Annotated in this window: 37 protein-coding genes (1 of these 37 cut by a window edge); 26 read left to right on the top strand and 11 right to left on the bottom strand. The window is 70.6% G+C overall.

Going from position 1 to position 47,955, the window contains the following annotated elements:
* Window positions 1-525, top strand: partial view of a helix-turn-helix domain-containing protein gene (locus tag IEY86_RS27735; RefSeq protein ID WP_189134615.1) — the 3' portion only. The gene continues 96 nt to the left of window position 1, outside the view; the window shows 525 of its 621 coding nt (coding positions 97-621); its start codon lies beyond the left edge, outside the window; its stop codon occupies window positions 523-525.
* A 109-nt stretch (window positions 526-634) separates the two neighbouring features.
* On the opposite strand, the gene IEY86_RS27740 is transcribed toward IEY86_RS27735, so the two are convergent.
* The gene (locus tag IEY86_RS27740; protein ID WP_189134616.1) at window positions 635-1,234 is read right to left on the bottom strand and encodes a TetR/AcrR family transcriptional regulator; all 600 of its coding nucleotides are present in this window, start codon (window positions 1,232-1,234) and stop codon (window positions 635-637) included.
* A gap of 223 nt (window positions 1,235-1,457) precedes the next feature.
* Here IEY86_RS27740 and IEY86_RS27745 point away from each other — a divergent pair, with 223 nt between their 5' ends.
* The 3 genes from IEY86_RS27745 (at window position 1,458) to IEY86_RS27755 (ending at window position 5,654) form a co-directional block, all read left to right on the top strand.
* Window positions 1,458-2,627 carry an FAD-dependent oxidoreductase gene (locus tag IEY86_RS27745; protein WP_189134617.1) on the top strand — a complete coding sequence of 390 codons (1,170 nt, stop codon included), beginning with the start codon at window positions 1,458-1,460 and terminating at the stop codon, window positions 2,625-2,627.
* 267 nt (window positions 2,628-2,894) lie between these two features.
* Window positions 2,895-5,114 carry a HelD family protein gene (locus IEY86_RS27750; RefSeq protein WP_189134654.1) on the top strand — a complete coding sequence of 740 codons (2,220 nt, stop codon included), beginning with the start codon at window positions 2,895-2,897 and terminating at the stop codon, window positions 5,112-5,114.
* 153 nt (window positions 5,115-5,267) lie between these two features.
* Window positions 5,268-5,654, top strand: a complete 387-nt coding sequence (locus IEY86_RS27755; protein WP_189134618.1) for a hypothetical protein — start codon at window positions 5,268-5,270, stop codon at window positions 5,652-5,654.
* Between the two features lie 41 nt (window positions 5,655-5,695).
* On the opposite strand, the gene IEY86_RS27760 is transcribed toward IEY86_RS27755, so the two are convergent.
* A complete protein-coding gene (locus IEY86_RS27760; protein ID WP_189134655.1) occupies window positions 5,696-6,085 on the bottom strand; it encodes a VOC family protein in 390 nt (129 codons plus the stop codon).
* 169 nt (window positions 6,086-6,254) lie between these two features.
* Here IEY86_RS27760 and IEY86_RS27765 point away from each other — a divergent pair, with 169 nt between their 5' ends.
* Window positions 6,255-6,890: a TetR/AcrR family transcriptional regulator gene (locus IEY86_RS27765; RefSeq protein WP_189134619.1), complete on the top strand. Its 636-nt coding sequence runs from the start codon at window positions 6,255-6,257 to the stop codon at window positions 6,888-6,890.
* Here IEY86_RS27765 and IEY86_RS27770 read toward each other — a convergent pair.
* The 3 genes from IEY86_RS27770 to IEY86_RS27780 form a co-directional block, all read right to left on the bottom strand.
* Window positions 6,875-7,060 (bottom strand): hypothetical protein, encoded by a 186-nt coding sequence (locus IEY86_RS27770; protein WP_189134620.1) that lies wholly within the window; start codon window positions 7,058-7,060, stop codon window positions 6,875-6,877. The two genes, IEY86_RS27765 and IEY86_RS27770, sit on opposite strands and share 16 nt — an antisense overlap.
* A 44-nt stretch (window positions 7,061-7,104) precedes the next feature.
* Window positions 7,105-9,525, bottom strand: a complete 2,421-nt coding sequence (locus IEY86_RS27775; protein ID WP_189134621.1) for a DEAD/DEAH box helicase — start codon at window positions 9,523-9,525, stop codon at window positions 7,105-7,107.
* Between the two features lie 345 nt (window positions 9,526-9,870).
* Window positions 9,871-10,686 carry a hypothetical protein gene (locus tag IEY86_RS27780; protein ID WP_189134622.1) on the bottom strand — a complete coding sequence of 272 codons (816 nt, stop codon included), beginning with the start codon at window positions 10,684-10,686 and terminating at the stop codon, window positions 9,871-9,873.
* Window positions 10,687-11,435: 749 nt separating this feature from the next.
* Here IEY86_RS27780 and IEY86_RS27785 point away from each other — a divergent pair.
* On the top strand, window positions 11,436-13,517 hold the full coding sequence (locus IEY86_RS27785) for a bifunctional polysaccharide deacetylase/glycosyltransferase family 2 protein (protein ID WP_189134623.1): 2,082 nt from the start codon (window positions 11,436-11,438) through the stop codon (window positions 13,515-13,517).
* The gene (locus tag IEY86_RS27790) at window positions 13,514-14,629 is read left to right on the top strand and encodes an LCP family protein (protein ID WP_189134624.1); all 1,116 of its coding nucleotides are present in this window, start codon (window positions 13,514-13,516) and stop codon (window positions 14,627-14,629) included. Before IEY86_RS27785 ends, IEY86_RS27790 begins: the two co-directional genes overlap by 4 nt.
* 58 nt (window positions 14,630-14,687) lie before the next feature.
* Here IEY86_RS27790 and IEY86_RS27795 read toward each other — a convergent pair whose 3' ends face one another.
* The 3 genes from IEY86_RS27795 to IEY86_RS27805 all read right to left on the bottom strand — a co-directional run bounded on the left by IEY86_RS27795 (window position 14,688) and on the right by IEY86_RS27805 (window position 18,284).
* A complete protein-coding gene (locus IEY86_RS27795) occupies window positions 14,688-15,722 on the bottom strand; it encodes a trypsin-like serine peptidase (protein ID WP_189134625.1) in 1,035 nt (344 codons plus the stop codon).
* Between the two features lie 227 nt (window positions 15,723-15,949).
* A complete protein-coding gene (locus IEY86_RS27800; protein ID WP_189134626.1) occupies window positions 15,950-16,987 on the bottom strand; it encodes a M28 family metallopeptidase in 1,038 nt (345 codons plus the stop codon).
* A gap of 277 nt (window positions 16,988-17,264) precedes the next feature.
* On the bottom strand, window positions 17,265-18,284 hold the full coding sequence (locus IEY86_RS27805) for a substrate-binding domain-containing protein (protein ID WP_189134627.1): 1,020 nt from the start codon (window positions 18,282-18,284) through the stop codon (window positions 17,265-17,267).
* 537 nt (window positions 18,285-18,821) lie between these two features.
* Here IEY86_RS27805 and IEY86_RS27810 point away from each other — a divergent pair.
* The 6 genes from IEY86_RS27810 (at window position 18,822) to IEY86_RS27835 (ending at window position 24,943) form a co-directional block, all read left to right on the top strand.
* Complete coding sequence (locus tag IEY86_RS27810) at window positions 18,822-21,254, top strand: sensor histidine kinase (protein WP_189134628.1); 2,433 nt, start codon at window positions 18,822-18,824, stop codon at window positions 21,252-21,254.
* On the top strand, window positions 21,254-21,691 hold the full coding sequence (locus IEY86_RS27815; RefSeq protein WP_189134656.1) for a roadblock/LC7 domain-containing protein: 438 nt from the start codon (window positions 21,254-21,256) through the stop codon (window positions 21,689-21,691). The genes IEY86_RS27810 and IEY86_RS27815 overlap by 1 nt, the downstream gene beginning before the upstream one ends.
* Before the next feature lie 12 nt (window positions 21,692-21,703).
* On the top strand, window positions 21,704-22,063 hold the full coding sequence (locus tag IEY86_RS27820) for a DUF742 domain-containing protein (protein WP_189134629.1): 360 nt from the start codon (window positions 21,704-21,706) through the stop codon (window positions 22,061-22,063).
* Window positions 22,050-22,655, top strand: coding sequence for a GTP-binding protein (locus tag IEY86_RS27825; RefSeq protein ID WP_189134630.1), 606 nt, complete (start codon window positions 22,050-22,052; stop codon window positions 22,653-22,655). Before IEY86_RS27820 ends, IEY86_RS27825 begins: the two co-directional genes overlap by 14 nt.
* 233 nt (window positions 22,656-22,888) lie before the next feature.
* Entirely contained in the window at window positions 22,889-23,593 is a 705-nt protein-coding gene (locus tag IEY86_RS27830) for a S1 family peptidase (protein ID WP_189134631.1), read from the top strand.
* 198 nt (window positions 23,594-23,791) lie between these two features.
* Window positions 23,792-24,943: an XdhC family protein gene (locus IEY86_RS27835; RefSeq protein ID WP_229698814.1), complete on the top strand. Its 1,152-nt coding sequence runs from the start codon at window positions 23,792-23,794 to the stop codon at window positions 24,941-24,943.
* 94 nt (window positions 24,944-25,037) lie between these two features.
* On the opposite strand, the gene IEY86_RS27840 is transcribed toward IEY86_RS27835, so the two are convergent.
* The 3 genes from IEY86_RS27840 to IEY86_RS27850 are packed head-to-tail and all read right to left on the bottom strand — an operon-like array spanning window position 25,038 to window position 28,830.
* Window positions 25,038-26,459, bottom strand: a complete 1,422-nt coding sequence (locus IEY86_RS27840) for a YlbE family protein (RefSeq protein WP_189134633.1) — start codon at window positions 26,457-26,459, stop codon at window positions 25,038-25,040.
* Window positions 26,456-27,925 carry an AllF/FdrA family protein gene (locus IEY86_RS27845; RefSeq protein ID WP_229698815.1) on the bottom strand — a complete coding sequence of 490 codons (1,470 nt, stop codon included), beginning with the start codon at window positions 27,923-27,925 and terminating at the stop codon, window positions 26,456-26,458. Before IEY86_RS27845 ends, IEY86_RS27840 begins: the two co-directional genes overlap by 4 nt.
* Window positions 27,922-28,830 (bottom strand): oxamate carbamoyltransferase subunit AllH family protein, encoded by a 909-nt coding sequence (locus IEY86_RS27850; protein WP_189134635.1) that lies wholly within the window; start codon window positions 28,828-28,830, stop codon window positions 27,922-27,924. Before IEY86_RS27850 ends, IEY86_RS27845 begins: the two co-directional genes overlap by 4 nt.
* 221 nt (window positions 28,831-29,051) lie before the next feature.
* Here IEY86_RS27850 and IEY86_RS27855 point away from each other — a divergent pair, with 221 nt between their 5' ends.
* The 13 genes from IEY86_RS27855 (at window position 29,052) to bar (ending at window position 47,667) form a co-directional block, all read left to right on the top strand.
* On the top strand, window positions 29,052-30,737 hold the full coding sequence (locus IEY86_RS27855; RefSeq protein ID WP_265805690.1) for a PucR family transcriptional regulator: 1,686 nt from the start codon (window positions 29,052-29,054) through the stop codon (window positions 30,735-30,737).
* Window positions 30,738-31,032: 295 nt separating this feature from the next.
* Window positions 31,033-32,502, top strand: a complete 1,470-nt coding sequence (locus IEY86_RS27860; protein WP_189134637.1) for a uracil-xanthine permease family protein — start codon at window positions 31,033-31,035, stop codon at window positions 32,500-32,502.
* A 96-nt stretch (window positions 32,503-32,598) separates the two neighbouring features.
* The gene (locus IEY86_RS27865; protein ID WP_189134638.1) at window positions 32,599-33,537 is read left to right on the top strand and encodes an FAD binding domain-containing protein; all 939 of its coding nucleotides are present in this window, start codon (window positions 32,599-32,601) and stop codon (window positions 33,535-33,537) included.
* Window positions 33,530-34,048, top strand: a complete 519-nt coding sequence (locus tag IEY86_RS27870) for a (2Fe-2S)-binding protein (RefSeq protein WP_308425181.1) — start codon at window positions 33,530-33,532, stop codon at window positions 34,046-34,048. The genes IEY86_RS27865 and IEY86_RS27870 overlap by 8 nt, the downstream gene beginning before the upstream one ends.
* Complete coding sequence (cutA, locus tag IEY86_RS27875) at window positions 34,045-36,543, top strand: aerobic carbon-monoxide dehydrogenase large subunit (protein WP_189134639.1); 2,499 nt, start codon at window positions 34,045-34,047, stop codon at window positions 36,541-36,543. The genes IEY86_RS27870 and cutA overlap by 4 nt, the downstream gene beginning before the upstream one ends.
* Entirely contained in the window at window positions 36,540-37,196 is a 657-nt protein-coding gene (locus tag IEY86_RS27880; protein WP_189134640.1) for an SRPBCC family protein, read from the top strand. The genes cutA and IEY86_RS27880 overlap by 4 nt, the downstream gene beginning before the upstream one ends.
* A 34-nt stretch (window positions 37,197-37,230) precedes the next feature.
* Entirely contained in the window at window positions 37,231-38,130 is a 900-nt protein-coding gene (locus IEY86_RS27885) for a carbon-nitrogen hydrolase family protein (protein WP_189134641.1), read from the top strand.
* A gap of 156 nt (window positions 38,131-38,286) precedes the next feature.
* Window positions 38,287-40,413 carry a hydantoinase/oxoprolinase family protein gene (locus tag IEY86_RS27890; protein ID WP_189134642.1) on the top strand — a complete coding sequence of 709 codons (2,127 nt, stop codon included), beginning with the start codon at window positions 38,287-38,289 and terminating at the stop codon, window positions 40,411-40,413.
* A gap of 4 nt (window positions 40,414-40,417) precedes the next feature.
* Window positions 40,418-42,277 carry a hydantoinase B/oxoprolinase family protein gene (locus IEY86_RS27895; protein WP_189134643.1) on the top strand — a complete coding sequence of 620 codons (1,860 nt, stop codon included), beginning with the start codon at window positions 40,418-40,420 and terminating at the stop codon, window positions 42,275-42,277.
* 192 nt (window positions 42,278-42,469) lie between these two features.
* A complete protein-coding gene (locus tag IEY86_RS27900) occupies window positions 42,470-43,822 on the top strand; it encodes a CaiB/BaiF CoA transferase family protein (RefSeq protein WP_189134644.1) in 1,353 nt (450 codons plus the stop codon).
* Complete coding sequence (locus tag IEY86_RS27905) at window positions 43,819-45,384, top strand: carboxyl transferase domain-containing protein (protein ID WP_189134645.1); 1,566 nt, start codon at window positions 43,819-43,821, stop codon at window positions 45,382-45,384. Before IEY86_RS27900 ends, IEY86_RS27905 begins: the two co-directional genes overlap by 4 nt.
* A gap of 117 nt (window positions 45,385-45,501) precedes the next feature.
* On the top strand, window positions 45,502-46,470 hold the full coding sequence (locus IEY86_RS27910) for a carbamate kinase (RefSeq protein WP_189134646.1): 969 nt from the start codon (window positions 45,502-45,504) through the stop codon (window positions 46,468-46,470).
* A 90-nt stretch (window positions 46,471-46,560) separates the two neighbouring features.
* Window positions 46,561-47,667, top strand: a complete 1,107-nt coding sequence (bar, locus tag IEY86_RS27915) for a barbiturase (protein WP_189134647.1) — start codon at window positions 46,561-46,563, stop codon at window positions 47,665-47,667.
* Window positions 47,668-47,955 lie beyond the last annotated feature (288 nt).

The following is a 47,955-nucleotide window of genomic DNA, read 5'->3' on the forward strand; positions in this document are numbered from 1 at the left end:
ACCCTCGAGGCGCTGTCGGCCGAGACCGGCATTTCGGTGAGCGCGCTGTCGCGCCTCGAATCCGGCAAGCGGCGCCCGACCCTCGAACTCCTCGTCCCACTGGCCCGGGCGCACCGTGTCGCTCTCGACCAGATCATCGCCGCACCGGCCAGTGGTGACCCGCGTGTCCATCTCGCGCCGCAACGGCACCGCAACGGCAGCGTTGTCGTGCCCTTGACCCAGTACCCGGGGCGCCTGCAGGTCTTCAAACAGGTCATCGCGCCACGCAAGCCGAAGCTCGTCACCCACGCCGGCTACGAGTGGCTCTACGTCCTCGCCGGCGACCTGCGGCTGGTCCTCGGTGAGAACGATGTCACGCTTCGCCCGGGCGAGGCAGCCGAGTTCGACACCCACGAGCCGCACTGGTTCGGCCCTGTCGGCGATCGGCCGGTCGAGATCCTCCACATGTTCGGCCCCCAGGGAGAGAGGATGCGCGTGCGCGCCCGGCCCACCGAGGTGGCGGTCGCCCGCCAGTCGCACACGTAGCACGTCGGCACGGGGGCGCGATCCAATGGTGGATCAGGTCGGCAGCCTCGTGCAGGTGCGCCTTCGCGCTGCCCGGCGCGGTGGTGGGGGTGTGCGATGCCGTCAGGTGTCATGGCTGATGGGGTTTCCAGCCGTGTTCGAGGAGGTCGAAGGCGCGGGTGAGGGCTTCGCGGGCGTCGCCTTGCCCGCGGGCGGCGCGGGGGGCTTCGAGGGCAAAGTGGGCAAGCGCGGCGCAGGCCGCATCGTCGGCGGGGGCGCCGATCTCCTCGGCGATCGCGTGTGCGAGAGCGGTCTCGTGGCGCAGCCACATGCGCTGGCCGTAGTCACGTAGAGCCGGGGTGCTCTCCACGAGTGCGATGAACGCGGCAAAGCGGGCATCGCTGTCGTCGGCGCCGACCCGGTGACGCAGAGCGTGCTCGCGCAGGGCCGCCGGGATGGACTGCCCTTCGGGCCGGTTGTGTACGGCAGCGAGGAGGCGGGTCTCCTGGTCGGCGTCCTCGTCGAAGACGAGGGCCTCCTTGACCGGGAAGTGCTTGAACAGCGTGGTGGTGGAGACGTCCGCCGCTTCGGCGACCTCGCGAATGCCGACGTGCTCGTAGCCGTGCTCGAGGAACAGGCTCAGGGCGGCATCGGCCAGGGCCTGGCGGGTGGCAGCCTTCTTGCGCTCGCGGCGCCCCATCGGCGCTCGCTCCGTGGACGTCTCGGTCATGACTCAACACTACCCTTGAGTTGCTCAGCTCCAAAAGTGTACTCGTTGCACTTATTGAGCGACTGTGCTTTCTTGGAGCGGCAGCCGCGCGCCACTGCCTCCGCGCCGAACCCGAACCCGAGGCCGAGGGTGACGCCCAAGCCGAAGTCGAGGGTGAACCCGAAGTCGAGGGTGACCGCCTGGCCCCGGCAGACCGTCACGTCCCCAAGAACGGAGCATCCCCATGAACACCACTCCCATCACCGACATCGCGATCGTCGGTGCCGGACCCGGCGGCCTTACCTGCGCCCGTGTCCTGCAGCGGCACGGCATCGACGTCACCGTGTACGACATGGACGCCAACCGTGGCGCCCGCGAGCAGGGCGGCACCCTGGACATGCACCCTGATTCCGGTCAACTCGCCCTCAAGGCAGCAGGGTTGATGGACCAGTTCACCGCGCTGGCTCGCCCCGAGGGCGAGCAGATGCGCCTGGTCGACTCCGACGGCACGGTGCTGTTCGACAACGCCTCTCGGCTCATCGACGGCGCCGACGGCGGCCACCGCGACGGAGGCAGCCCGGAGATCGACCGAGGTCGGCTGCGCGGTCTGCTGGTGGACTCCCTCGCCCCCGGCACCATCCGGTGGGACCGCAAGCTCACCCACGCCGAGCCCCTGGGCGGTGGTGCCCACCGGCTGCATTTCGCCGACGGCGCCACCGCCGAGACCGGCCTGGTGATCGGCGCCGACGGCGCCTGGTCGAAGGTGCGTCGGCTGGTCTCGTCCGCCGTGCCCGGCTACACCGGGGTCACATTCGTCGAGGCCGGCCTGGACGACGCCGGCACTCGTCACCCGAGACTCGCTGAACTCACGGGCAACGGCACCCTGATGGCACTGCGCGACAACAGAGGCCTCGTCGCCCAGCGCAACAGCCACGAGCACATTCGCATCTACATCGGCATGCGCACCGACGAGCACTGGTACGACAGGGCCGGCGTCGACCTGGCTGACACCACCGCCGTCCGCGACGCACTGTTGAAGGAGTTCACCGGCTGGAGCCCCGACCTGATCGGGCTCATCACCGAAACCGACCGCGGCTACGTCAACCGCCCGCTGTACGCGATGCCGGTACCGCACACCTGGGAGCACACCCCGGGCGTGACCATCCTCGGGGACGCCGCTCACCTCATGTCCCCCTTCTCCGGCATGGGGGCCAACCTCGCCATGCTCGACGGCGCCGACCTCGCTCAGGCCATCGCCGCCGAACCCGGTGTCGATGAAGCGATTCATGCCTACGAAGCGGTCATGCTGCCCCGTTCCGCCGAAGCCGCCGCAGGAGCGGCTGAAGGGCTCGGCAGCGCCTTCGCCCCCGACTCCACCGAGCAGGCTCTCGCACACATGGCCAAGCACCACTGAACCCGGATCCATCGGTTCCGAGAGCGAGCGTCCGGCCATGAGCACCGCAGAAGGCCGACACCGACTTCCCCGCCGCGAGGAGGACGGGTCCGCTGAGCGTATTGCCCGGCGCACCAAAAAGCCCCCGACCCCAATTGCGGCCGAGGGAATTCTCTGCGACTATTAATCCTTTCGCGACACGCCGAGGTGAATCGCGAGGACATTGTTGAGGGTTAGTGTATCGGGGTGGGAGTGCAATTGTCAAACAGGGAATTTTCCGACGAGGAAATGCGGCGCGAGCAGGAATTCGTCGACGGGCTCCACTCCCGCATCGACGCCCTGCGTGCGGCGGCCCATGTTTCCATGGCGCGTGAGCTGGCGCCGGTGGGGAACGGACTGCAGGCGCGCGTCGAACGCGATGTCCGGGTCGCCGAGCGCTCCCATGTGCTGGCCGCCTTGGACGCCGTGGACGGTGCCCTGTGCTTCGGCCGCATCGATCTGCGCGACGGTACGAACCACCACATCGGCCGCATCGGGATCCGGGAGGACGACGAGGACCGCACTCCCGTCCTGATCGACTGGCGGGCGCCGGTAGCACGGCCTTTCTACCTGGCCACCGGCCATACACCGATGGACCTGCGGCGGCGTCGGCACATCACCACCGAGGGCCGCACGGTCACCGAACTGCACGACGAGATCCTGGACCTCGACGACCCGGAGCGCACCGGTCACGAGGACCACACCGGGGACACCGTGCTGCTCGCGTCCCTCAACGCGGCGCGTACCGGGCGCATGGGGGACATCGTGCGCACCATCCAGGCCGAGCAGGACCGTGTCATCCGAGCGCCCCAGCGCGGCGTCCTCGTCGTCGAGGGCGGGCCGGGGACCGGCAAGACCGCCGTGGCGCTGCACCGCGCCGCGTACCTGCTCTACGAGTACCGGGAACTGCTCGCCAAGCGGGCGGTGCTGATCGTGGGCCCCAACCCGGCGTTCCTGCGGTACATCGGGGAGGTGCTGCCCTCGCTCGGCGAGACGGGTGTCCTGCTGGCGACCATGGGCGAGCTGTACCCCGGGGTGAAGGCGACGGGAACCGACACCCCGCGAGCCGCGGAGGTCAAGGGGCAGGCGGCGATGGCGGAGGTCCTGGCTGCCGCGCTGGGGGACCGGCAGGCCCTGCCGGATCCCGTTCTGGCGATCGAGCACGAGCGGGAACTCCTTTTGCTCGACGCCGGTCTCGTGCGGGTGGCGCGCGACCGCACCCGCGAGGCCAAGCTGCCGCACAACATCGCGCGTGAGCACTTCGAGGGCCGTATCCTCAACACACTCACCGACATGTACGCCGAACGCATCGGCACCGACCCCTATGACGGGTCCAATGTGCTCGACGCGAGCGACATCACCACGATCCGCGAGGAACTCGCCGCCAACCCCGAGGTGTGGGAAGCCATCGATGAGCTGTGGCCGCGGTTGACGCCGCAGCAGTTCGTCGCCGACTTCCTTGCCGAACCCACGCATCTGAGTGAGGACGACGCGGCGGCCATTCGGCGCACGGCGGGTCCGTGGACGCCCGCGGATGTCCCATTGCTGGACGAGGCCGCCGAGCTCCTTGGCGAGGACGACCGCGCGGCCCGCGCCGCGACCGAGCAGGAGCGCCGGGTGCACATCGCCTACGCGCAGGGGGTACTCGACGTCTCCTACGCCTCCCGGACCTACGAGTTCGACGACCGGGCCGACGAGGAGTCCGAGATCCTCGCCGCCCACGACATCATCGACGCGGACCGGATGGCCGAGCGGCACCAGGAGGGCGACCACCGAAGCGCCGCGGAGCGCGCCGCCGCCGACCGCACATGGACGTTCGGGCACATCATCGTCGACGAGGCGCAGGAGCTCTCGCCGATGGCGTGGCGGTTGCTCATGCGGCGCTCACCGACCCGCTCGATGACCCTCGTTGGCGACCCGGCGCAGTCCGCCCGGCAGGAAGGCGCCGACCTGTGGGAGAAGTGCCTGGCTCCCTATGTGGAAGACCGCTGGGAGCGCCACCACCTCGCGGTGAACTACCGGACACCCATGGAGATCATGGACGTCGCAGCCGCGGTGCTCAGATCCGAGTACCCGCAGTTCGAGCCGCCGCGTTCGGTGCGTTCGACGGGTACGCGTCCATGGGCCCGCCATGCCGACCGCGACGACCTGGGGCGGAGCGTGGCGCAGGCATGCCGGCGGGCCGCTCCGGCCGAAGGCCGCCTCGCCGTCATCGCGCCGCGTGACCTGCACCCGGAACTGGCCGCACACCTTCCCGGTGTTCCCGTCGACGGCGAACCGGATCTGACACACCCGGTGGTCCTGCTCGATCCCCGTCAGGCCAAGGGGCTGGAGTTCGACGCGGTGCTGGTGGTCGAGCCCTCCCGGTACAGCACCAGCGACCTGTACGTCGCTCTGACCCGCGCGACCCAGACGCTGGGGATCGTGCACACGCGGGACCTGCCGAAGGCACTCGCCTCAGCACTGTGACAGGTCCGCTCCCGGGACGCGGCGGCCGTGCCCGGGAGCCGGACCGGCCGACCCGACGGCGAACGTCCGGCGCCGCCTCATGCCAGAGTCCTGTGTCCCACGCCGCCGACCGCGCGTCCCAGACCACCGGTTCGACCGTCGAGCCGCCGCACCGTGATGGTCCAGCCCTATCTGCGTCAGGTGGAGGAGGGGGAACGCGCTCTGGTCTTCTTCTCGCGCACATTCAGTCACGCGATCCGAAAAGGGCCTGTGCTGACCGAGTCCGGGATGATCGACAACTTCCGGATGCCGCACCCCGAGGCGACCCCGTACCGGCCGAGCACCGAGGAGATCGACACGGCGTCGGCGGCCCTGGCGGCGGTTCCGTCGCCGGTGCCCCCGCTGTTCGCCAGGGTGGACCTGGCACTGGACGCGACCAGGAAGCCAGTGGTCATGGAGCTGGAACTCATCGAGCCGAATCTCTTCCTCGGGCACCACCCGCGGGGGCTGGAGCGTTTCGTCGACGCCGTGGCCACCGAGGCCCGAGGAGACACGCCGTAGCCTTCGGTGCCGAAGGGCGGTTCTGGAGCGAGGCCACAGGGTCAGGCGCCGGCGGGAGCCGTCCACTCGACGAGCTGGACGACGACGCCGTTGGGGTCGGTGACCTGGAAGAGCCGCTCGCCCCACGGCTCCTCGCGCAGGGGCATCGTGATGGGCGCCCCCGCCTGCCGAAGGCGTTCCTCGTGTTCGGCGATGGCGGTGACGGTGAACGCCACGATCAGGCCCGCGGCGCGCTGGTCGCGCTGCTCCGGGGGCAGGACCGGGATGCCGCGCCGGAGCAGGACCAGGTCGACGGCGGCGTCCTCGCGGGCGAGGGAGACGAAGCCGTCCGCCGCCATGACCTGGCGGTAGCCGAAGTAGGCGGTGAAGAAGTCGCCGGAGGCGGCGACGTCGTCGACGGTCAGGGACAGGGTGGAGGCGGTGATGTCGATGAGCAACTCCTTGGGTGGCGGCGGCGCGAGGGCCGGCCGTACAGACGGAACGGATCGTTCAGGCGGTACGCCCGGTCCCTCCCGGCTCAAAACTTGCGACGGAGGTAAACTTATGCCTGGAATAGAAAGGTGGTCAAGCGAAAACTTACGCCGGTGGTAAATTGCCCTCATGAGTGCTGGACCCACGGGCCTGCGCGAGGCCAAGAAGCAGGAGACCCGGCAACTGATCTCCGACCACGCCACCCGCCTGTTCATGCGGCAGGGCTTCGAGGCCACGACCATCGCCGAGATCGCCACCGCCGCCCGCGTCGCCAAGAAGACCGTCACCAACTACTTCGCCCGCAAGGAAGACCTCGCCCTCGACCACCACGAGGCATTCACCAACAGCCTGGCCATCACTGTCGCGGAGCGAGCCGACGGCGAATCCGCACTGACAGCCCTGCGACGTGCCTTCGACGACGCGCTCGACACCCGCGACCCCGTCGCCGGTTTCGCCGGATGGGACTTCTCCCGCATGATCGCCGACAGTCCCACACTCACCGCACGCCTGCGCGATCTCCACGACCAGCGCGAGGACGCCCTCGCCCACGCTCTCGCCATCGCCACCGACGCCGCCCCCGACGACATCACCCCCCGCGCCGCCGCCGCCCAACTCGCCGCCGCCCACCGCCTGTTGTTCGCGCGTATCCAGGAACTCACCCTCGCCGGCCAGGACAACGACCGCATCGCCGCCACCCTCACCGGCGAAGCCGCCCACGTCTTCGGCCGACTCGAACCGGCCTTCGCCGACTACGCCACCCGCTGACCCCACTTCGGCCGACGGTTCTCGAAGGGCCGCGGCCGCACATCGCCCACCTTGGCGGTGAGCGAGACCGTCCTGGCGATCCGCACCATGACGGTGTCGGGCGCCCAGCCGTACTCGAACAGGTGGGCCTGCAGCGGCCGGTGGGGCTCCTGTTGAGATGCCGTGCTCATCGGACTGGTAGTCAGCAGTTGTCGCTCGAACACCGCACCCCCGGCTATGTCCAGGTGATGCCGAGCTCGTTGAGCGCGTCGGCTCGCTCCGCGGTCAGCTTGCCCTGCCTGCTGCGGATGTTCGACAGCCATACGCCCAGGCGAACGGTGTGCTCCTGGCAGTCCTGACCGACAACGGTCTCCACGTGGCCGCGTGGCACCCGCAGCCCTCCCTCGCGCTCTCGGTACTGCCGCGCCGCCTTCAGGTTGACCTCGAACATGTCCGCCCGCGACCGCCGCGGTTTGGCCGGCGCCCGCTCGCCCGGCGCGGGTTGGACCCCCAGCCGCGCAAGGCGCTCACGCTGCCCCTCGGCGAGCCGCGCCCAGCCTTCGCGCTGCTTCGTCAGCCACCGCCCGATGTCCCGGCCCCCGTAGGTGACCCCCGGCACGATCTCAGCCAAGGTCCCTCCGGCCTCGACCAGCGCAGCCAGGCCCGAGAGATGGCGCTGCCAGTCGGTCGGCCATCCCGGGTTCCAATCCGGGTCGATGGCAGCCAGGGCTTCTTGCCGGTGCGGGTGCTTGTCCAGGGCTCCGGCGCGGCGTTGGTTGGACAGCCATTGCCCGACGGGCCGGTCCAGTGCGGTGGCGCCCTTGGGGGCGGCCAGGGTGCCGTGCAGGCGGTGGTAGGCCCGCGCCGCCGCGAGATTGTCCTGCCAGTCGGCTTCGGCGACGTCCCACACCATGCCCAGCGCCTCCAGGCGCCGTGCCCGGTAGGTGTCCATCGTCCCGGCCCCGAAGGCCCGGCGCTGCTCGGAGACCCATCCGCCCAGAGGATGCCCGTCTGCCGCCACGGTCTCCAGCGGCACCCGTGCATGCCCGTGTTCGGCGTGGAAGCGCTTGAGGGCCGCGTACCCGCGCGCCCAGTCCTGCCGCTCGGTCTGGATCACCCGCAGCGACACGAAGTCGGCGACGGTGACCGGGTCGCGGTGGCTGGAGAACCGCAGCAACAGCCGGTTCTCCGGGTTGCCGTCTTCAGGCGCGGGCCCTATGAACGGCGACGGATTCACCGCAGGCGTGTTCGCCTGGGGCACGGCGAGCATTTCCACGCCCTGTTCGTCGTGTGCGCGCAGGCCCTCGAGCACCCGAACGACAGACGCGTACGCGGCGGAAGTCAGCATGTCCTCCGGCTTCTCCCCGCGCTCCAGGAAGACGGGCACAATCAGTGTGGCCAATTTCCCCTGGCCGGGCTTTTGCCGCAGTGCCCGGCCGATGGCCTGCACGATGTCGACCGCCGACCCCTTCGGGTCGAGCAGGGCCACCGAGTCCACGGCCCGGATGTCGACCCCCTCGCCCAGGACGCGGCAGTTCGACAGCACCGCGCGCTCCACCTGTACCCCGTCCGTGTCTGCCCCGGCCCCGAATTCCCCCAGCACCCGGCGGCGGTGGGAGGCGTCGTGCTCCCCGCGCAGCCATCCCGACCAGATCCGCTCCGGATACAGCCGGGGGTCCTGCGCCCGCAGCTTCGCCGCCACCGCGGGCAGCCCCTCCGCGAAGGCCTGCGCCTCGACCGTGCGGTGATGAAACGTGATCATGGTGTTCAGGTTCTCCAGCGCCGCCGTCCGCAAGATCGCGGCCTGCAACGCCCCCAGCCGGTTCCCCCGCACCTCCTCACCCCGCGCGTCCTCCCCTCGCAGCCGCCACGGCGTCACCAGGTCGTCGCGGATCTCCACCACGATGATCTGGTACCGCGCCAGCAGCCCCCGCGCCACCGCGTCGGCCAGTGACAACCGGTAGGCGACGGGTCCGTAGATGCGCGGGTCGTCCATGCTCGCCGCCAGCTCCGCCTCCAGCGGCCGCCACGCCCCCTCACGGCTACGCCCGGCAGCGGGCGCGCGGACCTCCCAGATCCTGGGGGTGGCGGTCAGGTACAGGCGCCTGGCCGACGGGATGACCTCCTGGTCGTGAACCGCCGCCCACGCCTTTCCCAAAGACCCACTGGTGCGGTGCGCCTCGTCGATTACCGCGAAGTCGAACCCGTCCATCTTCTGCCCGTACGTGCCCGCGAGGGCCTCGGCCAGCACCTCCAGGCTGGCGTAGGTGGCGAACACCGTCACCGGCCCGCAGCCGTGCCACAGGGCCAACTGCGGGGCGCTGGTCGTGCACCGCACCCGCGCCGACCACAGCGCCGGATCTTCCTTCAAGGAGCACACCGCCACTGCCGCCCCCGCATGCCCGTGCGCACGCCAGGCCGCCACCGTCTGCGTCAGCAGATCAAGCGTCGGCACCACCACCAGCACCCGCCCGTGCCGGGCCACCCGCAGCGCCACATGCGACCCGATCGCGGTCTTGCCCGTACCGCAGGCAGCCACCACCGTGGCCCGCAGCCCCCGGGCCGGGATCTGCCCGCCGGGCGGAACGTCCAAAGCCCGCACCGCGGCATCCACCGCCTCGACCTGATGCGGCCGCAACCGGATCCCGTCAGGCATGTACCCATTCCCCTTCACTGCGGTGTCAGGCGCGTATCGAGCTGGTGCGTATCGACCGCCCCCGGTTCAAGCAGGAAGGCTAGAGTCTCGCAGACTCCGTTGCCGCTGCTGTGCCGGCACCCGCGCAGGCGCGGCTACTGCTCCAACGGCTTGCGACACGACGAGCACTCGCCCGCACAGGCCCGCTCGGTGGGGCGCGAGGCGCGGGGAGGGGCACACGGTCGCCGGGTGGACCGGAACTCTCGTCGCGGTAGTGGGGTCTGGCGTCACCGGGCTCGGCACCGCCGCTGCCCCTGGTCCCGTGATCGCGTCCGGCGCCGCGGTCATCACCGTGGCGGGTCACCGTCACCTGGGTACTCCATCCGACTGGTTGGGGGAAGCCGAGCGGACCTCGGCCGGTCGAAATACTGGAGGCCCGGTCGACTTCCGCGGGAGCGCGGTAGGACTCAGGCTGCCGCGGACGCGGGTGATCCGGGCCGTGAGGTTGGCTTGGTAGACCATGCCGTGCTTCCAGCCGTCCCATCCGTAGATCGTGCTGTCCAGCAGCCCCGTGAACGGGTCGGGTGCGCGTATGGTCAGCCGCTTGTCGGACACCTCGACGGCGGCGAAGCACGCGCCGGAGGCGAGGATGCGGAAGACCTTGCCCTTGCGCAACGCGTAGGCGTGCACCGAGGCGTAGTGGTCCTCCTTGAAGTCGGTGGCGATGATCAAGTCGAGTTCTCCGTCGCCGGTGATGTCCTGGTAGGCCGGTGTGCGGAAGCGGCATCCATGCGCGCATCCACTTGTCACCAACGGGAGCAGTGCTTCGTCGAGGTCGGTTGCCTTGTTCATGGTCGTCGCGTCCTTGCGGACCACGTCGATCGTGTTGACGTCGCGGATGTCATTGCTGGCGACTTCCGGCAGTCCGGGCACGCGGAAGGCGTCTTCGTAGGTGTCCGGTGGTGACGGCGAGGGTGGCGAGGGCGCCTCGTCGGTCCACAGTTGAATGGGGGACGAGGCTGCCGGTGTGGGACCGTCGCCGCGCAGCCGCCCGGGGGCGCCGCACCCGGCGAGCAGGGCCAGAGCCCCTGCCAGGCTCAGCGCGCAGACCGCCCGGGCGGCGGCCGGGCGCGCGGCGTGGTCGGGTGGCCGGGGCATCATCGCCCGCAATGGGATGCGCATCGTTTCACCGTGCAGTTCCGAGGCGCGTACCCGAGTCATGCGCCGCACGTTTCCGGCCAGGCCTCGTGAGCGCGCCGTTGGAGACGAGAACCTTTCTCGTACCGCAGACACTGCCCTCCTTCATGGAAACGATGGACAGGGGCCGTGCGTTCAACGGCTTGCGGTAAGGAGCCGCTGGACGCGGTGGGAGCCCGCCGCCCTGGTCGGCTCGCGGGAGACCACCCGAGGCCTGTCACCAGGGCAATCGGAGCAGGCGCCGGGCGCGCGGGCCCTCACTGTGACGGCCACCCAGCACCCTGAGACCGGTCTGAAAGTGTCAGCCGACGGTAGCAGACGGAGCAGGAGGCGGACCTCGGCCTCACTGTGCCGGTGCGTCATCGCACAGGCAGCCGACCGCTGTTACGCAACTGACGGGAAACGTCCGTTGTTCCGTGCGGGGTGGCGGCGGAAACATTCAGCGTCAGACACGCCGGAACGCCCCGGTCCGCATATCCCGGTCGCGGGCGGCGGTGAGTGACGGGCACTCCTGCCCGATTCCCTCCGCGTGTCCATCCATCAGCAGAAAGTCGAGGCGGGATGGTTACACCCTTCACAAAGGGCAGGGGAGCGGTCGCCCTGCTCATGGCGCCGGCACGGGCACGGGCGCTCGACGCGCGGAGCCCGATCTCGCTGGTCAACACCCGCCTGGACCGGGGGCTCCAGTTGCCTGTGCGCCATGGCGCACCGGTCCGGAGGGAAGCCACCGCGAGATGAGCGGCCGGCACGCACTTCCCCGTGACCCGCGTGGGCTGTGGCTGGTACTTCTTCTCCTCCTCTCCTCGATGTTCGCCGCCGTAGTCCTCGAGGGCTGGACCAACCACGAGTTCGACGCCGCGAAGAATCGGCGCGACTGCACCGCTCCGGTACCCGAGGCCGTGGAAGAAGGCGGTCCGGTGCTGCGCATCAATGGTGACGCCGTGAAGTCTGCCGCGATGCCCGCACGAACCGTCGCGCTCACCTTCGACGGGGCGCTCGACCCCGTGTGGACCTCGCGCATGCTCGACTTGCTGCGTGAGCATCACGCGCACGCCACCTTCTTCCTCTTCGGAGTCCAAGTGGCCCGGAATCCGGACCTGGTACGGCGGATCCGCGAAGAGGGACATGAGATCGGATCGAACACCTACACCGGCGCGGATCTGGGTACCGCGTCACCGTCGCGTGCCCGGTTGGAGCTGTCGCTCACGCAGGCAGCACTGGCCGGCGCCATGGGCATCCACACCAAGCTGCTGCGGATGCCGCACACCACCTCGGTGGACACGATGTGCGGTGCCGAGTGGAAGGCGGCGCGTCGTGCCGCCGAGGACGGCTACCTGCTGGTCGCCTCCGACAAGTGGTACCGGAAGCCGTCGCAGGGCGCGGTCCGGCAGTTCACCCATACGGGCCGCGCGTACAAAGAAGTGGAGAAGCTGCTCAGCAACCGGAACGTCGACAGGTTCACCACCGTGACCGCCGGACTCGGGGTTGCTTCGGCCGGTACACCGACGTCCACCTTCGAGCGATGGCAGGGCACGGGCCTGGTCTGGGGTATCACCGTCGGGCATGTGCTGGCGCGTGCCATGAACTGGGCGGTCGCCGTGGCCGGCGGGCTCGGGGTGCTGCGGCTGATCCTGCTCGTCCTTTTCGCGCGTGCTCATGTCCGGCGCACCACACGCGTGCGACCCGCGGCATCCTGCCTGCGCGAGGTCAAGGATCCGGTGACGGTCCTCGTTCCCGCCTACAACGAGGAGATGGGCATTGAGTCCACCATTCGCTCGCTGCTCGCGTCCACGCACTCCGACCTGCAGATCGTCGTGATCGACGACGGCTCCACCGATCGGACGGCGGAACTCGCGAGGGGCATCGGTGATCCCCGTGTGATGGTGGTCCGTCAGTCCAACGCGGGCAAGGCGGCCGCCCTGAACACGGGTCTGCGCCACGCCATGCATGACATCGTGGTCATGGTCGATGCCGACACCGTCTTCGAGCCGGAGGCCGTGCACCGGCTCATTCAGCCGCTTGCGAGCCCGGATGTGGGCGCGGTCAGCGGCAACACGAAGGTCGGCAACCGGCGCCGTTTCCTCGGCAGGTGGCAGCACCTCGAATACGTCTTCCAGTTCAATCTCGACCGTCGGATGCTCGAACTGCTGGAGTGCATGCCGACGGTCCCCGGTGCCATCGGTGCCTTCCGGAGGGAACCACTGACAGGTCTCGGTGGTGTCAGCGAGGACACCTTCGCCGAAGACACCGACCTCACGATGGCCTTCTGGCGGCGGGGATGGAGGGTGGTGTACGAGGGGTCCGCAGTCGCCTGGACCGAGGTTCCCACCTCCTTGCGCCAGCTGTGGCGGCAACGTTACCGCTGGTGCTACGGCACGCTCCAGGCCATGTGGAAGCATCGTCGGGCCTTTTTCGAAACCGGTCCGGCCGGGCGCTTCGGCCGCCGCGGGCTGAGCTATCTCGCTGTCTTCCGCGTCGTGCTGCCCTTGCTCGCGCCGGTCATCGACGTCTTCGCCCTGTACGGAATGCTCTTCCGCGACCCCGTGGAAGCCGGCTGCGTGTGGCTCGGCTTCCTCGCCATCGAGCTGCTCTGCGCCGGATTCGCGCTGCGGCTGGACGGCGAGCGCCTTCGGGCGCTGTGGGTGATGCCGCTCCAAGTCATCGTCTACCGGCAGCTGTTGTATCTGGTGATCATCCAGTCCGTGGTCGCCGTTCTGGTCGGCACCCGACTCAGGTGGCACCGCGCGCAGCGATTCGGCTCAGCCGCCCATGGCCTTGTCCAAGAGGTCGCGTCAGCGGAGCTGTCGTCGAGATGACTCAGGAGAGACTCCCGAACACCCCCTCGGGCCACGCGAGCCCCGTGCCCACGGGCATCCCCCACCAGCGCCACGGCCGACCGCGGTACGGAGGCGGCGGCAACCGCCGAAGGCACGGGTCCCCCAAAGCCCGTTCCCGTCTGCGCCGCTGGGTCACGCGGACGATGCTCCTCCTGGTCCTCGCGCTGATCGTCACATCCGCGGGCACCTACCTGTGGGCAGACTCCAGGCTCAACCGTGAGGTGGATCTGGGCAGGGTCAGCGATCGCCCTCCGCAGGGCAGGGGAACCAACTATCTGATTGTGGGATCCGACAGCCGTGCGGGCCTTTCCGACCGTGCCAGGAGGGATCTTCGCACCGGATCGGCCGACGGCGGCCGTGCCGACTCGGTGATGCTTCTGCACACCGGCCGGCACGGCACGACGATGATGAGTCTGCCGCGCGACTCGTGGGTGACCGTTCCGTCATTCATCCGCCCCGGGACGGGCAAGCGCTACCCGGCGGAGCGGAACAAGCTGAACGCGGCGTATGCGTTCGGCGGGCCCGACCTGCTCGTGAGGACCGTCGAGCGGAACACGGGGCTGCGCGTCGACCACTACGTGGAGATCGGTTTCGGGGGCTTCGTGGCAGTGGTGAACGCGGTTGGCGGCGTGGACATGTGCGTGGGCAGGGACATCAAGGACGAGAAGTCCGGACTGGACCTGAAGAAGGGCTGCCACACCCTCCACGGCTCAAAGGCACTCGCGTTCGTCCGTGAGCGCCATCAGGAGGCCGAGGGCGACCTGGACCGAGCCAGGAACCAGCAGAGGTTTCTGTCCGTGCTCGCCCACAAGGCCGCCACGCCGGGCATCGTGCTCAACCCCACCACGCTGTGCCCGGCCGTGAAGGCGGCGCTGGACACACTCATCGTGGACAAGGACATGGGGCTGTGGAACCTTGCCTCGCTCTTGAGGGCCATGAGGAACGTCACGGGCGGCAACGGCCGGCAGATCAACGTCCCCGTGTCGGGCCTCGGCATTCCCACCTCCAAGGGCAGCGCCGTGAAGTGGGATGTGACGCGGGCGGCCAAGCTCTTCGCGGAGCTGAGGAACGACCAGCCGGTGCGAACGTGAGCAGAACGCTGGGAGTGCGGCACCCCCATCCGGCTCCGCGGTGATCACCCGGCCGGGCCTACGCGCCGGCGAACTTCTTGCTCATGGCGTTGAACAGGGCCTTCGCCTCGGGGCCGAGGTGCGGGCCCGCCAGCCACCGCGCGCCCTTGAAGTGGCCGTAGCAGGTGTTCGACACCAGCACGGGATTGCCGTCCGGGCCCTCCATGAACCAGCCGCCGCCCGACGCACCCTTCGTCATGGTGCAGCCGATGCGGTACAGCGTCGGCTGACGGGCCTTCATGGTCAGGCGCGTCGGCCGGTCCTCGCACGAGAGCATCCTGACACCGCCGAACGGCTGGGCATCGGGGTATCCCCGCACGGCCACCTTCCCGATGTCCTTCATCCGAGGAGCGTCGAAGTCGATGGGCACGGCCGCACCGACCGTTTCCTCAAGGGACTTGGACCCGCTGGGACCCGTCACATGCACAACGGCGAAGTCGTAGGGCATGCCTTCGCCCGACTCCCCGACGCTCCCCTCGGAGATCCACTGGGAGGACGCCGAGACGTCGTCGGCCTTCCAGGCGCCGAACGGGGCGAGGTCCTTCGGGGCCGCGCTGTTGATGCGGGCGGCCGGAAGTCCCTTGTCGTTGAAGGCGGGAAAGAAGGTCACGTTGCGGTGCCAGGTGCCGCCCTTGCCCCCGTGGACGCAGTGCCCCGCCGTCCAGACGAGGTTCGACTTGCCCGGGTGCGCCGGGTCCTTGACCACTGTGGCGGTGCAACCCTCTGTCTCCCCCTTGGGAAGGTCGCTGAACAGCCTGCCCGCGACACCACCGAACCTGCTGCCACTGTAGGGCGTGGCCACCGGTTTGGCCTCCACGGTCTGCGGTGTGGGGTCCGTGGCACCCTGGTCGCCGGAGCCCTCCTTGCCGGCGGCTATCCGCTCCTTGCTGCCCGAAGCAGGCGCCTTGCCATCGGAATTGTCCTGGCAGGCGGTCGCGGTCGCCCCAAGGACCAGCGAGATGGCGCAGGCGGCGAGGCCTGATCCGAGCCGACCGGCTCCCAGCCCCGCGAGTCCGTGATTGCGGCGCGGCGCCTGTGCGTTGGGGGATGACATGGGACCTCCTGTGTGTGGGGACGTGTTGTGCGTATCGGTGGGAGTGTCGAACTCCCTTCGATGCCTTGAATTACGCACACCGCGCCACACTGGTTCCATGTGTTCACAGATATTTTCCTGTGTACCCAGTTTTCACGCCACCGCCGGTGGCCGCCGACGCCCCGTGTCCACTCGGGCCCCGCTCCCGTCGGCGGCCGCATGGGGGGCCGTTCTTCGCACCGGGGCGGCTACTCAACCTTCGTGGTGCCAAGTGTCCAGATGGCGTGGGCAATGGCGTCGGCGTTGTTGTCCAGCCCCTTGGCGCCGATGTTCGACGACGTGTCGCACGACCGGTGGTAGCAGGGGTCGAAGGCCTTTGCGGCCTCGCCGCCCCATTTGCGTGCCTGCTCAGGTGACTTGGGGGTCTCCCCGCCGCTGTAGAGGCCGCCCACGGGTATGCCCGCGGCCTCGAAGGGGGCGTGGTCCGAGCGGCCGTCGCCCTCGGTCTCGATCTCGGTGGGGATGCCCTTGGCTTTGAACCACTTCGTGAAGACGGACTCGAGCTCGGGGTCGTTGTCGTAGACGAAGTACCCCGGGTTGGGAGAGCCGATCATGTCGAAGTTGAGATAGCCGTCGATCTTGGACCGCGCGCTTTGCGACAGGTTGTCCACATAGTTCTTGGAGCCCACCATGCCCAGCTCCTCAGCGCCCCACCAGCCGAATCGCAGGTGCTTGGCCGGGTGGAGCTTCGCCCGCGACACCGCCAGGGCGACCTCGAGAACGCCGGCGGAGCCGGAGCCGTTGTCATTGATCCCCGGACCGTTGCGGACGGAGTCCAGATGCGAGCCGGCCATGATGACGTGCCGGGTGTCACCGCCCGGCCAATCGGCTATGAGATTCCAGCCGGTGACTCCGTTGTAGGTGAAGGGGCTGAGCCTGGTGGTGAAGCCCGCCGCGTCGAGTTTGCCCTTGATGTAGGCGGCCGATGCCTTGTAGCCGGGCCGCCCATGGGCGCGGTTGCCGCCGTTGGCGTTGGCGATCGACTGCAGTTTGCGCAGGTGGGCCTTGACGTTGGCCACGGGTATGTTCGGCGCCTTGGGTGCGGCGCTCTTGGGCGGTACGGACGGCGGTGCCGTGCGGGCTCCGGCCGATGCCGGAGCCACGGCTGAGGCGAACACCGCACCGCCGAGGGCGAACGCCGCTCCTGCGGCGAGGGCCGCGCGGCGCGGGCGCCGTTTTCGTACGGGCTGCTCGACGGGGCCGGTGGGATGGGAGAGTGAGGACAAGATGGCGGCTCCTATCCGGGCGAGGGCAACTGGAATGATCGGCTCCGCCTCGCGGGTGTGCCGGGGTGGTGCCGAGTCGCTGATGTGGCCATGATCCTGCGGGCTGAGTGACACCGCGTCAAGGACCCACAAAGGAACCAGATTGACAAGTGCCCGGTGCGCCAAATGTCTGCGGAGTCCCCGGAAGGAGTGCGGAGTCGGGGCCCTTCCCGGCTCGTCGTGACCGTCCGCGGCCGAGGCCGTGGAAGGGGGGCACTCCTTGGCCGGATCCGGCGCGTCAGCGTGTTCCCTTGGCGGCGAACTTCGCCACGTCGTCGACGTTGTCCTTGCTGACAAAGGCCGGACCGGTGAGGACCGGGGCCGCGCCGCCGCCGCTGTAGTTGCCGTTGGCCTTGTACAGCCACAGGGCGTCCACCGCCAGATAGCCCTGCAGATAGGGCTGCTGGTCCACGGCCAGTTGCACCTTGCCGGCCTTGACGGCTTGGACCAGTTCCTTGTTGAGGTCGAAGGTGGCCACCTTCGCCTTGGCGCCGGCGTCGGAGACGGACCCGACGGCGGTGAGGGCGAAGGGGGCGCCGAGCGTGACGACCTCGTCGATGGAGGGGTCCTCCTGAAGTCTGTCGGTGATCGCCGACCTCACGGATCCCATGTTTCCGCCGTTGACGTACAGGTTCTCCGTGGTGTTCTTGAATGTCTTCTTCACTCCGGCGCAGCGGGCCTCCAGCGCGACGTTGCCCCGTTCGTGGATCACGCAGAGGGTGTGCTCGGCGCCGAGGGAGTTCAGGCGCCGGCCGAGCGACTGGCCGGTGACACTCTCGTCCTGGCCGAAGTACTCCAGGACATCCTGGGACTTCCACGCCTCGATGCCGGAGTTCAGCCCCACGACGGGGATGCGCGCCGCCCTCGCCTTGGCGATCGCGGACTTCATGGCCTCCGGCTTGGCGAGGGTGACGGCGATTCCGTCGACCTTCCGGTCGATCGCCTCCTGGACCAGGCGTGCCTGCTTCGCCCCGCTGGGGTCGCTGGAGTAGAGGAGTTCGGCGTTGTCCTTGGCGGCAGCGACCTCGGCACCCCTGCGGACGAGATCCCAGAAGGTGTCGTCAGGGGCCGCGTGGGTGACCATCGCGATTTTGATCCGGGGCGTCCCGGCGGCCTTGCCCGCTGCGCCGCCTTCTCTCGCTCCATCGGACTTGCTGTCGGCGTCGCCGCCGCTGCAGCCGGTGGCAAGGAGGGACGCTGTCAGGACGGCGGGGAGGAGGGCGGTGAGTCTTCGGGCCTTGCGAGAGCGGCGGTCCATCGTGTTGTCCGGAACCTCACTGGGATGTGCGGAAAAGGCTGATGACGCGGGGCCGGGGAAGTGGGCATGCCCGTGCGACGGCAGCACGTCGTGCACTGCGTGTCGCGGTGCGTCGGTGTGCTTGACCCCGGAGCCAACTCGTCCCGTAACCCACTGTCAAGCCTTGTCCGCCGCCCGGCCGCTCGGTCGGGTGCCGGCAGAGCAGAACAGGACAGGCCGGCGCACCCGCGAAGACCGTATCCCGCACGCTCAAACGCCAAGGCCGTCTCCGTCGTGTGCCGTGCCCTCGCTCATCGGATGCGGCCGTGACCTGCTGCCGAGGCCTGGGTGGCGTCGGCCGTGGCCGGCGTGCCGCGCGCCCGGCCCCCTCACCGTCCATCGCCGGGACGGCGGGTGGCCCGCGGGCGTCATCTGGAGAAGTTCCGATCAGGAAGGGTGCGACTTGCGCCGATACGGATAGCATCCTGCGCACCTCGACCATGTTGCTCGCGCACATGGTCGGCTCCGCGGCCTGCCACTTCTCGCTCTAGGACGACGATGTCACCACGGATAGCCGTTCGGCGCAGTCTGGGCGCCATCCGTACCTCCCTGGTGCTCCTCGCACTGGTCCCGAGCCTCACCCTGACCGCCGTCTGGGGTGTGACGACCACTCAGGTGCTCGACGAGGGGCTGCGGCTGCGCTCCCAGACGGGGCTCAGCAGGTCCACGGGCGCCCTCGGGACGGAGGTCACTCTCGCTCTCCAGCACGAGCGCCGCCTCTCGGCCGAGTGGCTGGCCGGGCCGGACTCCTCCAAGGCTGAGCTCCTCAGGCAGCGCGGTGCCACCGACGCGGCGGTCAAGAAGCTCGCCGACCGGTCGGGGGAGCTGAAGAAGGCGTCCGACAGGATCAGGGAGCGCATGTATCCGGTCACGGCGGCCGCGGAGAGCCTGGAGTACTACCGAAGCCAGGTGGACGATCCCAGCGACATCGATCCCCAGCAGACGCTGGGGCAGTACACCGAGATCATCGGCGCTCAGATCGACGCATTCCAGGAGCTGTCGCAGGTGGACGACGGCGACCTGACGTCAGAGGCCGGGCCGCTGGTGGCGCTGGAGCACGCGGCGGAGCTCGTCTCGCAAGGTGACGCGATGCTGACGCTGGCCTGGCCCAACAGGCGCCTGAGCGCGCCCCAGTCCGCGGAGTTCGCCCGGCTGGTCGGCGCCCGGCGCTGGCTCGTCCGCACGCAGATCACTCCCTTCCTGACCGGCACCACCAAGACCGCGGTCCGGCGGATCATCACCAGCGGCCAGTGGCGCACGATGGAGTCGGTCGAGGACGACATCGTCGCTGCCCGCGGCGCCGGTGGCCGATCCGCCGCGGGTGTCGCGCTTCCGGACCGCTCGGCGCAGTGGCGCTCCGCTCTCGACAAGCTGTCACAGGATCAGTCACGCCTGATCCGGCAGCGCACCGCCGTCCTGCTGGACCACAGCAGCGGCAAGGCCCGCGACCTGCTGACCGAGGCCGCCTGGGTCAGCGCCGGGGGGCTGGCGGCCGTCCTGCTGTCCGCCCTGCTGTCCTGGAGGATCACCCGTTCCCTGTCGCGGCGGCTGCGCGGCCTGCGGCAGGCCACCTTGCGGCTGGCGCAGGCACGGCTGCCGGACGTGGTGGACCGGCTCAACCGCGGGGAGCGCATCGATGTGGACGCCGAATCCCCCGCCCTCGACTACGGCACCGACGAGCTCGGGCAAGTGGCCGAGGCGTTCAACGCCGCACAGCGCACCGCGGTCAACAGCGCGGTGGAGCTGGCGGACACCCGAAGGGGCTTCCAGAAGGTCATCCTGGGTGTCGCCCGGCACAGTCAGAATCTGGTCAACCGCCAGCTGAGCACCCTCGACGCGCTGGAGCGCGAGCATCAGGACCCGGCGGTGCTCGCCGGACTGTACGAGCTGGACTCGACGGCCAGTCAGATGCGCCGCTACGAGGAGAACCTGGTGATCATCAGCGGCGGGCAGCCGGGCCGCCGCTGGAGCGAGCCCGTCGCGGTGGTGGATGTGCTGCGCGGCGCGGTCGGCGAGGTCGCCGAGTACCAGCGGGTCACCGTGCACGCCGTCGGTGACGCGTGGCTGGCGGCACCGGCGGTGGCCGACGTGATCCACCTGCTGGCCGAGCTGATCGAGAACGCCACCGTGTTCTCGCCCGCTCCCAACCCCGTGAAGGTCCGTACCGAGCTCGTGGCCAAGGGGCTCGGAGTCGAGATCGAGGACCGCGGGGTGGGGATGTCCGAGGAGGACTACGCCACGTGGAACCGTCAGCTCGCCGAGCCCCCTCGGTTCGATGTGATGGCTCTGGCCGACGACTCACGGCTGGGCATGTTCGTCGTCGGACGACTGGCCGCCAGGCACGGCATCAGGATCACTCTGCGCTCCTCGCCCTTCGGGGGCAGTACCGCGATCGTGCTGATACCCGAGGACATCGTCGTCCGTGAGTCCCCCGGGGGCGCGGACAAGGACACCCTCGCTGTGCCGGCGAAGCAGGCGGGCAGGACGCTGCCGCAACGGCGTCCGCGCGCCGCCTGTGAGCCAACAGCAGGCGGCACGGCGGCCGCTCGCTCCCCGGCGGCCGCTCCCTCCCCGTCCGAGGTGCCTGCCGCCTCGAGCGGGCCAGCCGTGCCCTCGGCGGCCGACGCCCGCCAGGACCGGGCGCACGTCAACGGGAGAGCAGGTGGCGGGAACAGCCCCGGGGAAGCCCCGAAGCCCCTGCGCCCCCCGTCCGGCGGGCCCGCCCCGCTGCCTCGCCGCGTCCCCCAGACCAGCTTGGCGGCGGAACTGCGTGAGGAGCCGGCCACGGCCGAACCGGCCGATGCGGGCTCCGACAGCACCCACCCGGCCCCGTCCGCGGAAGAGGCCGCCTCGTCCCTTTCGGCCTTCCAACGCGGCACGCAGCACGCTCGTGACCAGTTCTCCAGCCCATTGCCCGCAAAGGACGCATGATGACGCCGACCAGCCCAGCCACCGACCGACCGCTCGACCAGTTGCTGACCGGGCTGGTGCAGCGGGTCGCCGATGTCCGCCACTGCGTAGTGCTTTCGGAGGACGGACTGGTGGTCAGCAAGTCGACGTCCTTCTCCCGCAGCGACGCCGAGCGCCTAGCCGCGACCTCGTCCGGCCTGATGAGTCTCGGCCGCGGCATCTGCGGCCACTTCGACGGCGGCGCCGTGCACCAGGCGCTCATCGAGATGCGCAACGGCTATCTGATCCTCACCTCGGCCGCTCCCGGCGCCGGTGCCCACCTCGCGGTCCTGACCACCCGCAGCGCCGACGTCGGCGTGGTGGCCTACGAGATGAACATGCTGGCCAAGAAGATCGGTGACCACCTCGGTGTGGCGCCGCGCAATCAAGCGGTCGGCCCCGCGGCCAACGGTGAGTAGATCGGGGACCGTGTGAACGGCAGCGGCACGGGCGGCCGCCTCGTGCGCCCCTTCGCCCTGGTCGGCGGCCGAACCCAGCCCAGCCGGGCCGACTTCACCCTGATCACGCTGGTCACCACCGTGGACCCGCAACCGGCCCCGGTCACCGGTCTCCAGCCGGAGCATCTGATGATCCTGCGCCGTTGCCGGGTACCCACGGCCGCGGCGGAGATCGCCGCCCACCTCGACCTGCCCTTCAGCGTGGTCACCATCATGCTGTGCGACCTCCTCGACGACGGCAGGATCACCACTGCCCGGCCCCCTGTCCAAGCGTCCGGGAGTCCGGACCGCGCCCTGCTCCAGAAAGTGAGGGACGGCATTGCCCGGCTCTGACACGGCTCCCGGGGCCGCCCGCGCGCCCGAGGCGGTCAAGATCCTCATCGCCGGGGGGTTCGGGGTCGGAAAGACGACGATGGTCGGCTCCGTCAGCGAGATCACCCCCATGCACACCGAGGAGTACCTGACCGAGGCCGGCGTGGAGGTGGACGATCTGTCGGGTGTCGAGGACAAGGGCACGACGACGGTGGCGCTGGACTTCGGCCGTATCACCCTGACCCCCGACCTCGTCCTGTACCTGTTCGGCACCCCTGGACAGCAGCGCTTCTGGTTCATGTGGAACGATCTCGCGCTCGGCGCGCTGGGCGGCGTGGTCCTCGTCGACACCCGCCGTCTGGAGACCAGCTTCGCCGCCATCGACTTCTTCGAACGGCGTGGCATCCCGTTCGTCGTCGGTGCCAACGGCTTCGACGGAGAGCACCTCTACGCTTCCGAGTCCATCCGCGACGCCCTGGCCCTGCCCCATGGCACCCCGGTCGTACCGTGCGACGCCCGCGAACGCGCCTCCTGCCGCGATGTGCTGCTGGCCCTGATGGACCACCTCATCGCGGTCGCCGCCGCGCAACCCACCCCCGAACCCGCCGGTTGAGACGCGGCGGGAAGGGCGGCGCCTTGCTGTCGTGGTGGCTTCACACGAAGCGCCGCAGGGAGTTCGGCTCGAGCGCGGTCTTAAGTTCATTTAATGCTCTCTCCATGAACCCCCTCCATGGGGCCGACGTCTCATCGGGCACGAAGCACCGCCGGCGCCCGACCGGGTTCCTTTCCCGGCCGCCGCCGACGCCTCCTGCCGTCAACCTCGATAGGGAAAGGGGCATCGTCCTCATGCGCCGTCGTCATGCGATCGTCGCCGCCGGCCTTTTCACCGGTCTCATCACCACAGCAGTCGTCTCCGGTTCGGTGCACGCCATCACCAACGGCCAGGAGGCGGCCGACGCGCCGGCCGGCATGGTCCAGGTCACGACGACCAGGGACAACGGCGACTCCCTGTGCGGGGGATCGCTCATCAACGAGAAGTGGGTGCTCACCGCCGCGCACTGCGCGGAGGCCAATGAAGGCGGAGCGGTGAAGGCCGTCAAGGTTCTCGTCGGCAGCCTGGAGCAGGGCAAGGGCACCGCCCTCGCGGTGAAGAACCAGCACATCCAAGCGGGGTTCGATCTCGCGCTGCTGGAACTGCAGGACAGCGCCGGCTCGGCCGCCACGGCGTCCCTCGCCGACACCGACCCCGCGGTCGGCTCCACCGGTGAGGTGTCCGGCTGGGGAATGACCGAGACCGGCCAGCTGTCGGAGAAGCTGAAGACCGCACAGGTCAAGGTCGACAAGACCGGCGGGGACTGCAAGGACGGGGCCAACGGGCCGGGCGTGTGCACCTCCGCGGTCAGTGGCGAATTCGGCTCCGGCGACTCCGGTGGTCCGCTGTTCGTCGATGGCAAGCAGGTCGGCGTTGTGTCCAACTCAAGGAGCTTCGTCTTCGCCAGTGTGGCCAACAGGCTCTCGTGGATGGAGCAGACCACCGGACTGGACCTGTGAACGACGACGGCCGGGCGCCGGCGGCCACTGATGGCGATGAAGGCGTCAAGCCCGGTAGGTGACTCGTCGGCGGCCGCCGTGCACGCCCGACCGTGACGTCGCGCAATCCGCTCGTGGCACGGTTGTCAGATGTTGCCGTGGCGTCCCTCCGAGTCCGGGACGTGTACTGGCACCTCGGGATCCGAGGAGGTGGGCGGCTTGCGTGAGCTGCTGGACGATCTGGAGCGGTGGTTCGCCGACGGGGCCGCGTTCGCGTTGGCGACCGTGATCTCCACACAGCGCAGCGCGCCGCGGGAGACCGGGGCGGTGATGGCGGTGCGCGCCGACGGCCGGGTCCTCGGCAGTGTCTCCGGCGGCTGCGTCGAGGGTGCCGTGTACGAGCTGGCACGTGAGGTGCTCGCCACGGGGCGACCGGAGACGGCCGCGTACGGGGTCAGCGACATCGACGCCGCCATGGTGGGCCTGACCTGCGGGGGAACGATCGAGGTGTTCGTCGAACCCGTGGACCCGGCCCACTGGCCCGACTTCAGATCCCTTGCCCGCGCCCTGCGTGCGGGCGCCCGACTGGCGGTGGCCACGGTCGTCCGCTCACCCGATCCCGTGCGCGTCGGCACCCGTGCGGTCGTGGGGCTCGCGGACGTCGGGTCCGGCGGGCGCGACGGGCGTGTGGTGGACGCGGCGACGACCATGCTGGAATACGGCGAGTCGGGTCTGGTGCGCCTTGGCGCCGACGGCCCGGAACGCGTGGGCGTGCTCGGCGATCCGGACGGCACCGAAGTCGTCTTTGTCCGCTCTTGCGTGCCCGCTCCCGCCCTTTTGGTGTTCGGGTCCAACGTCCACGCCGCGGCGGTGGCGCAGGCGGGCAGCTTCGCCGGATTCCGGGTGACGGTCTGCGACGCCAGAGCGGTGTTCACCACTGCCGAGCGATTCCCCGACGCCGACGAGGTCGTGGTCGACTGGCCCGATCGGTACTGGAGGAGTGTGGAGGTGAGTTCCAGTACCGCCGTCTGCGTGCTCACCCATGACCCCAAGTTCGATGTGCCGGTCCTGGTCCGGGCTCTGCGTTCCCCCGCCGGATACGTCGGCGCCATGGGCAGCCGACGCGCCCACGCGGACCGGCTGGAGCGGCTGCGGGAGGCAGGCGTCGGAGCGGAGGAACTGAGCCGTCTGCACTCGCCGATAGGACTCGACCTGGGGGCGCGGACGCCGCAGGAGACCGCGATAGCCGTGCTCGCGGAAATCATCAAGTGCCGCCGCGGGGGTTCGGGCGAACACCTGGCCCGCACCACCGGGCCGATCCACACGGGCGCTCCCGCCATGGCGGCGGCCGCCGCCCACCGGTTCCCCTGATCCCGTCGCCTCCCGATTCCGGTCGCAACGGTTGGAGGTTCTCACCGCCGAATGCGGTGAGAACCTCCAACCGTTGGCGCCCCGGTCCCGGCGATCAGGGGAACGCCGGCGCCTTGCGGGCCAGCGCGGCGAGCGCCGCCGTGAAGCATTCCTCGGGCGGTGTGACGAGACCCGCGCCGACCTGGCCGGTCCCGGCAACGCGCCCGGCGATGCCGGTGTTGATCTGCGGCAGCACTCCGGTCCTGACGACCCGGGTGACGTCGATACCGGTGGGCGTGCCGCGGTAGTCCAGGACCGGCACCGCGTAGGCGGTGTTCTCCGCCAACGAGATGCCGTACATGCGGCGGGTCGCGTCGAGCGCGTCGTCCACTCGCCCGCCGACGAAGCGGACGATGGCGGGAGCGGCCGCCATCGCGAAGCCACCGAGGCCGGCGGTCTCGGTGATGGCCGAGTCGCCGATGTCGGGGTTGGCGTCGGCGGGACCGTAGGAGCCGAGGTAGAGCCCGTCCGGTACCTTCGCCGGTCCGGTGAACCACCGATCGCCGGTGCCGGACACCTGGATGCCGAAGTCGGTGCCGTTGCGGGCCATGGCCACCACCATCGTGGAACCGGGCACACCGCGTGCGGCGTCAAGGGCGAGCTTGCACGCGGGCATCACCAGGTTGAGGAAGAAGTGGTCATTGCCCCCGATGAAGCGGAAGGCGTCCGCGGCGTCCTTGGACGGAGCGCCCGACTCGATGATGTCGGCGGTCAGCTCGCGCAGCAGCATGAGCGTCCCGGCGCGGTTGCGGTTGTGTCCCTCATCGCCCATCTGGAGCATCTGGGCGATGATCGCGCGGATGTCGACCGGCCCATGGCCGCGCACCGCGCTGCCCAGCAGCGGGCCGAGCACCGCGCTCATCCACCGCAGCCGCTCGATGACCTCGGGGCCAAAGGCGCCGTACCGAAGCACCTTGCCGAGCCCCTCGTTGAGCGAGCACCAGGCGCGTGTGCCGTGTGCGGTGTCCTCCAGCTCGAACACCCACATCGACGGGCTGACGATCCCGGCCATCGGCCCCACGGCTCCGAGATGGTGGCAGGGCTCCAGCTCCGCGTTCCCGGCCGCCAGCCGCTTCTCGGCCTCTTCGGGGGTGTCGGCCAGACCTTCGAAGAGCATGGCTCCGACGAGCGCGCCGCGCATCGGCCCCGAGGCGCGTTCCCAGGTGATCGGCGGTCCGGCGTGGAGGAACTGGCCGGGCTTCAACCCCAGGGCCTCGGCGGCCGGGCGCACATTCACCAGCTGCGCGGTCGAGGACAGGACCCGGTTCACCGCGGTCCGGTTGGCCTCCGCACGGCGCGGGTCGGCGAGCACCCGGTTGAGAGCGTCGGTGCTGTCCGCGGTGGGTGGGCGCCAGTCGAGACGGGTCACCGGCACGGCCTGCGCGGCGAGGGAGTCGGCCAGCAGGCCCACGCCTGCCGTCGCGACCGTCGGGTCACGGCGAAGGAGGCGGCCGTCGGCGGGGGAGGACAGGGTCATGACGGCTGGTCCTTCGTGAGCGATACGGCCCGGCGAGCTGCCGAGGCGTTGGACAGGTGGACCTCGGCGCGGGCGGAGACCAGGGTACGGGCCTGTGCGTCGAGCCCTTGGCTGTCCTGGTCGGTGCCGCACAGGGAGACCACCACGGGCGGTGCTTCCGGTCCGGCCGCCCGGATGACCTCCGCCAGTCCTGCCGCGGGGTCGGGGTGGGCTCCATGGCCGAGCACCACGTCGAGCAGGACGGCGCCGGTGGCGGGGTCGGCCAGCACCTCCGCCAGCCGTTCCAGTCGCAGACCGGGGTCGATCATGGGGTGCGGGCGCCCCGCGGTCAGCCCGTCGTCGCCGAAGTCGATCATGTAGTGCCCGTCGGCCCGCAGGTCGGCGGGCAGGGACCAGCCCGGCTCGAGCGGGATGTTGGAAGCGATCGGCCCCAGGGTGTCGGCCGCGATCACCATGGCCTCGTCGCAGAGGGTGCCGCCGCAGTACAGGCCGCGCAGCGCACCCCGCCGCGCGGAACGGGGCCGGTCGGGAATCCAGGAGGGCCACTCGTCCGGCCGGTCCTCGCCGAGCGCCGCCAGTGCCTTGGCCGCCGACAGCGTCAGGTCGTCCTGGCCCCGGCCGAGCAGGGCGAGCAGGACCGGGGTGGACAGTCCGGCCGCGTACTGGGCGACCTTCTGGGCCACCGCGGGGGAGGGGGGTTTGGACACCACGACGATCAGATCGGTGGCCGGGTCGTCGTCGAGCAACTCCAGCGCCTGGAGCGTCGAACGGGCGCCCACCGCCTCGGACAGATCGCGCCCGCCCACGCCTACGCAGTGGCTGACGCCCGCGCCGCCGGCGTGCAGCAGACACATCAGCTGCTGCGATCCCGTTCCCGAGGCCGCCACGATGCCCACCCGTCCGGGGCGCACCGCGTTGGCGAAGCCCAGGCCCGCGCCGCCGATGACCGCCGTGCCGCAGTCGGGGCCCATGACCATCAGCCCGCGCTCACGCGCCCGGTCCTTGAGCAGGATCTCGTGCGCGACGGGGACGTTGTCGCTGAACACCATGACGTCGAGGCCGGCTTCGAGGGCGCCCATGGCTTCGGCGAAGACATACGGTCCGGCCACCGAGATCAGCGCCAGGGTCGCTCCGGGGGCGGCGTCGGCCGTGCGCGGAACGGGGCCTGGACAAGCACCACCCGCCGCCGCGGGAGCGGCGGCCGCGGCGAGTGCCTCGTCCAGGTGTTGACCAGCGCGCCGCAGGGCTTCCCCGTCGGCGGCGCGGATCGCGACGACCATGTCGTTGGGCCCGGCACCGTCGGGGACCTCGAAGCCCATGCCGGCGAGCAGGCCGAGGTTGAGTTCGGTCGCCATGGCGATGAACGCGCTGTCGACGCCTTCCGCGGCGCCGACCGCCCGGCTGACCTGCATGAGGGTCACCGAGTCGCGGTAGGTGCCGCGCCGTAGCTCCAGAGCGCTGGTCACAAAGACTCCTTCCATTGCGGCGTGGTCTCGAGCCGGTGGGCCAGGACGGCGTGAGCGCCGGCCAGCACACCGAGACTCAGGTCCGCGCCCGAGGTATGGCCCACGGACAGCAGATCTGCCAGGGCGTCGTGCACAGGCGTGTGGCCCGCGACCGCGTCGAGGAGACCGACGACCTGGTCGCAGCCGTCGCCTCGGGCGGCGTGTTCGAGCAGGGCGGCGGACAGATCAGGAGTGCGTCCCTCCGTGCGCAGCCGCAGGTCCAGCGGCCGGTTCCCCAAGTGACGCAGGGCCATGAGGAATCCGCTGAGGGCGTCGTCGCCGCTGGGGGTCAGGCCGGGGCCGAGTCCGACGAGGCGCTGGGCCGCTGTGAGGCACGCCTGCGGGTTGTTCCGGGCGGCGAACACCGTCAGCTCGGCCAGTGCGACACGGCCGGCTGCGGGAAGGCCGGGTGATGCTCGGCCAGTGATCGCGGTGCCCAGGGCGTGGCCGAAGGCGCGGACGCGGCCTCTGAGCCGCGCGGGGTCGGCGGGGGGCCGGGGGCGCCGTGGCGCCCACCAACGGGTGGCCCGCACCGTGAGCGGTCCCACCTGTACCTCGCCGCCTCCGCAGTGGGCGCCGACGGCCTGCCTGTCGAGGCCGCCCGCCTCACCGCTGAGCTGTGCGAACGGCGTCCGAGTGCTGCTTTCGGCGACCACGATCCCGTTCGGCAGCCGCACCGCGTCCGACGTGAGCAGGGCGACGACGGTGCCGTCGGCCGCCGCCAGATACACCGCGGAGGGGAAGACCGCGAGAATCCTCGCCGGGATCCGTGGCCCCCGCAGTAGTGGCAGCAGTGTCCGAGAAGCAGCGCCAGGCAGTGCGACATGGGACTGCTGAGCCTGTCCGACACGGTGGGCAGTTGTCACTGAAGGCGACCTCCCGCCTGATCGAATCGTCTGATAAGGGACGCCGGAGGTCGCGGTCGCCACTGTGTGCGTTGCAATACAGGGCGGAAACGATTCGACTCGGACATCTATTGCAAACGTATTCAGCCACCTATGGTTCGCCCATGGAAATAAGTGCCAAGGATTCCGTGCGTCCTTCGCAGAACTTGCCAGGCGCGGCCCGGACGGCGGCGGACGGACCTGTGGCGGGCGAGCCGGGCACGGCCGGACCGGCCTCCGGGCCCGCGCCCGCCGGCGGCACCGGAAGACTGACACTCGGTGTCTCCGTCCGCCAGGTCCTCAAAGCCCCGTGCCTCGAGGGAGCCCGGGTGGTGGCGGGAGGGCACGGGCTGGACCGGGTGGTGCAGCGGCTCAACGTCATGGAGGTACCCGACATCCTCCCGTGGACCAAACCGCATGAGCTGCTGCTGACGACCGGCTACCCGCTGCGTGACAGTCCTCAGGCGCTGGCAGACCTGGTCGACGGTCTGGAGCAGGCCCATGTCGCGGCCCTTGCCGTCAAGTTCGGCCGCTACATCGACGAGCCTCCCCCGAAGATGCTCGCCGCCGCCGACCGGCACGGGCTGCCGCTCATCCGCCTCCCGGACGACGTCGCGTTCGACGACATCCTCAACCAGGTGCTGCCGGACATCCTCGACCGGCATGCCTCGGTCCTGTCCCGGTCCGAGGAGGTGCACCGCGCGCTGGTGAATCTGGTCCTGGCAGGCGGCAGCCTCGCCGAGCTGACAGGCGAGCTGACGGCCCTGCTCGGCGGCACGGTGATGGTGACGACACCCGACGGCCGCGTGCTGGCCCGCTCCGACCCGCCCGACGGCCCGCCGCCGCCCCCCGGCTGCTTCGACGCCAGCGGGCGATTCCTCGTCGAGCGCTACAAACACGGGCCGCGGGCCCTCGAGGAGCCCCACGAGCGGATCGTCCTGGTGCCGATACTCGCCGGTTCACTCGACCACGGCAGGGTCGTGCTGATCACCGACGGGCGGCAGCCGGACGACAGCGATGTGCACCTGCTGGAGCGCGGAGCGGCCACCGGCGCGCTGGTGATCACCAAGGAACTGGCCGTCGCCGCGGTGGAGAGCAAATACCAGGGGGACTTTCTGCGCGACCTCCTGGCCGGGCGCGCAGGCGGCCCCGAGCGCACAGTGCCGCACTGCGCCTCGCTCGGCTGGGACATCGACCGCCCCATGGTGGTCGTCGTCGCCGAGCTGGAATCCGGGCCCGACGGACAGCTGCGTGACCTGCGCCCGGCCCATGAGCGCTTCGCCACCGCATGGACGATGGTCGTGCGAGAACGCGACAGCACGGCGGCGGTGGTGGGCTACAGCCAGGAAGTCGTGGTGGTGATGGGCGTGCGGCCCGGTCGGCCACCGGGCGAGATGGTGCAGCAGATGACCGCCAAGGTCTCCGGGGACGGCGGAGGCGGCAGACGCGCGTTCTCCACCGGGCTGAGCCGGGTGATAACCGACCCCTCCTTGCTGCCCGAGGCCTACGAGCAGGCGCGCCGGGCGGCCAAGGTCGGCCGGCAGATGCACGGGCCCGGCGCGGTGGCGGACTTCGACAGCCTCGGCGTCTTCCGGCTGCTGAGCCTGGTGCCGGACTCGGCGGAGCTCACCGGTTTCATGAGGGCGACACTGCGGGAGCTGGCGACTCGCGACGACCCGGAGACGGACGACCTGCGCACGACGTTGCAGGTGCTGCTCGACACCAATCTCAACGTGGCGGAGACGGCCCGGATCCTGCATTTCCACTACAACACGCTGCGCTATCGCATCGGCAAGCTGGAAAGGCTCCTCGGGCCGTTCACCACCGACCCGCATCTGCGGCTCAACGTGGAGGTGGCGCTCCAGGTCATCCGTATGCGTGGCCTGTGAGCACCGACGCTCCGGAAAACGAACAGGAATGTCCGGACTTCGCGACGGAGGCAGATCTTGACAGCCGGACGGCGATCACTTGGTCAGAAATCGCCCAAGCCACCACGTTCGAACGCTCCGTAACGTTCCCCCAACCTCGGGGTGGGAGACACCCTCCCCCGGGCCCGGCCGGCCGTCTGTGCAGCCCCCCGCAGCCACAGCCGCGACATGGTCACCCACAGGTCCGGCGATCAACAGCAGGTCACCCGATTGGTCCCCCCGGGGCGCGCCCCAAAGTTCTGGAAGGCTGCTCGAAATGACACTCGGACTGGGCTGGAAACTGCACGGAGACGGCAGCACGCCGCCTCCGGGCGAGGTGGTACGTCCCGACGAACGCCTCAGCTGGGGCAGGACGGTCGGGATCGGAGCTCAGCATGTGGTCGCCATGTTCGGCGCCACGTTCGTCTTCCCGGTCGTGATGGGGCTCGACCCCAACCTGGCCATCATGATGTCCGGCATCGCGACGATCGCCTTCCTGCTGATCGTCCAGGGCCGCGTCCCCAGCTACCTGGGGACCAGCGCGTCCTTCGTCGGCGCCGTGGCCGCGATACGCGCCTCGGGCGGCAGCGACGCCACCGTCACCGGAGCGATCCTGGTCGCCGGCGCGGTCCTCGCCGCGTCGGGCGTCCTCATCCACATCGCGGGTGCACGGGCCCTCAACCGGATCCTGCCTCCCGCGGTCACCGGTGGCGTCGTCATGCTCATCGGCTTCAACCTCGCGCCCGTGGTCGCACATGTGTACTGGCCGCAGGACCAGTGGGTCGCGCTCATCACGATGGCGGCCGTGGTGGCCATGACCGTGCTGCTGCGCGGCTTCTGGTCCCGAATAGCGGTCTTCCTCGGCCTCGTCCTCGGCTACGTCCTGTCCTGGGTGCTGGACAAGACGGCCGGGAAGATCAGCTCGGTGCCCGCGGGCAGCGCGGACGGCAAGGCGGTCGAGCACTTCCGGGTGAACCTGGACGGGGTGAACGCCGCCCACTGGTTCGGACTGCCCGGCATGCACACCCCCGATTTCAAGACTTCGGCGATCCTCGTCGCCCTGCCCGCGGTGATCGCCCTCATCGCGGAGAACGCCGGGCACGTCAAGGCCGTGGCCGAGATGACCGGTCAGGACCTCGACGGGAGCATGGGCCGGGCGATCGGCGCGGACGGAATCGGCACCATGATCGCCACTTCCGTCGGAGGATCCCCGACGACCACCTACGCCGAGAACATCGGTGTCATGGCCGCCACCCGGGTCTACTCCACCGCCGCCTACTACGTGGCCGCGTTCGTGGCCGTCCTGTTCGGCCTGTGCCCGAAGTTCGGGGCACTGGTCGCGGCCACTCCGGGAGGAGTGCTCGGCGGCATCACGGTCGTGCTGTACGGCATGATCGGCCTGCTGGGCGCGAAGATCTGGATCGAGAACCGGGTCGACTTCGCCAACCCGCTGAACCTCGTGCCGGTCGCCGCGGGTGTGGTGATCGGCATCGGCGGTGTCGCCGTGAAGTTCACCGACGACTTCTCACTGGAGGGCATCGCGCTCGGCACGGTCGTGACGCTCGTCACCTACCACGCCCTGCGCGCCGTCGCCCCGTCGTACCTGCTCGTCTCCCTGGACCGGGCTCGCGGCACGGCCGAGCGGCCCACCGGAGCGGGAGCGGACGGCTCGGACGGGCCCTCCGGGGCGCTCGCCGGGCGCACCGACAGCACGGCGGCCTCCGCGCACACACGAGCGGACACCTAACGGCCCCCGGAGACGACAGTCCGGCCGGGCGATCAGCCCCGCCCCGCCCGGCCGGACACCGTTCCTGGGCCCGAACCACGCACGAAGGGCAGCACCGTGAAGCCCCCCGCTTTCCGCTACCACTCACCGCGGAGCCTCCCGGAGGCTCTCGACACGCTCGACGCCGTCGGCCACGACGGGAAGGTCCTGGCCGGCGGCCAGAGCCTGATCCCGATCCTCAATATGCGGCTGGCCGCCCCCGGCCACCTCGTCGACATCAACGGCCTGACCGAGCTGGCGTACGTGCGGACCGACGCCGACGGTGTCCGGGTGGGCGCGCTGGCCCGGCACGCCGATGTCGAAGCCGACGCCGACGCGCACCGGGCGGTGTCCCTGCTGCGGCAGGGCCTGCGGCTCGTCGCGCACCCGGTGATCCGAAACCGCGGCACCACCGTGGGCAGCCTGGTCCACGCCGACCCCTCGGGCGAGATGACCGCGGTCCTTTCGCTGCTCGGCGGCTCCGTGGAACTGGCGCGCCTGGGCGGCACCCGGCGGGTCGGCGCGGCGGACTTCTTCACAGGGCCCTTGGAGTCGTGCGTCGAACCGGGGGAGATGGCGGTGTCGGCGTACTTCCCGCGCCTGCGCGGACGCACCGGCACCGAGTTCATCGAGGCGGCCCGCCGCCACGGCGACTACGCGATGTGCGGCGTGGCGGCGGCCGTGACCCTCGACGACGACCTGCGCATCGTGTCTGCGCGAGCCGCGTACCTGTCGGTCTCGCCGGTACCGCTGGTGCTCGACCTGACCGAGACCCTCGCCGGGGCGACGCCGGACACGGCGCACTGGAGGGCGGCAGGCGAACTGGCCGCCGACAGGACCGAACCCGACTCCGACATCCATGCGACCGCCGAATACCGCCGCCACCTCGTACGCGTGCTCACCGCGCGGGCGCTGCGCACAGCGGCCGTGCGCGGCGCCGATCCGGCGGTCGGCGGCGACGGCCAGGGCAGCGACGACCAGGGCAGCGACGACCGGGAGTGTGGCGCGCGTGACTGAGCAGATGCACGAGATCGAGCTCCGGGTGAACGGAGTCCTGCGGACCGCGACCGTCCCGTCACGCAGGCTGCTGTCGGACTGCCTGCGCCACGACCTCGGCCTGACGGGGACACACGTCGGCTGCGAGCACGGGGTGTGCGGGGCCTGCACGGTCCAGATCGACGGACGGCCGATGCGCTCCTGCCTGATGTTCGCGGTCAGCGCGCGGGGACACGAGATCACGACCGTCGAGGGGCTGGCCGATCCGGACGGGAGCATGCACGCGGTGCAGCAGGCGTTCCGTGAGTGCCACGGGCTGCAGTGCGGCTTCTGCACCCCGGGCTTCCTCACCGTGATCGCCGCCTACCTGCGGGACCACCCCGACCCGACGGAGGCCGAGGCGCGCGAAGCCATCGGGGGCAACCTGTGCCGGTGCACCGGCTACCAGAACATCGTCAAGGCGGTGCTGCGTGCCGCACGGATCCTGAACGAGGGCACCGACGCCCCGGTCGCCGAGGAGGCGCCGCGATGACCATCACCGAGGCCCCGCCCGCCGCCCGGAAGAAGGCGGCGCCCGAGCCCCCCGCTCCCAGGGCCGTGGGCTCGCCGCTGCCCCGCAAAGAGGACCTGCGCCTGGTCATGGGCGAGGGCCGCTTCCTCGACGACCTTGGCCGCGACGCCTACGAGGCCGCGTTCATCCGCAGCCCGCACGCCCGGGCCCGCGTGCTCGCCATCGACATCGGCCCCGCTCTGGGAGTCGAGGGACTGATCGCGGTGTACACCTACCAGGACCTGCCCGGCAGGCTCGCCGAGCCGCTGCCGATGCTGATCCCGCACCCGGGGCTGACCCACGGCCGTACCGGCTACCCGTTGGCGAAGGAGTACGTCAACCACGTCGGCGAAGCCGTTGTCATGGTGGTGGCCCGCGACCGGTACGCCGCCGAGGACGCCTGCGAGAAGATCACCGTCGAGTACGAGCCGCTGCCTCCGGTCGTGGGCATCGAGAACGCCTTCCGCGCCGACGAACTGGTGCACCCGGACGTCCCCGGCAACGTCGCCGGCCACGTCGTGCAGGAAACCGGCGACGCCCGCGCGGCCGTCGCGGCGGCGCCGTACTCGCTCGAACTGCACCTGGACATCGAGCGCAGCGCGTGTATGCCGATGGAGGGCCGCGGGGTGTTCGCCCGCTGGGACGTGGCGGACGGCTCCCTGCGGATCTACAGCTCCACCCAGACCTCCAGCGGGGTGCGCGCGGCGGTCGCCGCCAAGCTCGAACTGCCGCTGCTGAAGGTCGAGTGCGTGACTCCGGACGTCGGCGGCGGGTTCGGGGTGAAGATCGTCCATCCGTGGCCCGAGGAAGTACTCGTCCCCTGGGTGGCACGGCTGCTGGACCACGAGGTGAAGTGGACCGAGGACCGGAGGGAGCACTTCATCTCCTCCGCGCACGAGCGCGGGCAGCTCCAGACGGTCCGCGTAGGGTTCGACGGCCGGGGCCGCATCCTGGGTCTGGACGTGGACATCCTCCACGACAACGGCGCCTACACCCAGTACGGCCTCATCGTCCCGCTCATCACCTCCACCCAACTGCTCGGCCCCTACAAGCCGGGGGCGTACCGCGTGGAGTTCCGCAGCCTCTACACCAACACCGTCATGGTCACCCCCTACCGCGGAGCGGGCCGCCCCCAGGGCGTGTACGCGATGGAACGCACCATGGACTCCATCGCCGACCACCTCGGTCTGGACCGGGCGGACGTCCGGGAGGCCAACCTCATCCGGCCCGAGGAGATGCCCTACGACCACGGCCTGCTCTTCCAGGACGGGCGGCCGCTGGTCTACGACTCCGGTGACTTCCCCGCGTCCCTGGACAAGATCAAGAAACTGGTCGGCTGGGACGAGTTCGCCGCCTACCGCGAGCAGGCACGCGCCGAGGGCCGCAGGGTGGGCATCGGCCTCGCCGCCTACGTCGAGGGCACCGGTGTCGGACCCTACGAGGGCGGCCATGTGCAGATCGAGACCAGCGGCAAGGTCTATGTGGCCACCGGCCTCACCAGCCAGGGACAGGGCCACGAGACCGTGTTCGCCCAAGTGGTGGCGGACGAGTTGGGCGTGGCGGTCGAGGACGTCACCGTCACCACCGGCGACACCCGGCGGATGGGCTACGCCGTGGGGACCTTCGCCTCACGGGCAGCGGTGATGAGCGGCAACGCCATCGCGCTCGCCGCCCGAGGTGTGCGCGACAAGGCACTGCGCATCGCGGGCGAGGCACTCGGCGTGGCGCCGCGGAAGCTGGAGATCGTACAAGGAGTGGTGCGCAGCCGCGACGACCCGGCGGTGTCCATCCCGCTGGGCACGGTCGCGGTGCTGTCCAACCCCTTGCGCTACGCCTTCGACGAGGCGTCCAAAGCGGCCACCCAGTTCGGCGGAACTCCCGACCACAGCAGGCCACCCGTGGCCGAGGGGGACGAGCCCGGACTGGAAGCGCGTGAGTTCTTCTCACCGCCGCGGGCGACCTATGCCAACGGAGTGCACGCGGTCATCGTGGAGACCGATCCGGAGACCGCCGAGATCACGGTGCTGCGGTACTGCGTCGTCCACGACTGCGGCCACCTGCTCAACCCCATGATCGTGGAAGGGCAGGTGCACGGCGGCGTGGCCCAGGCCGTGGGCGGCGCCCTCTACGAGCGGATGCACTACGACGAGAGCGGCCAGCTGCTCAACGCGTCGTTCATGGACTTCCTGATGCCCTATGCCAGTGAGACCCCGGTGGTCGAGATCGACCACCTGGAGACCGCGTCCCCGATGAACCCCCTGGGGATCAAGGGCGCGGGCGAGGCCGGGGTCATCCCCGGAACGGCCGCCTTCGCCTCCGCGATCGAGGACGCCGAGGGCTTCCCGATCACCAAGATGCCCATCCAGCCCTGCGAGCTCTTCCGCCTGCGGCAGAGGTTCGAGGCCGGAGAGATACCGCCGCTGCGCCGCCGGGCGGGCGCCCCGAACAACGTCGACGAGGAGCTGTGCCAACCATGAAGGTCAGTGGAGACGCCACCTTGAGCGCACCGGTGGAGAAGGTGTGGAACGCCCTCAACGACCCGGTGGTGCTCACCCGCACCATTCCCGGCTGCCAGAAGCTGGAGGAGACGGGCCCCGACTCGTACCGGATGACCGTGTCGATGGGCGTGGCCTCGATCAAGGGAACCTACCTCGGCAATGTCCAGCTGCTGAATCAGAACAAGCCCGGCTCGTTCACCCTCAAGGCGTCCGGCGCTGGCGGTCCGGGCACGGTGACCGCCGAGGCCAAGGTCACCCTGCACGATCTCGGTGACGGGCGGACGCGGCTCGAATACGACGCCGACGCCGTCGTCGGGGGCATGATCGGCGGTGTCGGGCAGCGTGTGCTCACCGGGGTCGCCAAGAAGACCGCGGGGGAGTTCTTCAAGTCCGTGGACAAGCTGCTCAACGGCCAGATGCCGGCGCAGGCCGCCTCCGTGCCGACGGGAGCGGCCGAGCCGGCCGCCGTGGGCCCCGCGGCCGAGGCCGGAGCGCCGACGGTCTTCGCGCAGTCGGCCGCGGCCGGTGGGCTCGACGGCCTGTCGGGGGACTTCGCGAAGGGCGCCTTGTTCGGCGCGGTCGTCGCGCTGCTGGGCGCCGTCGTGGGCGGTGCGATAGGCCGCCGTCGCTGACCGCGGTCCAACGGTGTCCGACGAGAGGAGTCTGATGCGATCGTTCACCGCGGCGGCCGTCCAGGTCGCCCCGAGACCCGGGCCGCTCACCCCGTCCGTGGTCGAGGAGAACATCGGCCGGGCCGCCGACTGGGTGACGCGCTGCGTGGAGTCCACGGGCGCCGAACTGGTGGTGCTGCCCGAGAGCGTGAGTACCGGTTTCACCCCGGCCCTCGGGCCCGAGGAACTGTGGGACCTGGTCGACGAAGTACCCGGAGTGCTGTGCGATCCGCTGCGCGACCGGGCGCGTGAGCTGGGCGTCCACCTGGTGTGGGGCACGTACGAGCGCGGCGACGAGCGGGGTGTCGTCCACAACTCGGCGGTGGTCGCCGGGCCGGACGGCCAAGTGCTGGGGGTGTACCGCAAGACCCACCCCTTCGGACCGGAGTTGGCCTCCCGCGGCGGGTGGGTGACGCCCGGGGACCGTGTCACGGTGGTCGAGACCGAGCTCGGCCGGATCGGCATGGTCATCTGCTTCGACGGCGACTACCCCGAACTGAGCCGGATCCAGGCCGTGCGGGGAGCGGAGATCATCTGCCGCCCCTCGGCCCTGCTGCGTTCGGCGGACCTGTGGGAACTGACCTGCCGGGCCCGCGCGTACGACAACCATGTGTATGTGATCGGCGCCAACGCGACCGGCGTCGACCCCGGGGGAGTGCTCTACTTCGGGAACTCGCTGATTGTCTCACCGGGGGCCGAGGTCGTCGCGCGGGGCTCGTCGCACGAGTCCTGGGTGGCGGCGAGGCTCGATCCGCAGCGTGCCCTGGCGGCGCTGACCCCGGGGTCGAGCGTGCCGCAGGTCTTCGACCACCTGCGGGACCGCAATCTCGATCTGGTGCGCAGGTACGCCGACGACCTGACCCGGCCGGCCGAGTCGTCGTTCCCCCACGGCTGACGCCCGCCGTCCCTGTGTGCTTTCCCACCCCTCTGCCCCGCGCCGAATCACCAACTTCCGCCGGGAGCGTTGGCAGAACTTGCCGATTCAGCCGCACCCTCCGCGAAGTTGAATCGCTCTCGTACCCCGCCCGACCGCAAGGGAAAGGAGCGCCTCATGGCGGCTGTCGCAGCAGAGGACTCGCGCCGGATTCGTATCGGCGTCGACACCGGCGGCACATTCACCGACATCGTCGCGCTGGACGAGGACACCGGCGAACTGGTCACCACCAAGACCCCGTCGACACCGGCCGACCCGGCGCTCGGGTTCCTGGACGGTGTGCACAAGGTCCTCGGCCTGCTCGGCTGCTCGGGCGCCGACGTGACGGCCGTGGTGCACGGCACCACGGTGGCCACCAACCAGCTTCTCGAGGACCGGATCGACCGCCTCGGCTTCATCACCACCGAGGGCTACGAGTTCATTCTCGAAATCGCCCGGCAGGCCGTCCCCGACGGCTACGGCAACTCCTACTTCTGGGTGAAGCCGGACCGGATCGTCCCCGTCGAGCGGGTCCGCACGGTCGGCGGCCGCCTGGACCACCAGGGCAACGAGATCCGTCCCTTCGACGAGGCCGCTGCCCGTAAGGCGTCCCGGTGGTTCCGCGACCAGGGCATCATGACGCTGGGCGTGTGCTTCCTGCACTCGTACGCCAACCCGGCGCACGAGGAGCGCATGCGCGAGGTCCTCCTGGAGGAGCACCCGCAGGCCACCGTCTCGATCAGCTCGCAGGTGCTGCGCGAGTACCGCGAGTACGAGCGGTCGATGACCACCCTCGTCGACGCCGCGGTCAAGCCGCGGGTGGCCCGCTACGTCGGGGGGATCAAGGAGCGGCTGGACGCCTTCGTCACGGAGGCCGCCGCGCAGCCGCGGCGTCTGCCGTTCGCCATCATGAAGTCCAACGGCGGAATCCTCTCCGCCGAGGAGGTCGTCCACCAGCCGATCACCACGGTGCTCTCCGGCCCCGCCGCGGGTGCGCTCGGTGCCGCGCTCATCGCGCGGTCGGCCGGCTTCGAGAAGATCCTCACCTGCGACGGCGGCGGCACCTCCACCGACGTGTCCGTGGTGCTCGACGGCGAGCCGACGCTCACCACCGAGGGATCCGTCGGCCGTTTCCCGTCCAAGATCCCCATGATCGACGTGGTCACCGTCGGCGCGGGCGGCGGCTCCATCGCCTGGGTCTCTCCCGAGGGGACGCTCAAGGTCGGCCCCAAGTCCGCGGGCGCCGATCCGGGCCCGCTGTGCTACGGCAAGGGCGGCACGGACCCGACCATCACCGACGCGCATGTGCTGCTCGGCCGTATCCCGCCGCACCTGCTGGGAGGTGAGATCCCGCTGGACGCCGAAGCGGCCCGCGAAGGTGTGCGGCGGCTGGCGGACCGGCTCGGGCTCGGGCCGGAGGAGTGCGCCACCGGCATCCTGGAGATCTCCGCCTGGAACCAGGCGAACGCGCTGCGCAGGATCACCGTCAAACGCGGCCTGGACGTCCGCGACTTCGTCATGACGACCTTCGGAGGCTCCGGATCCCTGCTGCTGTGTCGGCTCATCGACATCCTCGGCCTGGCCGGGGTGGTCGTACCGCGCGACCCCGGGAACGTCTCCGCCTTCGGCCTGCTCACCGTGGACGTGCGCTGCGACTACGTGCAGACCTCCGTGCGCCGGCACCCGGATCTCGACCACACCCATCTGGAGGAGATCTACCAGGAGTTGAGCGCACGAGCCGCCGACGCCCTGGACAAGGAGGGCTTCGGCAGCGACGAGCACCGCTGTGTGCGCACCGCCGATCTGCGCTACTTCGGGCAGGCGTTCGAGGTACGTGTTCCGGTGCCCGACGGCCCCGTCGACGCGGAACTGGCCGACAGCGTGGCCAAGGCCTTCCACGAGCAGCACCGCCGGCTCTACGGGTACGACTTCCAGGGCGACACGAGCCAGGTCGTCGAGTGGGTGAACCTTCGGGTGACCGGCGTGGGCCCCATCCAGCGCCCCGTCCTGCGTGAACTGCCCCGCCGCGACGGCGGCCCCGAACGAGCGGTCACCGGCATCCGCCCGGTGTGCTTCGACGCCGCCGACGGCTATGTGCGGACCCCCGTCTACCGCAGGGACGACCTGGCGCCGGGGGACCGGTTCGAAGGCCCCGCGATCATCGAGGAGTTCGGCTCCACCATTCCCGTGCACCCGGGGTTCTCCGTGAGCGTCGACGCCCACGGCAACGTCGTGGTCACCCGCACCGAGCAGAAGGGGGCCTGAGGCCATGACTGTTGAGGCACCGGTCCACGGTGTGGACCCCGTTGTCCTGGAGGTCGTCGAGGGCACCCTCGCGTCGGTGGAGATGGAGGTCGAGGCCGCCATCGCCCGCACCTCCCGCTCCCCGATGATCCGGGACGCCCACGACTTCCGGGCAGGAATCCACGACCGCGCGCTGCGCAAGCTGACCGGCCGCTCGTACTCCGCACTCGTCCACCCCGTCGCCCGGGACTTCCCCCTGCACACCATGCGGCCGGGCGATGTGTTCTTCCACAACGACGTCTACGAGTCCGAGGGCGGCATCGGCCACCTGCCCGACCTGTGCGTGACCGTCCCGGTCTTCCACAGAGGTGAGGTCGTCGCTTTCGTGCAGGCCTTCGGCCACCACGACGACATCGGAGGCGGCTGCCCCGGGTCGATGCCCTCGGGCGCGACGAGCATGTACGAAGAGGGCCTGATGGTGCCCCCCATCAAACTCTGGGACCAGGGCGTACCCAACCAGGCTGCGCTGCGCATCATGACCCGCAACTCGCGCATGCCCGACTCGCTCGCCGCCGACCTGGACGCCGAGTGCTCCGCCTGCCTGATGGGCTCGCGTCGCCTGGCCGAGCTGTTCGAGCGGTACGGCCGAGACACCGTCGAGGCGTGCTTCGACGCCATCCTCGACAAGACCACGCAGACCTACCGCCGCGAGATCCTGTCGAAGATCCCCGACGGCTCCTACGTCTGGGAGGACTACGCCGAGCACGACGGCGTGGACGAGCCGATGCTCCACACGCAGCGGATCACCCTCACCAAGACCGCCGACAAGATACTCATCGACTTCACCGGCACCTCGCGCCAGGCGAAGGGCCCCATCAACCACTGCGGCGACTACGCGGACGGCAACTTCCTCAAGAAGTGGCTCGCCCCCATCCTGCGCAACCTGGCCGACACCCCGGAGCGCATGGCCGAACTCGACGTCAACGAGGGCGTGGTACCGCTCATCGAGATGCGCTTCCCGGAGAAGGGCACCCTGCTCACCCCCGTCTTCCCCGCGCCGACCAACGCCCGCACCTTTGTCATCCTGCGGCTGCTCGGTGTGCTCGCGGGCGTCCTCGCCAAGGCGGTGGACGGCCGGATGCCCGCCGACCAGGAGACGATCCGCTACACCGGTGTGTACGGCGACGACGCGCAGGGACGCCCCTACCTGATGCGCGAAGTGCTCGGCGGAGGCTCGGGCGGCCGGTACTACGCGGACGGCGAGGACACCATCCACGTGGTGCCCGACTCCCGCAACCTGCCCACTGAATTCACCGAGTCCCGCTTCCCGTTCCGGGTGGAGCGCCTGGGCCTGGCGGTCGACTCCGGAGGCCCTGGCAAGTACCGGGGCGGCCTGGGCTACGAAAAGCACATCCGGATGCTGCAGGACGCCTCGTTCATGTCCATCGCCGACCGGTCGATCCTGTCCTGCTGGGGTGTCAAGGGCGGCAAGGCCGGACGTCCTTTCCAGGTCGTCATCGACCCGGGAGGCCCCAACGAGCGGACCATGGACGGCCTGGTGGACGACGAGCCGGTACGCGCCGGGGAGGTCATCTGCATCCGCACCACCGGAGGGGGCGGCTGGGGCGACCCGCTGGAGCGCGAGGTGGCCTCGGTGGTCCGCGACGTCCGGTGGGGCAAGGTCTCCGCGCGGGGCGCGCACGACGACTACGGCGTGGTCGTCGTCGGCGCCGGTGACGACCTGGCGGCGGACGAGGACGCCACCGCCGCGCTCCGCGAGCGGCTGCGGGCCGAACGCCCCGAGGTCGAACCCTTCTTCGACCGCGGGCCGGGCTACCAGAAGCTCTCCGACGGCCGCACCTACGCGGACGTGGACTTCCTGTAGACGGCCCCGCGCGGTCCTTCGGTGCCCTCCCACCGGGGACCGCGCCGCGGTCGGCGCCGGCGGCACGGGCGGGTACGGCAGCAATCGGCCGGGGATCGCCGCCTCCTCGGCAGCCCCGGCGGCCAACCCCTCGCCCCGCCCGGACTCAACGAATCCCGGGCCACGCCCTCCGATAGGCAAGGAGACACCCCCGTGAACGGTCCCCTTTCCGGCCTCGTCGTGCTGGATCTGTCCCGAGCTCTCGCCGGGCCCCACGCCGCGATGATGCTCGGCGACATGGGAGCACGTGTCATCAAGGTCGAGAACCCGAGCGGCGGCGACGACAGCCGCGGCTGGGGGCCGCCGTTCGTCGGTCCCGAGGACGCCCTCGAGTCGACGTACTTCCTCTCCTGCAACCGCAACAAGGAGTCGGTGGTACTCGACCTCAAGTCGCAGGACGGCCGCGGCGCCCTGTCCCGCATGGTGCGCCGCAGCGACGTGCTGGTGGAGAACTTCCGTACCGGAGTCCTCGACCGGCTCGGCTTCCCGGTCGAGGAGCTGCACCGGCTCAACCCCCGGCTGATCGTGCTGTCGATCACCGGATTCGGCCACGACGGACCCGAGGGCGGAAGGCCGGGCTACGACCAGATAGCCCAGGGGGAGGCCGGGCTGATGAGCCTGACCGGGCCCGACCCGGACCACCCCACCCGGGTCGGCGTGCCGATCGCCGACCTGCTGGCCGGTATCTACGGGGCCTACGGGGTGGTCGCGGCGCTCCACGAACGGGAACGCACCGGCCTCGGCAGGGTGGTGCGCACCTCGCTGCTCGCCGCCGTCGTCGGTGTCCACGCCTTCCAGGGCACCAACTACACCGTGGCGGGCCGGGTCGGACGGGCCCAGGGGAATCTGCATCCGTCCCTCCAGCCGTACGGTGCCTACCGGTGCCGGGACGCCGTGATCCAGGTGGCGGTCGGCAGCCAGGGGCTGTGGTCGCGGTTCGCCCCGATGGTGGGCCTGGATCCCGCCGACCCCCGGTTCGCCGCCAACGCCGACCGCGTGGAGCGTGCGGCGGAGTTGGCCGAGCACATCAACGCGGCGTTCGCCGAGCGCGATGTCGACGAACTGCTCGCCGAGCTGTCGGCGGCGGGCATCCCCGCGGGGGAGGTCCGCACCCTGGACCGGGTGTACGAGTGGGAGCAGACCCACTCCCAGGGGCTCGTCGTCGACGTCGACCATCCGACGCTCGGCCGGGTCCGCCTGCCCGGTCCACCGATCCGATTCGACGGAGGCATCCGGCAGCGTCACGCCGCCCCGCCGGTCCTCGGCGAGCACACGCAGGCCGTTCTGGCCTGGCTCGACCACCATGACGGGGACGCCGACGCGGCCGGGCTCCCCAGGCCGGCCGGGAAGGACAGTCCGACCGGGCAGGACGGGCCGACCGGGCCCGCCCGGGCCCCGGTCGGCGTTCCGCCCCTGCCCGGCGCCGCCGCCCGCGGCGAACACGCGGCCCCGCGCGCCGTCGACGAGAGCCACAGCCGCCCCTGCGCTCCCGTGGGACGACGGTGACCGGGCGCCCCCGCACCGGCGCGCACGACCTGATCGGGCAGGTCCTCGACCCGGGCACCTGGATCAGCTGGGACACCGCTCCCGAGCAGCCCCACGGCATCAGCGCGGTGTACGCCGAGCAACTGCGGCTGGCGGCCGACCGCGCCGGAACGGACGAGTCGGTCGTCACGGGGGAGGGCACCATCGCCGGACGCCGGGTGGCGGTGGTGGCATGCGAGTTCGCGTTCCTGGCCGGATCCATCGGAGCCGCGGCGGCGGCCCGCGTGGTCGCGGCGGTCACGCGGGCGACAGCACAGGGCCTGCCGCTGCTCGCGTCGCCCGCATCCGGCGGCACCCGGATGCAGGAAGGCACCCTGGCCTTCGTCCAGATGGTGCGGATCAGCGGGGCCGTGGCGGCGCACCGAGCGGCCGGGCTGCCGTATCTGGTGTATCTGCGCGGGCCGACCACCGGCGGAGTGCTCGCCTCGTGGGGCTCGCTCGGGCATGTGACGGCCGCCGAGCCCGGCGCGCTCATCGGGTTCCTCGGACCACGGGTGTACCAGGCGCTGCGCGGGGAGCCGTTTCCCGAGGGGGTCCAGGTCGCTGAGAACCTTCACGCGCACGGCCTGGTCGACGCGGTGCTGGAACCGGAGCGGCTGCGGCACACGGCCGCCCGGGTGCTCGGGATCGTGGCCGCGCCGCGCGAGGGCCGCACCCACGTGCCCCCGCTGCCCCGCGAGAAGCTGCCGCCGACATCGGCCTGGACATCGGTGCTGAGATCCCGCCGCCCCGACCGGCCCGGCGTGCGCGCTCTGCTGCGCCAAGGGGCGTCGGAGTCAGTGCCCCTGCACGGGACCGGCGAGGGGGAGAGCGACCCCGGGCTGCTGCTCGCGCTGGCCAGATTCGGCGCGGCACCCTGTGTGGTCCTCGGTCAGGACCGGGCCAGGCAGGAGACCTTCGGTCCATTCGGCCCCGCCGGGCTGCGAGTCGCGCGGCGCGGCATGCGGCTGGCCGCGGAACTCGGCCTGCCGCTGGTCAGTGTCGTCGACACCGCGGGCGCGGCGCTGAGCAAGGAGGCGGAAGAGGGCGGCCTGGCCGGCGGGATCGCCCGCTGCCTGGCCGAACTGGTCACACTGCCCGCGCCCACGCTGTGCCTTCTGCTCGGTCAGGGCGCCGGCGGCGGAGCCCTGGCGCTGCTTCCCGCCGACCGGGTGCTCTGCGCCGAGCACGCCTGGCTCGCCCCGCTGCCCCCCGAGGGCGCTTCGGCGATCCTGCACCGCACCACCGACCGCGCGCCCGACGTGGCCGAGGACTTGGGGGTGCGCTCCACGGACCTGCTCCGCGGCGGAGTTGTGGACCGCATCGTCGCGGAGCGACCGGACGCCGCCGACGAGCCCGGGGCGTTCTGTACCCGCCTGGCGCAGGCACTGGAGTACGAACTGGTGCAGCTGCTGAGGAAGCGGCCCCCACCCGAAGGCCGGACGTCCCGCCTGGACCGCCATGCGCTCCTGCCCGAAGACAGCCCCGTGCACCTGGCGGCCCTGGCGCATTCCGCCAAAAATCCCGACCACGGATGGCAGTAGATGCCCGTGAACCCCCTTGGACCCGTCCCTAGAGTTCCGCCATCGGCCACGGCGCCGCTTCCTCCGGAACACAGCGAACCACCCATGAGCACACGACCCGCGAAGAGAGCTCCGAGCATGGCAACCCCACAGCGCAGGCGGGTCCTGGTGGCCCTCGGCGGCAACGCCATGACGGGCCCCGACGGATCGGCGACACCGGCGGCCCAGCGCGCGGCGGTGGCCCTCGCGGCCGAGTGCGTGGCCGACGTGGTCGCCTCGGGTGCCGAGGTCGTGGTCAGCCACGGCAACGGTCCGCAGGTCGGCAACCTGCTGGTCAAGAACGAACTGACCGCCGATGTCGTACCGGCGGTCCCGTTGGACTGGTGCGTTGCGCAGACCCAGGGCACCCTCGGCTTCACGGTCGTCTCCGCGCTGGAGTCCGCGATGCGTCGGCGTGGGCTGAGCGTCCCGGCCGCCGCGGTCGTCACACGCACGCTGGTCGACCCGGACGACCCGGCCTTCCAGCGGCCCACCAAACCGGTGGGCCGCTACCTTCCCCGCGAGGAGGCACTGCGGCATGTCGAGTCGGGCCAGCACTGGGAGGACCGCGGCGCCCCCGGCTGGCGGCGTGTGGTGCCTTCGCCCCAGCCGCTGGCGGTGCTCGACGCCGAGGCCGTCCGGACCCTGCTGGCCGCGGGCTTCGTCACCGTCGCCGCGGGCGGCGGCGGCGTCCCCGTGGCCCGCGACGGCGACAACGGCGAGCACGGCGTGGAGGCGGTCCTCGACAAGGACCTGACGGCCGCGCTGCTCGCCGAGGCGGTCGGGGCGGACATGCTGGTCATCGCCACCGATGTGTCCCACGCGCTCCTGGACTTCGGCACGCCGGACCAGCGGCCGATCGGCCGGGTGAGCCCGCAGGAGCTGCGCGGGTACGCGGACGACGGCCAGTTCGCGGGGGGAAGCATGGGCCCCAAGGTCGAAGCGGCCCTGCGCTTCGCCGAAGGCGGCGGGCGGGCGGTCATCACCTCGCTGGACCGCATCGCGCAGGCCGTGACCGGCACGGTCGGCACGGTCGTTGAGCAGGCCCGCGCCGCCGCACACCACTGACCCCCGCCCGGGAATCGAAACCGGGACGGGAGGCGGGAACAGGAACGGAACCGGATCGCCGTCACAACCGACGAGGAAGAGGTAGCACTGATGCCCAGGCCGATCGAAGTCCACAAGATTGCCATCGAAGGCGTCACCGACGCCTCCGGTCTGGTCGATCTCATTGATGACGGCGTGTTCACCGCCGACGACGTCCTCGCGGTCATCGGCAAGACCGAGGGCAACGGCGGCGTGAACGACTACACGCGCATCCTGGCCGACCGCGCCTTCCGCAAGGTCCTCGTGGACCGGGGAAGCCGGACCCCTCACGAGGCCGAAGAAGTGCCCCTGGTCTGGTCGGGCGGCACCGACGGGGTCATCTCGCCCCACGCCACCGTGTTCGCCCACGCCCCCGAGGGCCGCTACGAGCCCAGCTCCGAGCCCCGGCTGACCGTCGGCGTGGCGATGAGCGATGTGATCATGCCGGAGGACATCGGCCGTCCCGCCATGGTCGAGAAGGTCGCGGCCGGAGTACGCGACGCCATGAAAGCGGCCGGCATAACCGACCCCGCCGATGTGCACTATGTGCAGACCAAGACACCGCTCCTCGTGCTCGAGACCATCAACGAGGCCAAGAGCCGCGGATTCGACGTATGGACAGAGGACACCCTCAAGTCGATGGATGTCTCCAACTCCACGACGGCCCTGGGCATCGCCGTGGCGCTCGGCGAGATCGGGATGCCGGAGGCGAAGCAGATCCACCGCGACCTCTCCCTCTACTCGTCGGTGGCGTCCTGCTCCTCCGGTGTGGAACTGGACCGTGCGCAGATCGTCGTCGTGGGCAACGCCACGGGCCTCGGCGGCCGCTTCCGCGCGGGCCACAGCGTGATGAAGGACGCCCTGGACACGGACGGGATCTGGGCGGCGATCCGCTCGGCCGGCCTGGACCTGCCGGAGCGGCCGCACCCCAGCGACCTGGGGGACCGGCTGGTCAACGTCTTCCTCAAGTGCGAGGCCGATCCGGCGGGCCGGGTACGAGGACGGCGCAACATCATGCTCGACGACTCCGACGTCCACTGGCACCGGCAGATCAAGGCCGCGGTGGGTGGAGTCACCGCATCCGTCACCGGCGATCCGGCGGTGTTCGTCTCGGTCGCCGCCGTCCACCAGGGCCCGTCGGGCGGCGGCCCGGTCGCCGCGATCGTCAAGGCGGACTGACCGGGGCCGCCCTGGCAACACAGACGGCCCGTCCAACAGTGTCGATGACACTGTTGGACGGGCCGTTGGCGTGTCGTGACCCGGAGCTGTCCCTGACCGCGACCGTCAACCGCATCTGAAAACGTGGAGACTAGCTGCCGTCGCCGGATCCGTCCGCGCTGCCGGAGTCCGCGGCTTGCTGGTTGTCGGCTTGGTTGTCGTTGGTGGGTTGTTCGTCGGTGGTGGGTGTGTCCTGGGGTTGTTCGTCGGTGGTGGGTGTGTCCTGGGGTTGTTCGTCGGTGGTGGGTG

Origin of the sequence: Wenjunlia tyrosinilytica (assembly GCF_014646055.1) — a bacterium.
Taxonomy (GTDB): domain Bacteria; phylum Actinomycetota; class Actinomycetes; order Streptomycetales; family Streptomycetaceae; genus Wenjunlia; species Wenjunlia tyrosinilytica.

Excerpts from the sequence above, each read along its gene's own strand:
- IEY86_RS27860 (WP_189134637.1), top strand. The coding sequence starts at position 31,033 with ATGACACTCGGACTGGGCTGGAAACTGCACGGAGACGGCAGCACGCCG.
- IEY86_RS27840 (WP_189134633.1), bottom strand. The coding sequence starts at position 26,459 with ATGACCCTGTCCTCCCCCGCCGACGGCCGCCTCCTTCGCCGTGACCCG.
- IEY86_RS27785 (WP_189134623.1), top strand. The coding sequence starts at position 11,436 with ATGAGCGGCCGGCACGCACTTCCCCGTGACCCGCGTGGGCTGTGGCTG.
- IEY86_RS27770 (WP_189134620.1), bottom strand. The coding sequence starts at position 7,060 with ATGAGCACGGCATCTCAACAGGAGCCCCACCGGCCGCTGCAGGCCCAC.
- IEY86_RS27810 (WP_189134628.1), top strand. The coding sequence starts at position 18,822 with ATGTCACCACGGATAGCCGTTCGGCGCAGTCTGGGCGCCATCCGTACC.
- IEY86_RS27805 (WP_189134627.1), bottom strand. The coding sequence starts at position 18,284 with ATGGACCGCCGCTCTCGCAAGGCCCGAAGACTCACCGCCCTCCTCCCC.
- IEY86_RS27880 (WP_189134640.1), top strand. The coding sequence starts at position 36,540 with ATGAAGGTCAGTGGAGACGCCACCTTGAGCGCACCGGTGGAGAAGGTG.
- IEY86_RS27745 (WP_189134617.1), top strand. The coding sequence starts at position 1,458 with ATGAACACCACTCCCATCACCGACATCGCGATCGTCGGTGCCGGACCC.
- IEY86_RS27780 (WP_189134622.1), bottom strand. The coding sequence starts at position 10,686 with ATGCGCATCCCATTGCGGGCGATGATGCCCCGGCCACCCGACCACGCC.
- IEY86_RS27830 (WP_189134631.1), top strand. The coding sequence starts at position 22,889 with ATGCGCCGTCGTCATGCGATCGTCGCCGCCGGCCTTTTCACCGGTCTC.
- bar (WP_189134647.1), top strand. The coding sequence starts at position 46,561 with ATGCCCAGGCCGATCGAAGTCCACAAGATTGCCATCGAAGGCGTCACC.
- IEY86_RS27910 (WP_189134646.1), top strand. The coding sequence starts at position 45,502 with ATGGCAACCCCACAGCGCAGGCGGGTCCTGGTGGCCCTCGGCGGCAAC.
- IEY86_RS27885 (WP_189134641.1), top strand. The coding sequence starts at position 37,231 with ATGCGATCGTTCACCGCGGCGGCCGTCCAGGTCGCCCCGAGACCCGGG.
- IEY86_RS27765 (WP_189134619.1), top strand. The coding sequence starts at position 6,255 with ATGAGTGCTGGACCCACGGGCCTGCGCGAGGCCAAGAAGCAGGAGACC.
- cutA (WP_189134639.1), top strand. The coding sequence starts at position 34,045 with ATGACCATCACCGAGGCCCCGCCCGCCGCCCGGAAGAAGGCGGCGCCC.
- IEY86_RS27815 (WP_189134656.1), top strand. The coding sequence starts at position 21,254 with ATGACGCCGACCAGCCCAGCCACCGACCGACCGCTCGACCAGTTGCTG.
- IEY86_RS27740 (WP_189134616.1), bottom strand. The coding sequence starts at position 1,234 with ATGACCGAGACGTCCACGGAGCGAGCGCCGATGGGGCGCCGCGAGCGC.
- IEY86_RS27890 (WP_189134642.1), top strand. The coding sequence starts at position 38,287 with ATGGCGGCTGTCGCAGCAGAGGACTCGCGCCGGATTCGTATCGGCGTC.
- IEY86_RS27790 (WP_189134624.1), top strand. The coding sequence starts at position 13,514 with ATGACTCAGGAGAGACTCCCGAACACCCCCTCGGGCCACGCGAGCCCC.
- IEY86_RS27795 (WP_189134625.1), bottom strand. The coding sequence starts at position 15,722 with ATGTCATCCCCCAACGCACAGGCGCCGCGCCGCAATCACGGACTCGCG.
- IEY86_RS27775 (WP_189134621.1), bottom strand. The coding sequence starts at position 9,525 with ATGCCTGACGGGATCCGGTTGCGGCCGCATCAGGTCGAGGCGGTGGAT.
- IEY86_RS27895 (WP_189134643.1), top strand. The coding sequence starts at position 40,418 with ATGACTGTTGAGGCACCGGTCCACGGTGTGGACCCCGTTGTCCTGGAG.
- IEY86_RS27750 (WP_189134654.1), top strand. The coding sequence starts at position 2,895 with ATGCGGCGCGAGCAGGAATTCGTCGACGGGCTCCACTCCCGCATCGAC.